At 72.3% G+C, this 55,902-nt stretch carries 54 protein-coding genes and 2 pseudogenes (1 of these 56 only partly in view); 31 read left to right on the top strand and 25 right to left on the bottom strand.

The window, feature by feature from the left end; translation table 11 throughout:
• Positions 1-47 carry the 3' portion of a hypothetical protein gene (locus ACIBD9_RS21765; RefSeq protein ID WP_396720204.1) on the top strand. The gene continues 781 nt to the left of window position 1, outside the view, so 47 of the gene's 828 nt are visible here — the last part of the coding sequence; its start codon lies off the left edge, out of view; the stop codon is at positions 45-47.
• Positions 44-799, top strand: a complete 756-nt coding sequence (locus tag ACIBD9_RS21760; protein WP_396720202.1) for an Asp/Glu racemase — start codon at positions 44-46, stop codon at positions 797-799. Before ACIBD9_RS21765 ends, ACIBD9_RS21760 begins: the two co-directional genes overlap by 4 nt.
• A 15-nt stretch (positions 800-814) precedes the next feature.
• Here the strand turns inward: ACIBD9_RS21760 and ACIBD9_RS21755 are convergent, their stop codons facing one another.
• The 4 genes from ACIBD9_RS21755 to ACIBD9_RS21740 form a co-directional block, all read right to left on the bottom strand.
• On the bottom strand, positions 815-2,023 hold the full coding sequence (locus ACIBD9_RS21755; protein ID WP_396720200.1) for a low temperature requirement protein A: 1,209 nt from the start codon (positions 2,021-2,023) through the stop codon (positions 815-817).
• Positions 2,024-2,151: 128 nt separating this feature from the next.
• On the bottom strand, positions 2,152-3,108 hold the full coding sequence (locus tag ACIBD9_RS21750) for a 5'-3' exonuclease H3TH domain-containing protein (RefSeq protein ID WP_396720198.1): 957 nt from the start codon (positions 3,106-3,108) through the stop codon (positions 2,152-2,154).
• 58 nt (positions 3,109-3,166) lie between these two features.
• Positions 3,167-3,394, bottom strand: a complete 228-nt coding sequence (locus ACIBD9_RS21745; RefSeq protein ID WP_396720196.1) for a hypothetical protein — start codon at positions 3,392-3,394, stop codon at positions 3,167-3,169.
• Between the two features lie 129 nt (positions 3,395-3,523).
• Positions 3,524-4,801, bottom strand: a complete 1,278-nt coding sequence (locus ACIBD9_RS21740) for an MFS transporter (RefSeq protein ID WP_396720194.1) — start codon at positions 4,799-4,801, stop codon at positions 3,524-3,526.
• 81 nt (positions 4,802-4,882) lie between these two features.
• Between ACIBD9_RS21740 and ACIBD9_RS21735 the strand changes: the two genes are divergently transcribed.
• Positions 4,883-5,770 (top strand): winged helix-turn-helix transcriptional regulator, encoded by an 888-nt coding sequence (locus ACIBD9_RS21735; protein ID WP_396720192.1) that lies wholly within the window; start codon positions 4,883-4,885, stop codon positions 5,768-5,770.
• An 83-nt stretch (positions 5,771-5,853) separates the two neighbouring features.
• Here ACIBD9_RS21735 and ACIBD9_RS21730 read toward each other — a convergent pair whose 3' ends face one another.
• A complete protein-coding gene (locus ACIBD9_RS21730; protein WP_396720190.1) occupies positions 5,854-7,221 on the bottom strand; it encodes a glycosyl hydrolase family 18 protein in 1,368 nt (455 codons plus the stop codon).
• A gap of 204 nt (positions 7,222-7,425) precedes the next feature.
• Here ACIBD9_RS21730 and ACIBD9_RS21725 point away from each other — a divergent pair, with 204 nt between their 5' ends.
• The 3 genes from ACIBD9_RS21725 (at position 7,426) to ACIBD9_RS21715 (ending at position 10,290) form a co-directional block, all read left to right on the top strand.
• Positions 7,426-8,541 (top strand): M24 family metallopeptidase, encoded by a 1,116-nt coding sequence (locus ACIBD9_RS21725; protein WP_396720188.1) that lies wholly within the window; start codon positions 7,426-7,428, stop codon positions 8,539-8,541.
• A complete protein-coding gene (locus ACIBD9_RS21720; protein ID WP_396720186.1) occupies positions 8,538-9,680 on the top strand; it encodes an acyl-CoA dehydrogenase family protein in 1,143 nt (380 codons plus the stop codon). The genes ACIBD9_RS21725 and ACIBD9_RS21720 overlap by 4 nt, the downstream gene beginning before the upstream one ends.
• A 103-nt stretch (positions 9,681-9,783) precedes the next feature.
• Positions 9,784-10,290: an Lrp/AsnC family transcriptional regulator gene (locus ACIBD9_RS21715; protein ID WP_355430675.1), complete on the top strand. Its 507-nt coding sequence runs from the start codon at positions 9,784-9,786 to the stop codon at positions 10,288-10,290.
• On the opposite strand, the gene ACIBD9_RS21710 is transcribed toward ACIBD9_RS21715, so the two are convergent.
• Positions 10,220-10,831: a histidine phosphatase family protein gene (locus ACIBD9_RS21710; protein WP_238660603.1), complete on the bottom strand. Its 612-nt coding sequence runs from the start codon at positions 10,829-10,831 to the stop codon at positions 10,220-10,222. The genes ACIBD9_RS21715 and ACIBD9_RS21710 overlap by 71 nt on opposite strands.
• A 156-nt stretch (positions 10,832-10,987) precedes the next feature.
• On the opposite strand from ACIBD9_RS21710, the gene ACIBD9_RS21705 reads away from it, so the two are divergent.
• Both ACIBD9_RS21705 and ACIBD9_RS21700 read left to right on the top strand, forming a co-directional pair.
• Entirely contained in the window at positions 10,988-11,182 is a 195-nt protein-coding gene (locus ACIBD9_RS21705; protein WP_396720184.1) for a CsbD family protein, read from the top strand.
• A 616-nt stretch (positions 11,183-11,798) separates the two neighbouring features.
• The gene (locus ACIBD9_RS21700) at positions 11,799-12,458 is read left to right on the top strand and encodes a polysaccharide deacetylase family protein (RefSeq protein ID WP_396720182.1); all 660 of its coding nucleotides are present in this window, start codon (positions 11,799-11,801) and stop codon (positions 12,456-12,458) included.
• Positions 12,459-12,461: 3 nt separating this feature from the next.
• Here ACIBD9_RS21700 and ACIBD9_RS21695 read toward each other — a convergent pair whose 3' ends face one another.
• A complete protein-coding gene (locus tag ACIBD9_RS21695) occupies positions 12,462-13,406 on the bottom strand; it encodes an NADP-dependent oxidoreductase (protein ID WP_396720180.1) in 945 nt (314 codons plus the stop codon).
• Between the two features lie 111 nt (positions 13,407-13,517).
• On the opposite strand from ACIBD9_RS21695, the gene ACIBD9_RS21690 reads away from it, so the two are divergent.
• The gene (locus tag ACIBD9_RS21690; RefSeq protein WP_396720178.1) at positions 13,518-14,066 is read left to right on the top strand and encodes a TetR/AcrR family transcriptional regulator; all 549 of its coding nucleotides are present in this window, start codon (positions 13,518-13,520) and stop codon (positions 14,064-14,066) included.
• 7 nt (positions 14,067-14,073) lie between these two features.
• On the opposite strand, the gene ACIBD9_RS21685 is transcribed toward ACIBD9_RS21690, so the two are convergent.
• A complete protein-coding gene (locus ACIBD9_RS21685; protein WP_396720176.1) occupies positions 14,074-15,480 on the bottom strand; it encodes a KamA family radical SAM protein in 1,407 nt (468 codons plus the stop codon).
• A gap of 153 nt (positions 15,481-15,633) precedes the next feature.
• Here ACIBD9_RS21685 and ACIBD9_RS21680 point away from each other — a divergent pair, with 153 nt between their 5' ends.
• The 9 genes from ACIBD9_RS21680 (at position 15,634) to ACIBD9_RS21640 (ending at position 26,078) form a co-directional block, all read left to right on the top strand.
• A complete protein-coding gene (locus ACIBD9_RS21680) occupies positions 15,634-16,683 on the top strand; it encodes a zinc-binding alcohol dehydrogenase (RefSeq protein WP_396720410.1) in 1,050 nt (349 codons plus the stop codon).
• A 4-nt stretch (positions 16,684-16,687) separates the two neighbouring features.
• Positions 16,688-18,253, top strand: coding sequence for an amidohydrolase (locus ACIBD9_RS21675; RefSeq protein ID WP_396720174.1), 1,566 nt, complete (start codon positions 16,688-16,690; stop codon positions 18,251-18,253).
• Between the two features lie 34 nt (positions 18,254-18,287).
• On the top strand, positions 18,288-19,847 hold the full coding sequence (locus ACIBD9_RS21670; protein WP_396720172.1) for a lysine 5,6-aminomutase subunit alpha: 1,560 nt from the start codon (positions 18,288-18,290) through the stop codon (positions 19,845-19,847).
• Positions 19,844-20,599 carry an OAM dimerization domain-containing protein gene (locus tag ACIBD9_RS21665; protein WP_396720170.1) on the top strand — a complete coding sequence of 252 codons (756 nt, stop codon included), beginning with the start codon at positions 19,844-19,846 and terminating at the stop codon, positions 20,597-20,599. The genes ACIBD9_RS21670 and ACIBD9_RS21665 overlap by 4 nt, the downstream gene beginning before the upstream one ends.
• A complete protein-coding gene (locus ACIBD9_RS21660) occupies positions 20,596-21,003 on the top strand; it encodes a hotdog domain-containing protein (protein ID WP_387166494.1) in 408 nt (135 codons plus the stop codon). Before ACIBD9_RS21665 ends, ACIBD9_RS21660 begins: the two co-directional genes overlap by 4 nt.
• Positions 21,004-21,103: 100 nt before the next feature.
• Complete coding sequence (locus ACIBD9_RS21655) at positions 21,104-22,441, top strand: glutamate mutase L (protein ID WP_396720168.1); 1,338 nt, start codon at positions 21,104-21,106, stop codon at positions 22,439-22,441.
• Positions 22,442-22,920: 479 nt separating this feature from the next.
• Positions 22,921-24,612 carry an apolipoprotein N-acyltransferase gene (lnt, locus tag ACIBD9_RS21650; protein ID WP_396720166.1) on the top strand — a complete coding sequence of 564 codons (1,692 nt, stop codon included), beginning with the start codon at positions 22,921-22,923 and terminating at the stop codon, positions 24,610-24,612.
• 34 nt (positions 24,613-24,646) lie between these two features.
• Positions 24,647-25,456, top strand: a complete 810-nt coding sequence (locus ACIBD9_RS21645) for a polyprenol monophosphomannose synthase (RefSeq protein ID WP_387166503.1) — start codon at positions 24,647-24,649, stop codon at positions 25,454-25,456.
• 91 nt (positions 25,457-25,547) lie between these two features.
• Positions 25,548-26,078, top strand: coding sequence for an FxsA family protein (locus tag ACIBD9_RS21640; protein WP_396720164.1), 531 nt, complete (start codon positions 25,548-25,550; stop codon positions 26,076-26,078).
• Positions 26,079-26,163: 85 nt separating this feature from the next.
• Here ACIBD9_RS21640 and ACIBD9_RS21635 read toward each other — a convergent pair whose 3' ends face one another.
• From ACIBD9_RS21635 to ACIBD9_RS21625, 3 genes are all read right to left on the bottom strand, one after another.
• Positions 26,164-26,505 (bottom strand): RNA polymerase-binding protein RbpA, encoded by a 342-nt coding sequence (locus ACIBD9_RS21635; RefSeq protein ID WP_030327608.1) that lies wholly within the window; start codon positions 26,503-26,505, stop codon positions 26,164-26,166.
• Positions 26,506-26,736: 231 nt separating this feature from the next.
• A complete protein-coding gene (locus tag ACIBD9_RS21630; RefSeq protein WP_396720162.1) occupies positions 26,737-27,891 on the bottom strand; it encodes a hypothetical protein in 1,155 nt (384 codons plus the stop codon).
• A 26-nt stretch (positions 27,892-27,917) separates the two neighbouring features.
• On the bottom strand, positions 27,918-29,276 hold the full coding sequence (locus tag ACIBD9_RS21625; RefSeq protein WP_396720160.1) for an MFS transporter: 1,359 nt from the start codon (positions 29,274-29,276) through the stop codon (positions 27,918-27,920).
• A gap of 57 nt (positions 29,277-29,333) precedes the next feature.
• Between ACIBD9_RS21625 and ACIBD9_RS21620 the strand changes: the two genes are divergently transcribed.
• Genes ACIBD9_RS21620 through ACIBD9_RS21610 form a run of 3 tightly spaced genes read left to right on the top strand, consistent with a single transcriptional unit; the run spans position 29,334 to position 32,198 of the window.
• The gene (locus ACIBD9_RS21620; protein WP_396720158.1) at positions 29,334-29,981 is read left to right on the top strand and encodes a TetR/AcrR family transcriptional regulator; all 648 of its coding nucleotides are present in this window, start codon (positions 29,334-29,336) and stop codon (positions 29,979-29,981) included.
• Positions 29,982-30,036: 55 nt separating this feature from the next.
• Positions 30,037-31,377 carry a flavin-containing monooxygenase gene (locus ACIBD9_RS21615; RefSeq protein WP_396720156.1) on the top strand — a complete coding sequence of 447 codons (1,341 nt, stop codon included), beginning with the start codon at positions 30,037-30,039 and terminating at the stop codon, positions 31,375-31,377.
• Positions 31,374-32,198, top strand: a complete 825-nt coding sequence (locus ACIBD9_RS21610; RefSeq protein ID WP_396720153.1) for an SDR family NAD(P)-dependent oxidoreductase — start codon at positions 31,374-31,376, stop codon at positions 32,196-32,198. The genes ACIBD9_RS21615 and ACIBD9_RS21610 overlap by 4 nt, the downstream gene beginning before the upstream one ends.
• 9 nt (positions 32,199-32,207) lie before the next feature.
• On the opposite strand, the gene ACIBD9_RS21605 is transcribed toward ACIBD9_RS21610, so the two are convergent.
• Positions 32,208-32,858: a LysE family translocator gene (locus tag ACIBD9_RS21605; RefSeq protein WP_396720151.1), complete on the bottom strand. Its 651-nt coding sequence runs from the start codon at positions 32,856-32,858 to the stop codon at positions 32,208-32,210.
• Positions 32,859-33,087: 229 nt separating this feature from the next.
• Here ACIBD9_RS21605 and ACIBD9_RS21600 point away from each other — a divergent pair, with 229 nt between their 5' ends.
• From ACIBD9_RS21600 to ACIBD9_RS21590, 3 genes are all read left to right on the top strand, one after another.
• On the top strand, positions 33,088-33,576 hold the full coding sequence (locus ACIBD9_RS21600; RefSeq protein WP_396720149.1) for a DUF1992 domain-containing protein: 489 nt from the start codon (positions 33,088-33,090) through the stop codon (positions 33,574-33,576).
• A gap of 32 nt (positions 33,577-33,608) precedes the next feature.
• Positions 33,609-34,151, top strand: coding sequence for a GNAT family N-acetyltransferase (locus ACIBD9_RS21595; protein ID WP_396720147.1), 543 nt, complete (start codon positions 33,609-33,611; stop codon positions 34,149-34,151).
• 153 nt (positions 34,152-34,304) lie between these two features.
• Positions 34,305-35,594: an MFS transporter gene (locus ACIBD9_RS21590; RefSeq protein ID WP_396720146.1), complete on the top strand. Its 1,290-nt coding sequence runs from the start codon at positions 34,305-34,307 to the stop codon at positions 35,592-35,594.
• 154 nt (positions 35,595-35,748) lie between these two features.
• Here ACIBD9_RS21590 and ACIBD9_RS21585 read toward each other — a convergent pair whose 3' ends face one another.
• Positions 35,749-36,324: a maleylpyruvate isomerase N-terminal domain-containing protein gene (locus ACIBD9_RS21585; protein WP_396720144.1), complete on the bottom strand. Its 576-nt coding sequence runs from the start codon at positions 36,322-36,324 to the stop codon at positions 35,749-35,751.
• A 103-nt stretch (positions 36,325-36,427) separates the two neighbouring features.
• On the opposite strand from ACIBD9_RS21585, the gene ACIBD9_RS21580 reads away from it, so the two are divergent.
• Entirely contained in the window at positions 36,428-37,411 is a 984-nt protein-coding gene (locus ACIBD9_RS21580; protein ID WP_396720142.1) for a helix-turn-helix domain-containing protein, read from the top strand.
• Between the two features lie 18 nt (positions 37,412-37,429).
• Here the strand turns inward: ACIBD9_RS21580 and ACIBD9_RS21575 are convergent, their stop codons facing one another.
• From ACIBD9_RS21575 to ACIBD9_RS21560, 4 genes are read right to left on the bottom strand one after another with little or no spacing between them, the layout of a single operon-like run.
• Positions 37,430-37,906 carry a hypothetical protein gene (locus ACIBD9_RS21575; RefSeq protein WP_396720140.1) on the bottom strand — a complete coding sequence of 159 codons (477 nt, stop codon included), beginning with the start codon at positions 37,904-37,906 and terminating at the stop codon, positions 37,430-37,432.
• Between the two features lie 50 nt (positions 37,907-37,956).
• Positions 37,957-39,756, bottom strand: coding sequence for a serine hydrolase (locus ACIBD9_RS21570; protein ID WP_396720138.1), 1,800 nt, complete (start codon positions 39,754-39,756; stop codon positions 37,957-37,959).
• An 11-nt stretch (positions 39,757-39,767) separates the two neighbouring features.
• Positions 39,768-41,057, bottom strand: a complete 1,290-nt coding sequence (locus tag ACIBD9_RS21565; protein ID WP_396720136.1) for an exo-beta-N-acetylmuramidase NamZ domain-containing protein — start codon at positions 41,055-41,057, stop codon at positions 39,768-39,770.
• Between the two features lie 9 nt (positions 41,058-41,066).
• Entirely contained in the window at positions 41,067-42,884 is a 1,818-nt protein-coding gene (locus tag ACIBD9_RS21560) for a glycoside hydrolase family 3 protein (RefSeq protein WP_396720134.1), read from the bottom strand.
• 203 nt (positions 42,885-43,087) lie between these two features.
• On the opposite strand from ACIBD9_RS21560, the pseudogene ACIBD9_RS21555 reads away from it, so the two are divergent.
• From ACIBD9_RS21555 to ACIBD9_RS21545, 3 genes and pseudogenes are all read left to right on the top strand, one after another.
• Positions 43,088-44,066: pseudogene (locus ACIBD9_RS21555) on the top strand (ABC transporter ATP-binding protein).
• Between the two features lie 15 nt (positions 44,067-44,081).
• Positions 44,082-44,840 carry an ABC transporter permease gene (locus ACIBD9_RS21550; protein ID WP_396720132.1) on the top strand — a complete coding sequence of 253 codons (759 nt, stop codon included), beginning with the start codon at positions 44,082-44,084 and terminating at the stop codon, positions 44,838-44,840.
• Positions 44,841-44,871: 31 nt separating this feature from the next.
• Complete coding sequence (locus ACIBD9_RS21545) at positions 44,872-45,654, top strand: ABC transporter permease (protein WP_396720130.1); 783 nt, start codon at positions 44,872-44,874, stop codon at positions 45,652-45,654.
• Positions 45,655-45,673: 19 nt separating this feature from the next.
• Here ACIBD9_RS21545 and ACIBD9_RS21540 read toward each other — a convergent pair whose 3' ends face one another.
• Positions 45,674-46,534, bottom strand: a complete 861-nt coding sequence (locus ACIBD9_RS21540) for an NAD(P)H-binding protein (RefSeq protein ID WP_396720128.1) — start codon at positions 46,532-46,534, stop codon at positions 45,674-45,676.
• A gap of 86 nt (positions 46,535-46,620) precedes the next feature.
• On the opposite strand from ACIBD9_RS21540, the gene ACIBD9_RS21535 reads away from it, so the two are divergent.
• Together ACIBD9_RS21535 and ACIBD9_RS21530 are read left to right on the top strand one after the other, a co-directional pair.
• A complete protein-coding gene (locus ACIBD9_RS21535) occupies positions 46,621-47,340 on the top strand; it encodes a TetR/AcrR family transcriptional regulator (RefSeq protein ID WP_396720126.1) in 720 nt (239 codons plus the stop codon).
• A 338-nt stretch (positions 47,341-47,678) separates the two neighbouring features.
• The gene (locus tag ACIBD9_RS21530; RefSeq protein ID WP_396720408.1) at positions 47,679-49,061 is read left to right on the top strand and encodes an FAD-dependent monooxygenase; all 1,383 of its coding nucleotides are present in this window, start codon (positions 47,679-47,681) and stop codon (positions 49,059-49,061) included.
• Between the two features lie 143 nt (positions 49,062-49,204).
• On the opposite strand, the gene ACIBD9_RS21525 is transcribed toward ACIBD9_RS21530, so the two are convergent.
• The 3 genes and pseudogenes from ACIBD9_RS21525 to ACIBD9_RS21515 form a co-directional block, all read right to left on the bottom strand.
• A complete protein-coding gene (locus tag ACIBD9_RS21525; protein ID WP_396720418.1) occupies positions 49,205-49,420 on the bottom strand; it encodes a hypothetical protein in 216 nt (71 codons plus the stop codon).
• 74 nt (positions 49,421-49,494) lie between these two features.
• Positions 49,495-49,929, bottom strand: a pseudogene (locus tag ACIBD9_RS21520) (phosphotransferase); the annotation flags it as partial.
• A 367-nt stretch (positions 49,930-50,296) separates the two neighbouring features.
• Entirely contained in the window at positions 50,297-51,415 is a 1,119-nt protein-coding gene (locus tag ACIBD9_RS21515) for an FAD-dependent oxidoreductase (RefSeq protein ID WP_396720124.1), read from the bottom strand.
• A gap of 54 nt (positions 51,416-51,469) precedes the next feature.
• Here ACIBD9_RS21515 and ACIBD9_RS21510 point away from each other — a divergent pair, with 54 nt between their 5' ends.
• On the top strand, positions 51,470-52,162 hold the full coding sequence (locus tag ACIBD9_RS21510) for a TetR/AcrR family transcriptional regulator (protein ID WP_396720406.1): 693 nt from the start codon (positions 51,470-51,472) through the stop codon (positions 52,160-52,162).
• Positions 52,163-52,185: 23 nt separating this feature from the next.
• Here the strand turns inward: ACIBD9_RS21510 and ACIBD9_RS21505 are convergent, their stop codons facing one another.
• The 4 genes from ACIBD9_RS21505 to ACIBD9_RS21490 all read right to left on the bottom strand — a co-directional run bounded on the left by ACIBD9_RS21505 (position 52,186) and on the right by ACIBD9_RS21490 (position 55,697).
• Positions 52,186-54,087 carry a S9 family peptidase gene (locus ACIBD9_RS21505; protein WP_396720123.1) on the bottom strand — a complete coding sequence of 634 codons (1,902 nt, stop codon included), beginning with the start codon at positions 54,085-54,087 and terminating at the stop codon, positions 52,186-52,188.
• A 75-nt stretch (positions 54,088-54,162) separates the two neighbouring features.
• Positions 54,163-54,939, bottom strand: coding sequence for a maleylpyruvate isomerase family mycothiol-dependent enzyme (locus tag ACIBD9_RS21500; protein ID WP_396720121.1), 777 nt, complete (start codon positions 54,937-54,939; stop codon positions 54,163-54,165).
• A 91-nt stretch (positions 54,940-55,030) separates the two neighbouring features.
• Positions 55,031-55,222: a hypothetical protein gene (locus ACIBD9_RS21495; protein WP_396720119.1), complete on the bottom strand. Its 192-nt coding sequence runs from the start codon at positions 55,220-55,222 to the stop codon at positions 55,031-55,033.
• 13 nt (positions 55,223-55,235) lie between these two features.
• Positions 55,236-55,697: an HNH endonuclease gene (locus ACIBD9_RS21490; protein ID WP_396720117.1), complete on the bottom strand. Its 462-nt coding sequence runs from the start codon at positions 55,695-55,697 to the stop codon at positions 55,236-55,238.
• Between the last annotated feature and the right edge of the window lie 205 nt (positions 55,698-55,902).

The raw sequence follows: 55,902 nt of genomic DNA, 5'->3' as shown, positions 1-55,902 counted from the left end.
CCCAGCAACGGTTGCAGGTCCGGGGGTACGCCGGGGCACTGGTGTGAGCGGCTTCCGCGTCGGGCTGGTCGTGCCCAGTTCCAACACCACCATGGAAACCGAGATCCCGGCGATGTTGCGCCGACGCGAGACCGTCGACCCGACGGTCCGCTTCACCACCCACGCCAGCCGGGTACGGCTTCGCCAGGTGACCCCCGACGAGTTGGCCCGGATGAACCGCTCCGCCCTGCGGTGTGCCGCCGAGTTGGCCGACGCCCGCTGCGACGTGCTCGCGTACGCCTGCCTGGTGGCGGTGATGTGCGAGGGCGCGGGCGCGCACGAGCGGGCCGAGCGGCGGTTGGGCCGCGCGGCCGGTCGCGCCGGGCACGACATGCCGGTGGTGACCAGTGCCGGGGCGTTGGTCGCCGGGCTGCGGGCGCTGGGTGCCCGCCGGGTGGCCCTGATCGCGCCGTACCTGCCGCCGTTGACCGCGACCGTCGCCGCCTATCTCGCCGCGTACGGGGTGCAGGTGACCGATGCGGTGAGCCTCGGCGAGCCGGACAACGTGGCGGTGGGGCGCATCCCCGCGACGCGCCTGGTCGAGCTGGCCGATCGGCTGGACGTGACCGACGTGGACGCGGTGGTCCTCTCCGCCTGCGTGCAGCTGCCGTCGTTGGCGGCGGTGCCGCAGGTGGAGGCTCGTCTCGGTCGTCCGGTGCTCACCGCGGCGACCGCGACCGTGCATCAACTGCTCACCGGTCTGGGTGTCGAGCCGTACGTGCCGGACGCCGGCCGGCTGTTGGCCGGGACGGCCCCCTGACCCGCCGGTGCCGGTTCAGTGCGGTGGGCGGGGGACCTCCGGCGGCTTGCCGTAACTGCGCCGAAAGTCCGCGTACGCCACGCCGGCCAGCACCAGGAGGGCACCGAGGGAGGCGAACACCGGCGGTAGGTACAGCGTGGCGGGCGCGATGGTGAGCAGTGCCAGCACCCCGCCGGGGCGGGACCACGACACCCGGCTGAACACCTCGTACTCGAAGGAGGCCCGTCCGGCCAGGAAGAGTGCCGGGCCGCCGAGGATCACCGCCGCCCAGGCCGGTGGCGTCCGTCCGCTCGGTTCGTGCAGCACGAGGTCGAACCCGGAGGCCGTGGTCACGACCCCGGCGACCATCAGCAGGTGGGTGTACGGCGCGGTGAACAGGAACTTGCCCGGCGACCCCGAGCCCTTGATGGCCATCGGTAGCAGCTGACCGGACTTGTGCACGTAGATCCGCCAGAGCAGCAGCGTGGTCAGGAACGCCACCGCGAACGCGCCGATGTTCTCCGTTTCGCTGTGCTGCGAACTGAACATGGTGCCGATGGTCAGGATCGCGTCGCCGAGGGCGATGATGAAGAACTGCTGGTAACGCTCGGAGAGGTGCTCCGCCGTCACGTTGCGCTGGGGCTCCGGCACCACCCCGAGCCCGGGCACCGGGTACGCGAGCCGGAACCCGACGTAGTCGGTGGCGAGCGCGATGGTCCAGCACAGCAGCCGGGCGTCGTCGCTGACGAATGCGCCGATGAGCCACGGGATCGCCGACACCGTGAACCAGACGAAGATGCGTGCCGCGCGACGCTGGGTCTGCGGCTCGCGGCGTACCGCCGGCATCAGGAACAGCCCGCGCCCCAGGTGGATCGCCACGTAGGTGCCGGCGAAGACGAGCCCACGGTCGTCGAACGCCTCCGGGATCGCCGTGGTCATCAGCAGCGCGCCGAACATCACGGCGCTGATCAGCAGCTTGATCTCGGCGCGTTCCGGGTTGTACAGGTCGGTGACCAGCGTGGTGATCACCCACGTCCACCAGACGGCCGCCAGCATGATCAGTGCCTGGCCGGCCCGGTGCCAGTCGAGCTGCTGGATCATTCCCCGTGAGATGAGCGCGAGCGCGACCACGTAGACCAGATCGAAGAAGAGTTCGAGGAGGGTGACCCGGCGCGGCCCCTCCGGGTCGCGCACCGGCGGACCGCTGGCTCGCGGCGATCCGGGCTCCGGCGCGGCGAGGTGCACGGGTTACTCCTGCGGAACCGCTCGACTCGACGGACCTGTCCGGTCCACCTCAACGGACGGTAACGAGCGGGCGAGCGCAGGATCGCGCGTTCGCCCGCTCGTCCCCCGACCGGGGTGTGTCGGGGTGGTTAGCCCGCTTGCGGGGAGGTCGAGGGGATCTCGCCGCCGCGGGGGGCGGCGAGGGCGTCGACCAGGCGACGGGCCGAGCCGGCCAGGTTCCATCGTTGGGCGAGCTCCAGCAGCCGGTCCGGGTCGGCCGGTGCGCTCGGCAGCGCGGTGGGCAGCTCCGGCAGGGGTACGTCCAGGGCGACCCGGACCACCGTCGGCGCGACGTCCAGGTAGTCGCGTGCCGCGGCCAGCTTGGCGCGCAGGCCCGGTGCGAAGGACGAGTCGGAGTCGTCGAGCGCGGCCAGGATGCCGGCGATGCTGCCGTAGCGCTCGATCAGTCGGGCGGCGGTCTTCTCGCCGACGCCGGCCACCCCGGGCAACCCGTCACTCGGGTCGCCGCGCAGCGCGGCGAAATCGGCGTACCGGTCGGCCGGCACGCCGTAGCGGGCCCGCACGGCGGCGTCGTCGCAGTCGTCGAGCTTGGCGACGCCGCGCCCGACGTAGAGCAGCCGGACCGGTCGGGAGTCGTCGACGAGTTGGAACAGGTCCCGGTCGCCGGAGACCACCTCGACCGGGCCCGGTTGGGTCACCGAGAGGGTGCCGAGCACGTCGTCGGCCTCGTAGCCGGTCGCGCCGACCGCGGTGATGCCCACCGCGGTCAGCACCTCCAGGATCATCGGCACCTGTGGGGAGAGGGTGTCCGGGACGATCTCGCCGCCCTGCGGGGCGACCCGGTGCGCCTTGTACGACGGCAGCAGGTCGACCCGCCACGCCGGGCGCCAGTCGTAGTCCAGTGCGCAGATCATCCGGTCGGCGCCCCGCACCCGGATCAGGGTGGCGAGCATGTCGAGGAAGCCGCGCACCGCGTTGACCGGGGTGCCGTCCTCGGCCTTGGCGGCGGACTCCGGAATGCCGAAGTAGGCGCGGAAGTAGAGGCTGGCTGCGTCGATCAGCAGGATCGGGGGTCGGTGTGCCACGCCGGACAGCCTGGCACAACCGTCCGACGATCTGGCGTACGCCCGGCCGCCGGTGGTGTCAGCGTCGCTCGTCGGGCCGGTAGACGGTCTCCCGGCGGGCCAGGTGCTGCACGACGTAGCTGGTCACCAGCAGCAGGATCGCGACCACCACCTCGACCCAGGCCGCGACGCCGTCGGCGACGGTGACGCCGATGATCAGCAGGACCAGGCCGACGAGGGCGAGGACCCCGGCCCACAGTTGGCGGCGACGGCGGGTCGCCGCCCGGCTCGCCTGGTTCGCTGCCACGTCGGTCCTCCCGGTCGGGCCGTCCGCGCGGGCGGCCCAGTCCCAGGCTAGGGGCCGCGGGGACGCGCCGGGCCGGTAAACGACCGTGCGGGCTGGTCGCCGCGCGGCGCAGACTGCTTGGCCGTGCGGTCACCGATTACCGAAACCGACCGTTGACGCAGCGGGGCGGCTCGGCTGGTCGCCCTGGTCGTGGTCGGTGAGGTCGCGCAGGTGCCGGATGGGGGAGAGCAGCAGCACCAGCGGCGCGCCGACCAGTGTCGCCGCGAAGACGAACAGGGTGGCGCGGGCGCCCAGCGGCCCGGCCAACGCGCCGGCGACCAGGCCGCCTACCGGGATCGCACCCCAGGAGACGAACCGCACGGTCGCCATGACCCGGGAGAGCAGGTCGGGTGGGCTGGCGATCTGCCGGTAGGTCCGGGTGGTCACGCTGAGCACCACCGTCCCGAGGGAGAAGACGATGCTGCCGAGGGCGAAGGCGGCGTACGCCAGCCACCCGGTGCCCCAGGGGATCAGGAACGCACCGACGACCGTGGTGAATCCGGCGGCGACCAGCGCGCGGGCGGTGCCGATCCGTGTGGTGATCCGGGTGGTGAGCGCCGCCCCGACCAGCGCGCCGACCCCCTCGACGGCGAGCAGGACCCCGACCAGGCCGATCGGGGCGTGCAGCTCGCGGACCAGATAGAGCGGGAACAGCGCGAACTGCGCGCCGCAGACGAAGTTCATCGCCGTCGCGGCCCACATGCTGGGCCCCATCACCGGGTGGTACGCGACGTAGCGCCAGCCCGCACGGATCAGCTCACCGATCGGCGGCCACCGGTCCGGCGCGTCGACGCGGGTGGCGGGCAGGGTGCGCAGCAGGGCCGCCGAGACCAGGTAGCTGGCCGAGTCGACGAGCAGTGTGGGCACCGCGCCGAGTGCCTGCACGGCGAGCCCACCGAGGGACGGGCCGCTGAGCTGGGTGGCGGCATGGGTGGCCGAGGTGAGGCTGTTGCGGGACTGCAACTGCTCCCGTTCGACGATGCTGGGCAGGAACGTCGAGTTGGCCACGTCGAAGAGCACGTTGGCGAAGCTGACCACAAGCGCGGTGACGACCAGGTGGGCGACGGTGAGGTGACCCCACCACCAGGCGAGTGGGATGGAGGCCACGGCAACGGCGCGGGCCAGGTCGGCGCCCACCTGGGCGCCGCGCAGCGGCAGGCGCTGCACGATGACGCCGGCGGGCAGCCCGATCACGATCCAGGCGACGTAGCTGGCGGCGGCGATCACGCCGAGCTGGAGCGGGGAGGCGTCCAGGACGGTGAGCGCGGTCAGCGGCAGGGCTACCGCGCCGACCGCCGACCCGACCATGCTGGTCGTGCCGGCGGTCCACCAGCGCCAGAACACTCCGGCCCGTTCGTCGACGTGCATGTCGTCGTCCCCCGTTCGCCGAGCCAGTCCGTTCCATACTGGAACGGACTATAGTCGGAGCGGGAGCAACGGAGGTAGCGGGTGCGGCGAGACGATCTTGCCGATGCGGACTGCGGCATTGCGCAGGCGCTCGGCGTGCTGGGGGACTGGTGGACCTTCCTCATCGTGCGTGACGTCGCCGGCGGGACGACCCGCTTCGACGCGCTGCAACGCGAGTTGGGGGTCAGCCGGCGGGCGCTGACCGAACGCCTCGGCGCGCTGGTCGAGCACGGTGTGTTGGAGCGCCGGCCGTACTCACGACACCCCCCGCGCTACGACTACCTGCTCACCCCCAGGGGCGAGGGCCTCCTGCCGGTGCTGATCGCGCTACAGGATTGGGGAACGAGGCATCTCATGGGTAACGGTGAGCTGACCGCGACGGCCGACGCCGAGTCTGCCGAGGCGCGCCGTGCGCACGACCTGGTCGGCCGGCGGTTGCCCGAGGTCGTCCTGCCCGCCGCCGACGGGCAGCCGGTCGCGGTGGCCGCGACAGGGGCGTGGACCGTCCTCTACCTGTTCCCCGGGGCGTACGCGCCGGGGACGCACGGCTACCCGCCCGGCTGGGCGGAGATTCCCGGCGCCCGGGGGTGCACCCTGGAGTCGACCACCTACGCCAAGCGTCATCCGGACTTCCTGGCCGCCGGTGTCCGGGTGTACGGCATCAGCACCCAGCGGCCCGACCAGCTCGCCGACTTCGCCACGTACGCCGACCTGCCGTTTCCGCTGCTGTCCGATGAGGACGGTCGGCTGGGGGCGGGGCTGCTGCTGCCGGTGTTCCGCGCGGGTGGGGTGAGCCGGTTCAAGCGGCTGACGCTGCTGGTCGACCCGACGGCGGTGGTGCGGGCCGTGCAGTTCCCGGTCACCGACCCGGCCGCCTCGGTGCAGGAGATGCTCACCCTGGTCGGTGAGCACGCCGGGGCCCCCGGCTGACGCCTTCGCGTCGACCGGGGACCCTGCGAGCCGGCTGGTCCGGGGCCCTACGGGCCGTTGACCGGGGTCGTGCGGACGAGGCGTCAGGCCGGGAGCGTCCAGCGCTGGTTGGCGCCGGCGAAGCAGTCCCAGATCTGCAGCCGGGTGCCGTCGGCGGAGCTGTTGTCGCTGGCGTCGAGGCACTTGTTCGACTGCGGGTTGCGCAGCGTGCCGTTGGACTGCGCCTGCCAGACCTGCGCGCCGCTGCCGTTGCAGTCCCAGAGTTGGACCTTCGCGCCGTTGGCGGTGGAGCCACTGGTGATGTCGGCGCACTTGCCGAGGGCGCGCAGCGTGCTGTCGCTGGCCACGGTCCAGGTCTGCGCGTTGCTGCCGTTGCAGCCCCAGAGCTGGATGGCGGTGCCGTTGGCGGTGCTGGCCGAGGCCACGTCGACGCACTTGCCGGCGATCCCGGTGATCTGGCCGGTACGGCCGGTCGGCGGCGGGGTGGTGCCGCCCATGATCGTGTCGTACATGGCGCTGAGCAGTGAGGTCGAGCCGGTGGTGTCCTGCGACAGCTCCCAGTTCATCACGCCGCCGGCGTTGGCCAGCGCCCACTGCGTCTTACGCTTGACCGTCGGGATGCCGTTCCAGCACTGCTGGCTGCCGCCGATGGTGGCGCAGTCCCGGTTGGCGTTCGCCGGGTCCAGTCCGACGATGTACGAGTAGTTGTAGTAGACGGGGCGGCTGTAGAACGGGATGCCGAGGACGGCCTTGCTGGCCGGCAGCCCGCGGGCCTTCCACAGGTTGATGCTGTTGATCGACCAGTCGTAGTTGGCGTGTGGGCTGCCGCCGTCGTACGCCATGATGTTGAGCCAGTCGACCTGGTTGAACACGGCCGTCTGCACGCCGTCGACGGAGTAGCCCTCGGAGACCACGGCGGCGGTGAGCAGTTTGCCGCGACTGTGCAGGGCGCTGCTGAGCTGCGTCATGAGCGCCGTGTAGTTGGTGGCCGAGGCGCCCGGGTCGGGGTACTCCCAGTCCATGTCGACGCCGTCGAGGTTGTACTGGTTGACGAAGTTGACCAGGTTGTTGACGAAGTTGGTGCGGCTGGTGGCGTTGGCGGCCAGCGCCTCGAAGGCCGAGTCGTTGCCGTCGTTCCAGCCGCCGACGGCGATGGAGACCTTGACGTTGTTGGCGTGCCCCTGCGAGACCAGCGAGGAGAGCCGGGCTCCGTCCACCCCCTGCAGGGTGCCGTTGCTGTTGGGCAGGACGAAGGCGTAGTTGATGTGGGTGAGCTTGTTGTACTGGATGGTGTTGATGTTGCCGGCCCAGGAGGGCATGTAGCCGACGCTCTTGAAGTTGTTGGGCAGCACCACGGCCTGCGCGGCGGTGGGAATGACGGTGAGGGTGGCGCCGGCCGTGGCCAGCGCGAGCAGGCCGGCGGCGAGGGCGCGGCGCAGTGGTGAGGACATCGGGGGCCTTCCCGTGGGCGGGGGACGACACCCGCCCGCGCAGGGTTGTCGCGGGCGGGGGGTGCGGGGGGACGCAGGGACGGGTGGGCCTCGAGGCAGCCAAATCTTAAAGAGTGTTAACTGTCCGAGTCAATCAACGCCGATGGATTTCCGGCCACCAGGTGTCAATAGGGGGTTTGCCCAAACGACCGTTAAGCTGACGGGGTGGGAATCGACGAGCTGTACCCGCCGGATCGGCTGATCGCCGCGCAGCGCGCCACGGCCGCCGCCGGCCTGGACGCCCTGCTGCTCACCCCCGGCTCCGACCTGCGGTACCTGACCGGGTACGACGCCCACGCGGGGGAGCGGCTGACCTGCCTGGTGCTGCCCGCCGAGGGTGAGCCGACCCTCGTCGTGCCCCGCCTCGAACGCCCGGCCGCCGAGGCGTCCCCCGCGCCGGCGACCGGCGTACGCATCGTCGACCACGTCGACGGCTCCGACCCGTACCCCCTGGTGGCCGCCGCCCTCGACGGCCCGGTCGCGGCGGTCGGGCTCGCCGACCGGATGTGGGCCGAGCAGGTCCTCGGCCTGCGCGCGGCGCTGCCCGACGCCGCGCAACGGCTCGCCGGGGAGGTGCTGCGCGAGTTGCGGATCCGCAAGTCCCCGGCGGAGGTCGCGGCGCTCGCCGAGGCCGGCGCGGCGATCGACGAGGTGCACCTGCGGATGGGCGAGTGGCTGCGCCCCGGTCGCACCGAGGCCGAGGTCGGCACCGACATCGCCGCGGCGATCCGCGCCGCCGGGCACATCACCGTCGACTTCGTCATCGTGGCGGCCGGGCCCAACGCGGCCAGCCCGCACCACGGCACCTCCGACCGTCCGATCGGCGTCGGCGAGCCGGTGGTGGTCGACATCGGCGGCACGATGGCGTCGGGCTACCGCTCGGACTGCACCCGCACCTACCTGGCGGGCGGCCCGGCGCCGGCCGACTTCCTGGACTACTACGCGGTGCTGCGCGACGCCCAGCGCGCCGCCGTCGAGGCGGTGCGACCTGGGATCACCGCCGCGGCGGCCGACGCCGCGGCCCGGGCGCCGATCTCCGCCGCCGGCTACGGTCCCGCCTTCCTGCACCGCACCGGCCACGGCATCGGTCTCGACGGGCACGAGGAGCCGTACCTGGTGGCCGGCAACGACCGACCCCTCGAGGCCGGCATGGCGTTCTCCATCGAACCGGGCATCTACCTGGCGGGCCGGCACGGCGCCCGCATCGAGGACATCGTCGTCTGCACAACGGACGGCGTGCAACGGCTCAACACCACCCCCACGGAGCTCATCGCGCTATGACTGTCGACCGGATCCTCCCCACCGACGAGGCCCACGACCTGCTGGGTCTCGCCACCGAGCTCGCCGACCGCGAGCTCGCGCCGAAGGCCGCGGCCTTCGAGGAACGCGCCGAGTTCCCCCGCGAGGTGCTGCGGACGCTGGGCCGGGCCGGCCTGCTCGGCCTGCCCTACCCCGAGGAGTACGGCGGCGCGGCGCAGCCGTACGAGGTGTACCTGCAGGTGCTGGAGATCCTGGCCAGCCGGTGGCTCGCGGTGGCCGAGGCGGTCAGCGTGCACACGCTGTCCTGCTACCCGGTGGCGGCGTTCGGCAGCGACGAGCAGCGCAAACTGCTGCCGGACATGCTCGGTGGCGAGTTGCTGGGCGCGTACTGCCTGTCCGAGCCGCAGGGTGGCTCGGACGCGGCGGCGCTGACCACCCGGGCGGACCGGGACGGCGACGCGTACCTGGTCTCCGGCACCAAGGCGTGGATCACCCACGCCCGGACGGCCGACTTCTACAACGTCTTCTGCCGCACCGGAGGGCCCGGCCCGAAGGGCATCTCCTGCCTGCTCGCCGACGCGGGTACGGCCGGCATCACCCCGCAGGCGGCCGAGCGGACGATGGGGCTGCGCGCCTCGCCGGTGGCGCAGATCGCCTTCGACGAGGCGCGGGTGCCGGCCGACCGGTTGATCGGCGGCGAGGGGATGGGCTTCACCATCGCGATGTCCGCCCTGGACTCCGGCCGACTGGGCATCGCGGCGTGCGCGGTCGGGCTGGCCCAGGCCGCCCTGGACTACGCGGTCTCCTACGCCCGGGAACGGCAGCAGTTCGGGCGCTCGATCATCGACTTCCAGGGGCTGGGGTTCCTCCTCGCCGACGCGGCCACCCAGGTCTCCGCCGCCCGCGCGCTGACCCTGGCGGCGGCCCGGCTGCGCGACGCCGGCCGCCCGTACGCGATCGAGGCGGCCAAGGCGAAGCTCTTCGCCACCGACATGGCGATGCGGGTGACCACCGACGCGGTGCAGGTGCTCGGCGGCGCCGGTTACGTGGCCGACCACCCGGTGGAGCGGTACATGCGTGAGGCGAAGGTGTTGCAGATCGTGGAGGGCACCAACCAGATCCAGCGGATGGTGATCTCCCGGGCGCTGGCCAAGGACTGACAAGGGCGCGTGCGGCTGCGGTGGGTCCACCGCAGCCGCGCCGACCGCGCGGTGCGGGAGTACCTCGTCGCTGTCGCGCCGTTTTCCCGGTAGGTTGCACGCCGTGGAGGAGATCGACCGCGCCATCGTCGCCGCGCTGACCGCCGACGGCCGTCTGTCGTACACGGACCTGGCCGAGAGGGTGGGGCTGTCGGTGTCCGCCGTGCACCAGCGGGTCCGCCGGCTGGAGCAGCGCGGGGTGATCAAGGGGTACGCCGCCCGGGTGTCGTTCGAGGCGCTGGACCTGCCGCTGACCGCGTTCGTGGCGATCCGGCCGTTCGATCCGTCGCAGCCGGACGACGCCCCGGAGCGGCTGGCCCACCTGCCGGAGATCGACTCCTGCTACTCGGTGGCGGGGGAGGACTTCTACCTGCTGCTGGTGCGGGTGGCCAGCCCCACCGACCTGGAGCGGGTGCTCCAGGAGATCCGCACCTCGGCGAACGTCACGACCCGGACGACAGTGGTGTTGTCCACGCCGTACGAGAACCGGCCACCGAAGATCAGCGCTGCGGCACCGAGTCGGTCGCGGTCCCGGGCGCCGGAGGAGCCGGCTGGTTCCACCGCAGGATGACCTGCCGGCCGTGTTCGTGACCGAGCGCGCTGACCGTGGCGGTTTCGAGGCGTAGCCGCCCACCTGCGGACGGCGGCAGGCCGATCCAGCGGGCACCGAGCACCCGCAGGCTGTGCGCGTGCCCGACCAGCGCGACGGTTCCCCGGTCGAGCAGCGGGGTGACGCGGGCCAGCACCCGGTCGACCCGTTCGCCCACCTGCGCGGGGGACTCCCCGCCGGGGCAGCCGTCGGTCCAGATGTTCCAGTGCGGATCGTCGTCGTGGATGTCGACGGTGGTGCGGCCCTCGTACTCGCCGTAGTTCCACTCGCTGAGGTCCTCGTCGACGCCGTCCACGGTGAGCCCGGCCAGCTGCGCGGTGCGCAGCGCCCGGGAGCGGGGGCTGGCCAGCACGGTGACGAAGCGCCGGCCGGCCAGGAACGCGGCCAGGGTGCGGGCCTGTCGCTCGCCGTCGGGGGTCAGCTCCAGGTCGGTGTACGAGGTGTGCCGCAGGCTGGCGCTCCAGGTGGTCTCGCCGTGCCGGATCAGCAGGAGCTCTCCCATGCGGTCAGTTAACCATCGTGGGCAGGCCGGACAGGCGACCCTTCCACAACCTATCGTCCTAGGATGCCTTACCGGATGTGCCGACCGGCACCGCCGGTTTCGGCACCTGGAGAGCGGGCAAGCGAGATCCGACAACCGCCAGACCGAGGAGGCGCGATGAGCTTCACCGAGAAGGCACGGAACAAGGTCGAGCAGATGGCCGGCGCCGCGAGAGAGCGCGTCGGCGACATGACCGACAACGAGCAGATGCGTGGCGAGGGCGCCAGCCAGCAGAGCGACGCGCGCGCCAAGCAGGCCGGTCAGAACGTCAAGGACGCCGGTCGCAACGTGAAGGACTCCTTCACGAAGTGACCTGAGCGGTCCACGGGTCCCCGGGAGGCATTGCCTGCCGGGGACCCGTCGCGTGTGCGGCCACTGTCGTCCGGTGACCCCGTGCCGCGTTCCCTGGTGTTGTTCGCGCTGGCCGCGCTGGGCTGGGCGTTGGTGGCGGCCTCGGTGCCCGTGGGCGAGGTGTCGCTGGTGGGCGATATACCAGAGAGTCATATTTGTGCCGCTGAGGTATAGCGCTTGCCGGAGCGGCCTCCCGACGGACGTAACGCGCGCCGCCGCCGGCGGCGCGCGGCGGGACGTCGGCACGTTGTGGTGGGCGGAGTTCGAGACGGTACGCGCGGGGCAGTGAGGCGGTTTCGCGTCTGCGATGATCTGCCGCGTGATCCGACCCCGGCTTCGCCCGTTGTGGTGTGTCGTACTGGTTGCGGCGGCCGTTGTCGGCAGCGTCGCGTGCACGGCGTCCCGGGTGCCACCGCCGGAGCGGCCGGTCTTCGTCGGCTCGTCCGCCTCCGCGGCCGTGCCGTCGGCGAGCGCCGTGCCGTCGGCCAGCGCATCGCCTGTGGTTCCGACGTCAACGCCTCCTGCCGCCTCGCCGGCTGTGCCGGGAGCGACGGGGGTGGGGACCAGGGCGCCGGTGGTGGATCACGGCCCGCGCACCGGCGCCAAGGTCGCGTTGACCTTCGACGCGGACATGACCGACGGGATGCTGGCCAGCCTGCGGGCCGGTCGGGTGAGGTCGTACGCGAACCTGCGCATCCTCGACCTGCTGGAGCGCGAACAGGTGCCGGCGACGTTCTTCCTGACCGGCAAGTGGGTGCAGCGGTACCCGGACGTGACCCGGCGGATCGCGAAGAATCCGCGCTTCGAGTTGGCCAACCACACCTACGGGCACGCGGCGTTCACCGCAGACTGTTACGACCTGCCGCGGCTGCCCGTCAAGGAGTTGGCCGGCGATGTGGCGAAGACGTTCGAGGTGATCGCGCCGTACGGCGGTCGGCAGACCCGATACTTCCGGTTTCCAGGGTTGTGCCACGACGCGGCGGCGCTGGACGCGTTGGCGCCGCTGGGGGTGACGGTGGTCGACGGGGACGTGGTCAGCGGTGATCCGTTCGCGACGGCGTGGAAGCCGTTGGTGCGGGCGGTGGTGGACCACGTCCGCCCCGGGTCGGTGGTCATCATGCATGTGACCGAGGCGAACGCGGCGATGACCGATGAGGCGTTGCCGCACATCCTGGCGGGGTTGCGTGAGCGAGGGTTGGTGCCGGCGCCGTTGTCCGAGGTGCTGGCCGGCGGCTGAGGTTCAGCTTTCCCGTTTGTCGTCGATGGTCAGGACGATCTTGCCGCGGCGGGATCCGTGCTCGGCCGTCTGGTGTGCGTCGGACGCCTTCTCAAGGGGGAAGGCCGCGTCGATCGGCACCCTGAACCTGCCCTCGGTGAACAGTTCGGCTGCGGTGGGGAGGCCGTGGCGACCGTCGGGTTCGCCGCCCAGTTGCCCCGTGGAGAGGCGGACGCCGTGGGTGGGGGCGGTGAAGTCGGCCAGGGTGAGGACCGCTGTCGGGTCGCCGGTGAGGTGGAGCAGTTCGGTCAGCGACCCGGCGCCGGCGACGTCGAGGGCGCGGTCGATTCGGGTGACGCCGAGGGCGTTGAGGCGGTTCGTGAGGTCGGGCCCGTAGCTGACCGGTGTGACCCCGAGTTGGCGGAGGAAGTCATGGTTGTCGGCGCGGGCGGTGCCGATGACGTGGATGCCGCGGGCGGCGGCGAGTTGGACGGCGATGCTGCCGACGCCACCGGCGGCGCCGTCGACCAGGAGCGTCATGCCGGGCCGTAGGTTCAGCAGGTCGAGGGCTCGGGTGGCGGTCTCGATGCTGGTGCCCGCCGCGCCGGCCTGGGTCCACGGCATGGTGGTGGGCTTGCGCGCCCAGAGCTGTAGTACGGCGAACTGTGCGCTCGCGCCGCCGAGTCTGGCCAGTTCGACGATGCCGAAGACGTGGTCGCCGAGGGTCACGTCGTCGACGTCGTCGCCGATCTCGTCGACGATGCCGGCCGCGTCGACGCCGGGGATGTGTGGCAACGGTAGGTGGGCGGCCATCGGGGTGCGGCCGGAGCGGAGGCCGACGTCGACGGGGGAGACCCCGGCGGCTTGGACGCGAATGCGAACCTGGCCGGCCCGGGGCTGTGGCGCGTTGGTGGTGCCGAGGTGGAGTACCTCGGGCCCGCCGAACCGGTCGTACTGCACGGCGAACATGGGGCTCCTCTGCCTGGGGTGACGTGGTGGTGGTCGTACCGTAGGTCGGAAACGGAGCGACTGTTCCGCTGTGGGGTCAAGTGAGACGGAGTCCGGTCGGAGATGTCTCGGATGCAGCGTGCCGATGCCCGGTCCAACCGTGGTCGGGTGGTGGCGGCGGCACGGGAGGCGTTCGGGTCGGCGGGGCTTGAGGTGCCCATGCGGGAGGTGGCGCGACGGGCGGGGGTTGGTGTGGCGACCCTGTACCGGCATTTCCCGACGCGTACGGAGTTGGTCGCGACGGTCCTGGCCGAGCGTGTCGAGGACTGCGGTGCGCAGATGCGCCGCGCGCTCGGCGACCCGGACCCGTGGCGGGCGCTGTCCGGCGTGGTCCGCGAGTTCGCCGAGCGGCAGATCCATGACCGGGCGCTCAACGAGGCGCTGTTGGGTCCGGGCGAGGTGGGTGCGGCGTTTCAGGAGGAGCGGCGGGAACACGCGCAGGCGTTGAATGTGCTGGTCGTGCGGGCTCGGGCCGCGGGTGTGCTGCGCGACGGCGTTGACGTGGACGACGTCCGCGCCGGCCTGTTGGCCATCGCGTCGCTACGGCGGTTGCCGGCGACGACGAGCGCCCGGGTGATCGGTAGGGTCGCGGACCTCGTCCTCGCCGGTATCCGTGCCTGACGGTTGGTCAGTCGTCGCGGTGGTCGGCCCACCACTGCTGGCCGTCGGCGGGCAGGGTGTCGATCGGGTCGTAGTAGGCGTAGCGCTTGTTGAGCGCCTCCAGGTCGGCGGATTCGATGGAGGTGCGGTAGTTCTTCGTCCAGTAGGAGATGCCGCGCTCACGGTCGTAGTCGGTGAGCATGTGCACCCAGCGCTTCCCGACGAAGGGGACGTCGCAGACGATGCGGGGGGTGGCGTAGCCGGGGAGGTAGCCCATGATGTCGTGCTGGAGTTGCTGGGCGTGCCAGACCGGGACCCGCCAGTGTTCGGCGTTGGGGATCATGTCGCACATGTAGAAGTAGTAGGGCAGGATCCCGGCTTCGCCCTGTAGGGCGAAGCAGAGGTCGAGCAGTTCCGGGGTGGTGGCGTTGACGCCGCGCATGAGCACGCCCTGGTTGCGGACGTCGCGGACGCCGACGTCGAGGGCGGTCTGGGCGGCCTTGGCGACCAGTGGGGTGAGCGACTGGGCGTGGTTGACGTGGGTGTGGATGGCGAGGTTGACGCCGCGGCGGGCGGCGGTGCGGGCGACGCGCTCCAGGCCCTCGACGACGTCGGGCTGGAGCCAGTGTTGGGGCAGGCCCATGAGGGCTTTGGTGGCGAGCCGGATGTCGCGGACCGTCTCCAGTTCCAGCAGGCGCATGAGGTACGACTCGAGGTTGCGCCAGGGGACGTTGGCCACGTCGCCGCCGGAGACGACCACGTCGCGGACGCCGGGGTGGGCCTTGAGGTAGGCGATGTGGGCGTCGTAGCGGTCGACGGGCTTGAGGGTGAGCTTGAGTTTGTCGACCGCGGGGGTGGAGTTGCCGACGAGGTCCATGCGGGTGCAGTGCCCGCAGTACTGGGGGCAGGTGGAGAGCAGTTCGGCGAGGACCTTGGTGGGGTAGCGGTGGGTGAGCCCTTCGGCGACCCACATGTCGTGCTCGTGGAGGCTGTCGCGGCTGGCGTAGGGGTGTGAGGGCCAGTCGGTGCGTCGGTCGGAGGCGACCGGGATCATGTAGCGGCGGATGGGGTCGGCGAGCAGCGCCTCGGTGGTGAGGGTCGCGAACGGCACCATCGTGTTGATCATTTGTGGTGGCACCAGCATGGACATGGTGGCCAGGGCCTTCTGGTCGGCCTCGAGGTCGGCGTAGAAGGTCTCGTCGATGAGGTCACCGAAGACGGCGCGGAGCTGCTTGGTGTTCTTGACGCAGTTGACGCGCTGCCACTGGGCGGATTCCCACTGGTCGCGGGTGACGTGGCGCCAGCCGGGGAAGCGGGTCCAGTCGGGCTCGACCAGGGGGCGGCGGTGGTACTCGTAGGGCTGCCCGGCGGTCGGTGCGGCGACCGGGGCGTGACGGGGTTGAGGGATGGTCTCAACCGGTTGGGTCTGGGTCACGGCCCCTCCTCGGTGTTACGGCTGATCATCGAAGCCCGAAGGCTACTGGAAAATATTCGGTACAGAAACTAGTCTGCCGTAAGTTTTCCCGTTACGCGAGCCTTGACCGGGGCTTCGAACGGCTGGCAGGGGGAGGTTGGCGTGACGTCACCGGTGGGACTGCACCGCGTCGTGCAGCCGGCGGGGGTGCTGCCGCAGGCGGCCTGGCGCCTGGACACGTCGGCGGCGATCGCGCCGAACGAGGTGCGGATCCGGGTGCAGCGGCTCAACCTGGACGCGGCGAGCTTCCGGCAGTTGTCGGAGAAGCACGGCGGGAACGGTGACGCGGTCCGCGCCGAGGTGCTGGAGATCATCGCGACCCGGGGGAAGATGCAGAACCCGGTGACCGGGTCGGGTGGGATGCTGATCGGCACGGTCGAGGAGGCCGGTCGGCGGTCCCCGCTGGGGCTCAGGGCGGGGGAGCGGGTCGCCACCCTGGTGTCGTTGACGCTGACGCCGCTCGTGATCACCGATGGGTTGGCCCGCTGGGACGGGCGCAGCGAGCAGGTGCCCTGTGACGGGTGGGCGATCCTGTTCGCGCGGTCCATCGCCGCGGTGCTGCCCGACGACGAGGACCCGCAGTTGTCCCTTGCCGTGCTGGACGTGTGCGGGGCGCCCGCGCTGACCGCCCGGGTGGTGTCTCGCTACGTCGAGGAGCGCCAGCGAAGCGGTGATCCGACGCCGGTGCGGGTCGCGGTGATCGGCGGGGCCGGTAAGAGCGGGTCGCTGTCCCTCGCCGCGGCGCGACGCGCGGGCGCCGCGCGTACCGTCGGGGTGGTGCCGGTGGCGGCGGAGCGCGACGCGCTGACGGCCGCCGGTCTGGCGTCGGTGGTGGCGTTGGCCGACGCGCGTGACCCGGTGGGGTTGTCCACGGCGGTGACCACGGCGCTGGGTGCGCCGGCGGACGTGACGGTGGTCTGCGTGGACGTGCCGGGGTGTGAGCACGGGGCGGTGCTGGCCACCGCGGACGGCGGCTCAGTGATCTTCTTCTCGATGGCGACGAGCTTCTCCGCGGCGGCGTTGGGCGCGGAGGGGCTGGCGGCGGACGTGACGATGCTGGTGGGCAACGGGTACGTGCCGGGGCACGCGGAGTTGGCGTTGGGGCTGCTGCGGGCCGAGCCGGGGGTGCGTCAGCTCTTCGCGGCGCGGGTCGCGGCAGACTGAGGTCATGACGAACCCCTCGACGTTGTACCGCGGCGGCGTGCTGCACTGCCCCGCCGACCCGAGCGCCACCGCGCTGCTGGTGTCCGGTGGGCGGATCGCCTGGTTGGGGACCGACGGTGACGCGCCGCCGGCCGACCGGGTGGTGGACCTGGATGGGGCGTTGGTGACGCCGGCGTTCGTCGACGCGCACGTGCACGCCACCGACACCGGGTTGGCGTTGTCCGGGCTGGAGTTGTCCGGGGTGCGCTCGGCGGGTCAGCTGCTCGACGCGGTGGCGGGGTTCGCGGCGGGCCTGCCGGCGGACGCGGTGGTGCTGGGTCACGGTTGGGACGAGTCGGGCTGGTCGGATCCGACGTTGCCGGACGCGGCGGCGCTGGACCGGGCCGCCGGGGGCCGGCGGGTGTACCTGTCGCAGGCGTCGATCCACTCGGCGCTGGTGTCGTCGGCGTTGCTGGCGGCGTGCCCGCAGGCGGCGCAGGCGGCCGGGTACGACGCGTCGGGGTGGTTGCGGCGCGACGCGCACCACGTGGTGCGGGCGGCCGCGCAGGGGTCGGTGAGTCGGGCGCAGCGGGTCGCGGCGCAGCGGGTGGCCCTCGCTCACGCGGCGTCGTTGGGAATCGCCGCGGTGCACGAGTGCGGTGGTCCGGAGATCTCCGACGAGGAGGACTTCACCGGTCTGCTGGGCATCTCCGGCGCGGGGTTGCCGGAGGTGTACGGGTACTGGGGTGAATTGGGCGGCGCGGCGCGGGCCCGGGAGTTGGGCGCGGTCGGCGCCGGTGGGGACCTGTTCGCCGACGGGGCGTTGGGCTCACGCACGGCGCACGTGTCGCAGCCGTACGGCGACGGTGACGGCTGCGGGCACGGGTACGTGTCGGCCGAGCAGGTGCGTGACCACCTGTTGGACTGCGCGGCGCACGGGATGCAGGGCGGGTTCCACGCCATCGGCGACGCCGCGATCGGCACCGTCCTGGACGGGTTCGCGGCGGCGGCCCGGACGGTGGGGGTGGAGCGGTTGCGGGCGGCCCGGCACCGCATCGAGCACGCGGAGATCATGAACAAGCAGTTGATCGCGCGGTTCGTCGAGTACGGGGTCGTGGCGAGCATGCAGCCGGCGTTCGACCGGTTGTGGGGCGGCGCGGGCCGGATGTACGAGACGCGGTTGGGGTTGGACCGGTCGTTGGAGTCGAACCCCATGGGTGCGATGCACTCGGTGGGGGTGGCGTTGGCGTTCGGGTCGGACTCGCCGGTGACGCCACTGGACCCGTGGGGGTCGGTGCGGGCGGCGGTGGCGCACCACAACCCGGCGCAGCGGATGAGTGTGCGCTCGGCGTTCGCGGCGCACACCCGTGGTGGGTGGCGGGCGGTGCACCTGGACGTCGAGGGGGTCCTGGCGCTGGGTGCGCCGGCGACGTTCGCGGTGTGGTCGACGCCGGCGGGGGTGGAGCGGGGTCTGCCGGTGTTGCAGGCCGAGGACCCGGAGCAGCGAGGTCCGGACGACCCGACGCCGCTGCCGGTGTGCCGGCGCCTGGTGCTGCGCGGTGAGGTCATCTACGAGGAAGGGTCGTCGTGAGCGAGCGGTTGATCGATGTGGCGGGGGCGACGGCGTGACCGGCAAGCTTGATCTTGATCCGGTGCTGGTGGCGCGGGCGCGGGAGTTGGCGCGTCGGGCCGGGCAGCCGGTGGTGGACCTGGCCCGCAGCCACACCACGGTGTCGGTGGAGCGGGCGGTCCTGCGGTTGGCCGGGGTGAGCGGCGCCGACCCGGACGGCATCCCGTGGGTGAACCGGCTCGTCGACGCGGTCGCCGCGGATGTGGGGTTGGGGCACGGGGTGGCGGTGCCGGTGTTCGACGCCCTGGTCCGGGAGGGCAGCACCGACGTGACGTTGCTGGCGCAGAAGGCCGCCGCCGGGTCGGTGCGGTTCACCCAGCCCACCGGGCGGGCGGCGACGGCCGCCCGGTCGGCGGCGCGCAAGGCGGTCGGCGCGGGCATCCGGCGCATCGACCGGCGGCGCGCCGAGCGGGAGCGTCTGGTGAAGCGCCACGGCGACCCGGCGCAGCGGCCGTGGATCTACCTGATCGTCGCCACCGGTGATATCTACGAGGACATTCCGCAGGCGCAGGCGGCGGCGCGCGCCGGCGCGGACGTGATCGCGGTGATCCGCTCGACCGGGCAGTCGTTGCTGGACTACGTGCCCGAGGGCGCGACCCGGGAGGGGTTCGCCGGCACGTACGCCACGCAAGAGAACTTCCGGCTGATGCGCGCGGCGTTGGACGAGTCGTCGAAGGAGGTGGGCCGCTACGTACGGTTGACCAACTACGCGTCCGGGCTGTGCATGCCGGAGATGGCGACCCTGGCCGGGCTGGAACGCCTCGACATGATGTTGAACGACTCGATGTACGGGATCCTGTTCCGCGACATCAACCCGGTGCGGACGTTCGTCGACCAGCGGTTCTCCCGGCAGGTCCACGCCCGCGCCGGGATCATCATCAACACCGGTGAGGACAACTACCTGACCACCGCGGACGCGGTCGACGAGGCGCACACGGTGACGGTGTCGCAGCTGCTCAACGAGTTCTTCGCGCACGAGGCGGGGTTGGCGGACTGGCAGTTGGGGTTGGGGCACGCGTTCGAGATCAACCCGGAGGTGCCGGAGTCGTTCCGGTTGGAGTTGGCGCACGCATTGCTGGCCCGGGAGTTGTTCCCCGACGCGCCGTTGAAGTGGATGCCGCCGACGAAGCACATGACCGGTGACGTGTTCCGGGGCAACCTGCTCGACGGGTTCTTCAACCTGGCCGGGGCACTGACCGGTCAGGGCATCCTGCTGGTGGGGATGATGACCGAGGCGGTGGTGACGCCGTGGTTGTCCGACCGGGACATCGCCCTGCAGAACGTGCGCTACGTCCTCGGCGCGGCCGGTGGGCTGCACGAGGACTTCGTGCCCGCGCCTGGCGGGTTCATCCGCCGCCGCGCCAACCAGGTCCTCGGTGAGGCGCTGGACCTGCTCGAGCGCATCGGGGAGCAGACGCTGCTCACGGCGATCGCCGAGGGCACCTTCGGGATCATGAAGCGGCCCGCGGACCGCGGTAAGGGCCTGTCCGGGGTCGCCGCGCACGAGGCCGACTACTGCAACCCGGCCACCGACATCCTGGAGGCCGCCGCGTGAGCGGGGAGAAGCAGATCGTGCGCCCGTACGGGGACACCACCGGCGACGGGATGGTGCAGGTGTCGTTCACCCTGCCGGTGACCCACGACAAGCGCGCCGAGGGCGCGGCGGTGCAGTTGGCCAACAAGATGGGCATCGACCCGGCGATGGTGGTGCACGCCAAACCGATGGGCGACGGGTTCACGTTCTTCGTCGTCTACGGGCGGGTCAACCACCTGGTCGACCTGAACGCCGTGCAGGTGGTGGAACGGGACTTCGCGCTGCTGTCGGCGAAGGACGTCAACACGGTCATCAAGCAGCGGTTGCGGCGCAAGCTGTCGGTGGTCGGGGCGTGCATCGGCACCGACGCGCACACCGTGGGCATCGACGCGATCCTCAACGTCAAGGGCATCGCCGGGGAGAAGGGCCTGGAGTACTACCGGGAGTTGAAGGTCACCAACATGGGCGCGCAGGTCAGCGTGCCGGAGTTGGTGGAGACCGCCCGGGCGGAGAAGGCCGACGCGGTGCTCGTGTCGCAGGTGGTCACCCAACGCGACGCGCACCTGCACAACACCCGGGAGATGTCCGCCGCGTTCCGGGAGGCGATGCCGGCGGGGCGGCGGCCACTACTGATCGTCGGCGGTCCCCGCTTCGACGAGACGATGACCGACGAGTTGGGCGTGGACCGGATCTTCGGCCGGGGCACCACGCCCGGCGAGGTGGCCAGCTACCTCGTGCACGCCCTGATCACGCAACGGAAGGCGATGGTATGACCGACGCACGGCTCGGGTTGACGGTGACGCACCGGCGGTATGTGCCGTACTCGCACGCCCACTACGCCGGCAACCTCGTCGACGGGGCGTACGCCCTCGGGTTGTTCGGCGACGTCGCCACGGAGGTGTGCATCCGCACCGACGGCGACGAGGGCCTGTTCGCCGGGTACGCCGACGTGCGGTTCCACGCTCCCGTGCACGCCGGGGACGTGGTGGAGGTGACCGCGCGGGTGGCGCGGGTGGGCACCCGTAGCCGCACCCTGGAGCTGAGCTGCGCGGTGGTGTGCCGGGGCCGCCCGGACCGTTCCGCGTCCGCCGCCGAGGTCCTCGACCCGCCGGTAGTGGCGGTCACCGCGACCGGCACCGTGGTCGTTCCCGCCGCCAGCGTGAGTCGCGAGGAGTGAGCCGGGGTTGCGAGCCCCGCAGTCGCGAACACCAGAGGCACAGTGAGTCGCGAGGAGTGAGCCGGGGTTGCGAGCCCCGCAGTCGCGAACAGGGAAACTCGTGACCCTGGCGGTCTGCGCGGACGTCGGTTCCACGTACACGAAGGTGGCGGTGGTGGACCTGGCCGCCGGTGTCCTGGCCGGCGCGGCGTCGGCGCCCACCACGGTGGGCACCGACGTGTTGCACGGCCTGGACGCCGCGGTCGCGGCGGCCACCGCCGGGCTCGGGGTCCGCGACGTGCCGTGGTACGTGTGCTCGTCGGCCGGCGGTGGGCTGCGGCTGGCCGTGGTCGGCTACGAGCCGCTGGTCACCGCGCAGGCCGGCCGGCGGGTCGGGTTGTCCGCCGGCGCGCACGTGGTGCACGTCGCGGCCGGGCGGCTCGGCGCCGCCGACCTGACGGCGTTGCGGGCGGCCCGACCGGACGTGGTGCTGCTCGTGGGCGGCACCGACGGCGGCGACGCCGACACCATCAGCCACAACGCCACCCGCCTGGCCCGCGCCCGGTGGCGCCGACCCGTGGTGTACGCGGGCAACGCCGACGTGCGCGAGCAGTTGAGCGGGCTGCTGCGCGACGCCGGGGTGCCGGTCACCGACGCCGACAACGTCCTGCCGCGCATCGGGGTGCTCGCCCCGGCGTCGGCGCGCGCGGCGATCCGCGCGGTGTTCCTGCGTCACGTCATCGGCGGTAAGCGACTGTCCAGGGGCGCCCGGTTCGCGCGGCTGGTGCGGGCGGCCACCCCCGACGCGGTGCTCACCGGTGTGGAGGTGCTCGCCGACACCCTCGGCGGCGACCTCGCGGTGGTCGACGTGGGTGGGGCCACCACCGACGTGTACTCGGTGCTCACGCCGGACGAGCGGGCCACCGGGCCGGGCCGGGAGGTCGCCGGCAGTCTGTGGCGGGCCCGCACCGTGGAGGGCGATCTGGGCATGCGGTGGAGCGCCCCCGGGGTCGTGCGGGCCGCCGTCGAGGAGCGGCTGCTGAGCGCGGACGAGTCCGACGACCTCGCGGCCGCCGCGGCGCGCCGGGCGGCCGACCCGGCGTTCCTGGCCGTCGACGACGTCGAGCGGGGGATGGACCGGCGTATCGCCACTCTCGCCGCGACGGTGGCGTTGCGCCGGCACGCCCGGGGCGCCGCCACCGGTGAGCGCTCCGGGCGGGACCTGCGTGACGTGCGGCTGCTGGTGGGCTCCGGTGGGGTGCTGCGGCACGCGCCGGCGGACGCGTCCGGGCAGGTTTTGGCGGCGGTCCTGGCCGACCACGCCGGCGGGTGGGCGCTGCCGCGTGCCGCCGCCGCGGTGGTCGACGCCGACTACGTGTTGGCCGCCGGAGGGCTGCTCGCCGAGGAGCACCGGTCGGCCGCGCAGGCGCTGCTGCGTCACCATCTGCGTACGCATTGAGACTCGCCGACCCGACACGCCGTGTCGCAACACACGACAGGCCGTCTGCGGGTTGACAACCGACGGGGGTCGGCACGTACCGTCTTTGAGTCCTACCACGGGAAGCGGCTGTTGTTCGCTTCGTCCCTTCGTCCGCTGGCCGAGCGACATGTTTCAGCGTCATCGTCGCGGCGGCCAGGTCCAGCGGGCGGGGGTCGGCGGGGCGGCGCGAACCGGCCGCGGTTACCGGTGTACGGGCAGGGTGAGGTGCACGGCCAGTAGACAACGGCCCGGCGGGGGCAGCCAGTCCACGTCCGGTCGGTCCGAAGGTCGTCGTGCCCCATCCTCGCCACACCGGCCGGGAAGGGCCTGGGAGCATCGGGGCGCGGCGCGAGCCGCGCCCCGATTTCATGTCCACCGGGCGGTTCGTGCCCGACGGCCCGACGCGGCCGGATCACCCGCCAGCCAGGTAACCTTCGCCCCGTGATCGAGGTGAAGCGGTGACGACCCTGGACCGGGATGAGACCCACACCCCGGCGGCGCTGCCCCAGCCGGTCGTTCCCGGTCGGCCGCTGCCGCTGCGGGTCGCCGTACCCCTGGCCGTGGCCGCCGGGCTGGCCCTGCTGGTGGCGTTCCCCCCGTACGGGGTGTGGCCGCTCGCGCCCGTCGGGGTGGCGTTGCTGGCCGCCGCCGCGCACCGGCGGCGGTTGCGCGCCGGCGCCGGCCTGGGGTTCCTGACCGGGGTGGCGTTCTTCGCCCCGCTGCTGGCCTGGACGAACCTGCACACCGGCTACCTGCCGTGGGTGTTGCTGTCGCTGCTGCAGGCCGGCTACCTGGCGCTGCTGGGCGCGGCCACCGCCTGGGTGTCGCCGCTGGTCGACCGCGCCCGCTGGGCGTGGCCGGCGCTGACCGGGCTGCTCTGGGTCGGGCAGGAGGCGCTGCGCGACCGCACCCCGTTCGGCGGGTTCCCGTGGGGGCGGTTGGCGTTCAGCCAGGACACCTCACCGCTCCTGCGCCTGGCCGCGCTGGGCGGTGCCCCACTGGTCACCTTCGCCGTGGCCCTCGTCGGTGGGTTGCTGGTCACCGCCGCCTGGGGGGCCTGGGTCACCGCCCGGCGCCCCGCGCCCCCGCCCAGTGGCGTCGTGCCGGGCGCTGACGGCCCGCTGGACGGCCGGTCACCCGCCGGGGCGACGGCGGGGCGCCGGTGGGCGTCGGTGGTCGTACCGGCCGTCGTGGCCGTCGCGCTGACCGCCGGGGCTCTGCTGGTGCCGGTCGCCACCGCCGGGTCCGGCACCAGCGTCACCGTGGCGATCGTGCAGGGCAACGTGCCGCGGCTGGGCCTGGACTTCAACGCCCAACGGCAGGCGGTGCTCAACAACCACGTCGACGCCACCATCGAGCTGGCCGCGCGGGTCGCCGCCGGGCAGCAACGGCGACCCGACCTGGTGGTGTGGCCGGAGAACTCCAGCGACATCGACCCGCTGCGCAACCCCGCCGCCGGTGCGCGGATCTCCCAGGCCGCCGACACCATCGGCGCGCCGATCCTGGTCGGCGCGGTGCTGCTGGGCCCCGACGCCGGGCAGGTCCGCAACGCGGGCATCCTGTGGCACCCCGGCACCGGCCCGGACCTCGACCAGCTGTACACGAAACGCCACCCCGTGCCCTTCGCCGAGTACGTGCCGCTGCGCGACGTGGCCCGGATGGTCAGCAAGCAGGTCGACCTGATCCGCAACGACTTCGTGCCCGGAAGCACCCCGGGCGTGGTACGCGCCGGCCCCGCCGTGCTCGGTGACGTGATCTGCTTCGAGGTCGCCTACGACGAGGTGGTCCGCGACACCGTCACCGGCGGCGCGCAACTGCTGGTGGTGCAGACCAACAACGCCACCTTCGACGTGGCGGAGGCCCGCCAGCAGATGGCCATGGTGCGGCTGCGGGCGGTGGAGCACGGACGGCCGGCGTTGATGGCCTCCACGGTCGGAGTGTCCGGGTTCGTCGCACCCGACGGGCGGGTAAGCGATGCCACCGGGTTCAACACCCGGGAGGTCGTGGTGCGGCAGTTGCGGCTCGACGACGGACGCACCCTCGCCACCCGCCTCGGCTGGTGGCCCGAGGTGGCGCTCGCCGCGCTGGCCGCGGCGGCCCTGGTCGGCGCGGCGGTGCTGCGCCGGCGGCAGCGGGTCAGGCCCGGATAGCAACAGCCGGTACGCCGGCGGGAGCGGAGGAACCGTGATCCAGGCGACCGATACGATCCGACGCGCGGACGAGGTGCCCGGGGTGGGCCGGGTGCTGGTGGTGATCCCCACCTACAACGAGGCCGACAACATCGCCGTGATCGTGGGCCGGGTCCGGCGCGCCGCCCCGGCGGTGCAGATCCTCATCGCCGACGACAACAGCCCCGACGGCACCGGCGCGATCGCCGACGCTCTCGCCGACGGCGACGCGCACGTGCAGGTGCTGCACCGCCACGGCAAGGAGGGCCTGGGCGCGGCGTACCTGGCCGGGTTCGGGTGGGCGCGCGAGCGGGGCTACCAGGCGGTCGTGGAGATGGACGCCGACGGCTCGCACGCCCCGGAGGACCTGCCGGCGCTGCTGGCCGCCGCCCGCGACGCCGACGTGGTGATCGGCTCCCGGTGGACCCGCGGCGCGCGGGTGCTCAACTGGCCGCTGCGGCGGCTGCTGCTGTCGCGCGGCGGGAACCTGTACGCGCGCCTGGCGCTGGGCATGCCCGTGTCGGACGCCACCGGCGGCTACCGGGTGTACCGGATCAGCGCGTTGGACGCCATCGACCTGGGGTCGGTGACCTCGCAGGGCTACTCGTTCCAGGTGGAGCTGTCGCGGCTGGCGCACCGGGCCGGGGTGCGGATCGTGGAGGTGCCGATCACCTTCGCCGAGCGGGAGCGCGGCGACAGCAAGATGAGCCCGAAGATCGTGGCCGAGGCGCTGTGGCGGATCACCGCCTGGGGTGTGCGCGACCGGCGCCAGGCGGTACGCCGGGGCCTGCACGGCACGGCCACCGGTCAGGCACGGTGGCCGTGAGCGGTCAGGCACGGTGGCCGTGAGCGCGGCCGTGTCATGCTGGATGAGCGGAACACGTCCGTGGTGTCCGCAGGAATGGCGATGAGGTGAGATGCGCCGAGGACTGAGGTTCGTACCGTTGGCCCTGCTGCTGGCGGTGGTGCTGGAGCTGGCGGTTTTCGTCGGCGTGGGACGGGCGCTGGGGTTCGGGGCGGCGGTGTTGCTGGTGTTCGCCGCGTCCCTGCTGGGGCTGGTGCTGCTGCGCCGCGAGGGCATGCGCGCCTGGCGTGGGTTCCGGGCCGCGGCGGCGGCCGGGCAGCCCCCGGGCGGGCAGGTGACCGACGGGCTCGTCGGGTTGGCGGGCGCGCTGTTGCTGGCGGTGCCCGGCCTGGTCAGCGGGCTGGTCGGGTTGCTGCTGCTGGTGCCGCCGGTGCGTCGACTGGCCCACGCCGGGGTGCGACGCGCCACCGAGCGGCGGGTGTCGTCGATGGTCGCCGGTGACCTGTTCGGGCCCCGCACGGTGCGGGTACGCCAGGGTGCGCCACAACCGACCCCGCAACCGACTCCACAGCCGGAACAGCCGGTGGTGGTCGACGGCGGCCGGGCCATCGAGGGCGAGATCGTCGAGCCCGGTCGGCACTGAGACTGAGACCAGCCACTGACCGCGCACAGACACGACGACGCCCCCGGGGAAACCCCGGGGGCGTCGTCGTTGTGCGTCGTGCGGCTCAGGCGCGGCCGCGGCGGGTCCGAACCTCCTGCAGCCGCTCCTCGAGGATGTCCTCCAGCTCGGCGATCGAGCGCCGCTCCAGAAGCATGTCCCAGTGGGTGCGCGGCGGCTTGGCCTTCTTCTGCTCCGGCTCGCTGCCGTCGACGAGTCGGGCGACGCTGCCGTCGAACTTGCATTCCCAGGTCGTCGGGACCTCGGCGTCGACGGCGAACGGCACCTCGAACTGGTGGCCCTTGGCGCAGAGGTACTCGCGGGTCTGACGCGGCGCGAGCTCCGTGTTGCGGTCGGATTCGTAGCTCACCGCGCCAAGGCGGCTTCCGCGCAGCATACGCTCGCCCATGATCGACTTCCCCTCGTTCGTGGTGCTGGTCTTCTGGGTGTAACGGTGCGTCCCCGTCGAGCCATTCCCGCCCGAGGGCGTGAGGCGTCCACGGGTGGGCCGGGACCAAGGGTAGCCGGCCGGGACGCTCACCCGGTGAGGTGATCCCCAGGCGGGTCGGGACAACGGTGTGTGTCCGCTGCCACCGGGGAGGTTAACCGCCCGAGCCTACCGAAGGTTGCGCCACGATCATCAGGTGGCGTCGCCGGAAGTGGCGGCGCCGAGGCGGGCCAGCGCCAACGCCAGGTCACTGACCTGGTCGCCGAGTTGCGCCACCCGCCGCTGGGCCAGGTCCCGGTCGGTCTCGGCGGCGTCGAGTCGTACCGTCAGGGCGGTGCGGTGACCCTCGGCGGTCGCCGCGGCCTGCCGGGCCGCGGTCAACTCCGCGGTGAGCGTGTCGCGCTGGGCGGCCAGGGCGGCGACCTCCGCGCGCAGCCGCGCGGTCAGCTCCGCGGCCTCCTGCCGGGCGTCGTCGGCCTGCCGGGCGGCGACCTCGGCGCGGTCGCGCGCCCGGTCGGCCTGCTCGCGCGCCCGGGCGGCGTCGGCGGCCTCGGCGCGGGTCCTCGCGGCGTCGGCGCGGGACTGCTCGATCTGGCGCCGGACGTCCTGCACCTCGGCCTGCCACCGCCCGGCCCGCTCGGTCGCCTCGGCGGCGGCCCGGTTGGCCCGTTCGGCCTCGGCGCGCAGCGCGTCGCGTTCCACGCTCAGGTCGGCCACCCGCTGCCGTTCGGCGTCGCGTTCGGTGCGCAGGTCACGCACCTCGGCGCGGGCCTGGTCCCGGTCGCGCTCGGCCTGGGCGCGCAGCGCCTCGGCGGCGCTGGCCTCGTGGCGGGCCTGGTCGCGGGCGGCCTCGGCGTGCTGGACCCGCTCGTCGGCGGCGGCAGCCTGCCGCTGCGCCTGCTCGGCGCGCTGGCGGGCGTCGTCGGCCTCGGCGCGGGCGTCACGGGCCTGCTCGCGGGCCCGCGCCGCGTCGGCCGCCGCAGCCTCGGCGTCGTCGCGGGCCTCGTCGCGTTCGGTCTGCGCCGCCGCGATCTCGGTGGCGGCCTCCGCGCGGGCCTGGGCGAGCTGCCGCTGCACCCCCACCGGGGACAACTCGGCGTGCAGCGACTCGGTCAACGTCTCGACGATCTGGTCGAGCCGGTCCACCGCCTCCCAGGTGCGGGCCACCTGCCCGGGCAGGCCGGGGGCGTTGCGGTGCCGCATCCGGCTGTTGCGGGAGGCACGCTGGCAGGCGCCGTCGTTGTCGCGGCAGTAGCGAAACGGTCGACCCGCGCCGACACGCTGCGGCACCGGCCGTCCACAGTGGGCGCAGGGGCGGGTCTCGGTGGTGCTGGGCTGGGCGTCCATCGAGGGCGAAGTCTAGTGCCGGCCGATCAGCTCGTCGCCCGGGCCGTCGCGTCCAGGGTGTAACGGCGTTGCAGCAGCAGCGCCGCGAGCATCGCCACCGCCGGCAGCAACCCGAAGCCGTAGCGGACCGCCGCGAGCGCGGCGTCCGGCTGCACCGGCGACTCACCGGCCGTCGAGGCCACGAAACCACCCACGGTCAGGCACAGCGCGTACGCGTACGGGCCCAGCGCCGCGCCGGTGGCCTCGGTGGCCGTCCACACCCCGGTGTAGGTGCCGGCCCCGGTGCCGCCGGTGGTGCTGGCGGAGCGGATCACGTCGGGCAGCATCGAGAACGGCAGCAACTGCATGCCGGCGAACGCCACCCCGAGCACCGCCACCGCGGCGACCAGCACCGGCAGGCCGGCCGGGCGGCCCACCGCCAGCACCAGCGAGCCGAGGGCGAACGCGCCCTGCGCGCCGAGCAGCGCCCGCTGCTTGCCGACACGTCGGGCCACCACCAGCCAGGCCGGGGTGACCAGCAGCGCCGGCGCCACGAACGCGGCCACCAGCACCGTGGTCAGGCCGGGCGCGCGCAGCTCGTACTCGGCGTAGTAGGGCACCCCGGCGAGCACCAAATGGGTGGTGGTGGACATCGCCAGGTACGCGGCGACCAGCCACCGGAACTGCCTGTCGCGCAGCGCGGTGCGCAGGGCCCGCCACCCGCCGTGCCCGGACGCGGTGCTGGCCGGCGCGGACCCGCGCAGCCGGGCGAAGCCGGCGACACCGACCAGCATGGCCACCAGCATCCCCACGGCGAGGACCACGCCCATGCGCTGGTAGCCGCCCCGGGTCGCGGCGTCACCGCCGGTCAGCAGCGGGGCCAGCAGCCCGGAGACCAGGATGCCCAGGGTCAGCACGACCATCCGGAACGCCATCAGCCGGGTGCGTTCGTGGTAGCCGATCCGCAGGTCGGCCGGGGTGGCCAGGTAGGGGACCTGGTAGGCGGCGAAGAGCAGATTGCCGGCGATGAAGAACACCGCCACCCACGCGGCGGCCGGCGCGCCGGTCAGGCCGCCGGGCACCGCGAAGAGCGCGGCGAACGCGACCGGCAGGGCGCAGCCGAGCAGCAGCAGGCGACGCCGGTCGCCGCGGCGGGCCTGCTCGACGTCGGCGCGGTGCCCCACCCAGGGGTGCAGCAGCACGTCGGCGACCTTCGGCAGCAGCAGCGCCAGGCCGGCCAGCCACGGCCCGACGGCCAGCACGTCGGTGAGGAAGTAGAGCAGCAGCAGGCCGGGCACGGTCACCCAGACACCCATGCCGAGCGAGCCGGCCGCGAAGCCCGCCAGGGGGCCGCGCGGCAACGTCGTGTCGGTGGCGGCCGCGGGCCGCCGGTCCAGCCCGGTCATCGCCGCATCCTCTCCGCAATCCAACGGTTGCTGGATTCTAGGGGCAGAATGGCGACCATGACCATGCCCCGCCGCCGCCCGGGTCGGCCCCGCCGCGACGAGACCCGGCCGACCCGCGAGGTGGTGCTCACCGCGGCGACCGCGCTCTTCGCCGACCGGGGCTTCGACGCCGTCGGGCTGCGGGAGGTCGCCGCCGCCGCCGGGGTCGACGTCGCCACTGTCGCGCACCACACGGGTACGAAGGCAGCCCTTTACGACGCGTGCTTCGCCCGGGTGTTCGCCGCCGAGCGGGAGGTGCTGATCGAGGCCGCCGAGCAGGCCCGCACCGCTCTCGACGCGGGTCCGCACGCGGCGCGGCGGGCCCTGCACGAGCTGGTCGACGTCTTCGTGGACTTCCTGGAGGACCGCCCCGAGACCACCGCGCTGTGGCTGCGCCGCTGGTTGGAACCGCAGCGGCACGCCGAGCTCGACCAGCGCTACGCCGACCCGTTGTACCGGCTGGTCGCGGAGCTGCTCACCGCCGCCGCGGCGACCGGCGCGCTGGCCGAGCCGACCCCGCACATCACCGTACGGAGTCTGGTGTGGGCGACGCACGGGCACGTGGTGGCGTTGGCCGCCGGCGCGCCCGGCGCTCGGGAACGGCGCGAGTTCCGGGCGTTCGTGCACCGCCTGCTCGACGGGCTGTACGGATCACCGACCTCTTGACGGGCCGCCGCCGCGCGACGATTATCCATCGGACGTTGGATTAATGGGGGCGGCAATGGGCGTACCACCTAGGGTGGCGGTGATCGGGGCCGGCGCCGCCGGGCTCGCCGCCGTCAAGGCACTGCGCGACGCCGACGTGCCGACGGTCGGCTTCGAGGCCGCCGAGCAGGTCGGTGGCCTCTGGGTGTACGGGGCGCCCGACTCGCCCGCTTACCGCACGCTGCACCTCAACACCAGCCGTGGTCGCACCCAGTTCGCCGACCACCCGATGCCCGCCGACTGGCCCGACTACCCCGACCACCGTCGCGTCGCCGGTTACCTCGCCGACTACGCCGCGCGCTTCGGGCTGGCCGACACCATCCGGCTGCGCCACACCGTCGACCGGGTCACCCGGCATCCCGACGGCACCTGGACGGTGGCCGCCAGCGGCCCGACCGGCCCGGTCGAGGTCACCGTCGACGCCGTGGTCGTCGCCAACGGGCACAACCGGGTGCCCCGGCTGCCCGATCCCGGGCACCCCGGCACCTGCACCGCCGAGCAGATCCACAGCCACGACTACCGGGGCCCGGAGCAGTTGGCCGGCAGAAGGGTCCTGGTCGTCGGCGGCGGCAACTCCGCGATGGACATCGCCGTGGACGCGTCGTACGCCGCCAGCCGCACCCTGCTGTCGCTACGCCGGGGCGTCTGGGTGGTGCCGAAGTACCTGCTGGGTCGCCCCTCGGACACCCTCAACGGGGCGTTGGCCCGCCGACTGCCGTGGCGCCTGCGCCAACGCATCAGCCAGACGATGCTGAGCGCCACCGTCGGCAACCCCGCCCGCTACGGGCTGCCCGCGCCGACGCACGGCTTCCTGCAGGACCATCCGACGCTCTCCGACGGGTTGCTGTCGCGGCTGACCCACGGCGACGTCGAGGCCCGGCCCGGCGTCGCCGCCCTCGACGGCGACCGGGTGGAGTTCACCGACGGCCGCAGCGACAGCGTCGACCTGATCATCTGGTGCACCGGTTACCGGGTGGACATCCCGTTCCTCGACCCGGCGCTGCTCGCCGGGGGCGCCGACACCCTGCCGCTGTACCGGCACGTGTTCCACCCCGACGCCCCCGGGCTGAGCTTCGTCGGGCTGATGCAGTCCACCGGTTCCGCGTTCCCCCTGGTGGAGGCGCAGGCCAAGCTGGTCGCGGCGCACCTCGCCGGCCGGTACGCGCTGCCTGACCCGGAGCGGCAGCGCGCCGCCTGCCGGGCCGAACTGCGGGCCGCGACCGCCCGCTGGGGTCAGCGCCGCCCGGCGATGCGGGTGGACTTCGACGTCTACCTGGCCGAGCTGGCCCGGGAGTTGACCGCCGGGACGCGCCGCGCCCGCTCCGGCGCGGCGGCCTCGGTGGGTGCACCCCGGTGAGCGGTCGGTCCCTGACCGGTCGGCGGGTGCTGGTCACCGGGGCGAGCGGGACCTTCGGGCGCCACCTCGGCGCGGCGCTGAGCGCGGCCGGCGCCCGGGTGGTGGGGCTCGACCTGCACGCCCGCCCCGACGACGACGTTCCGGTGCTTGGCTGCGACCTGACCGACCCCCACGCCGTGCCACCGGCGGTGCGGGCCGCCGTCGACCGGCTCGGCGGACTCGACCTGCTGATCAACAACGCCGGGGTCGGTGGTCCCGCGCCGGCCGAGTTGCCGCCCGACGAGGTGGTCCGCCAGCAACTGGAGGTGAACCTGCTCGCCGCCTGGCGCACCACCGCCGCCGCGCTACCCCCGCTGCTGGCCGCCCGCGGGCGGGTGATCTTCGTGGCCAGCCGGATGGCCGTGTTGCCCCTGCCGCTCGCCGCCGCGTACGGGGTGAGCAAGCGGGCCCTGGTCGCCTACGCCGACGCGCTGCGCCACGAGGTGGGCACCCACGTCGGGGTGAGCGTCGTCTACCCCAGCATGGTCGCCTCACCGATCCACGACAGCACCGCCGCGGCCGGGCTGTCCCTGCGGGGGGTGTCCCGCCCCGAGCCCGTCGAAGGGGTGGTCGCGGCGATCCTGCGCACCGCCACCGCCCGGCGGGCGCCCCGTGACGTGGCGACCACCGCACGCGGTCGCCTGGAGATGGCCGTCGGCCGGCACGCGCCCGCGCTGGCCGACCGGCTGGTGCGGCGTACCCTCGCCGCCCGCCTCGCCGCCGGTGACCTGGACGCCGCGCCGCTGGCCGCCGGCATGGTCGACCGCCACCGGGGGCGGTGACCGCCCGGGTCAGGGCGTGGCGACGGCCGCGCGCGAGCGGTCGGCGGCGATGCGGACGGCCAGCGCCGCGAGCGCCGTGCCGGTCACCCAGCGCTGCACCCGCAGCCACCCCGGCCGGCGGGCGAAGAACCCGGCCAGCGAGCCGGCGCTGAGCACGATCAGCGCGTTCACGCTCAGCGCGACGGCGATCTGGGTCAGACCGAGCAGCAGGCTCTGCGTGGCCAGGTGCCCGCGCGCCGGGTCGATGAACTGCGGCAGCAGCGACACGTAGAGGATCGCGATCTTCGGGTTCAGCAGGTTGGTGACCAGGCCCATCGTGAACAGTCGCCGGGGCGGGTCCGGCGGCAGCGGCGCCGGCGTGAACGGCGAGTGCCCACCCGGACGCAGCGTCCGCCAGGCCAGCCAGAGCAGGTAGCCGGCACCGGCCAGCTTCACCACCGCGTACAGCGTCGGCACCAGGACGAAGACGGTGGCCAGGCCGGCGACCGCCGCCGCCAGGTAGACGCCGAAGCCGGCGGCCACCCCGAGCAGCGAGATCAGCCCGGCCCGTCGGCCCTGCGCCACCGAGCGGGACACCAGGTAGACCATGTTCGGGCCGGGGGTGAGTACCAGCCCCAACGCCACCAACGCGATGCCAAGTAGTGCACCCGTACCCACCATGACGCCCCCCCCGTTCGGTAGTTCCCACACCGACCGTAATCGGGATGAACATCCCCACCCAGGGCCACCTCGAAGGCCGTGGCCTGCGATCCCGGGTGATCCACTCGCGTTCGGTGCCGCCGGCCGCGCTGCGGCGGGAATGCGCACCGTGGCGGGCGCGCTGACCCCTGACAAGTGCGCGTCGCCGGCCGGAGGCGGCGCGTTACGGTGGCCAGGGAGGTGCCGCACGGTGACCGAGGCGTGGGAAGCGTCCGTGGAGGCGAAGATCCAGGATGCCGTTCAGCGCGGCGAGTTCGACAACCTGCCCGGCATGGGCAAGCCGATCCCCGGTCGTGGGGCGCCGTACGACGAGTCGTGGTGGATCAAGAGCTTCCTGGAGCGCGAGGCACTCCCCAGCGACCTGCTCCTGCCCATGTCGCTGCAACTGCGCCGGCGCATCGAGCAGGTCCCCGACGAGGTCCGTGACCTGCCCACCGAGGAGTCCGTCCGCGACTTCGTGGCGCAGTTGAACGCGCAGATCGTGGCGTGGCTGCGCAACCCCGACGGCCCCCGGGTCGTGGTGCGGCCGGTCAACGCCGATGACGTGGTCCGCCGTTGGCGCGCGGAACGGGCCCGGCCCGAGGTCACGACGACCGCCACCGAACCGGCGACCGTCGTGACGACGGCGCGCCGGCCCCGCCGCAGTTGGTGGCGGCGGTGGCGTAGCCGTCGGGGCTGACCCCCGGGCCACGGCCACGGCAGACTGTGCCGATGCTCATCGAATCGCGGACACCCGGCACGCCCTCGACGCCGGGTGTCGCCCTGCGCCCCTGGTGCGCCGACGACCTGGATGCGCTGGTGCAGGCGTACCGGGATCCGGTGCTGCGCCGCTGGACCAGATTCCCGGTGACCACCGCCGCCGAGGCCCGGCGGTGGCTGGACGGCGCCCTGCGGGACTGGGCCGACGGCCGGCGGTACAGCTTCGCCGTCCTCGAAGAGCAGGCCGACGGCGCTCGACTGGTGGGCAACGTGGTGCTCAAGGGGGTCACGCCGGAGCGCCCGGCGCCGGAGGTGGGCTACTGGACGGCGTCGTGGGCACGCGGTCGCGGCGTCGCCCCGCGCGCGGTCACCGCGCTGAGCCGCTGGGCGTTCGACCGGTTTCCCGGGCTGGCCCGTCTCGACCTGCTGCACCAGGTGGACAACGTGGCGTCCTGCCGGGTGGCGCAGAAGTGCGGGTTCGTGTTCCAGGAGGTGTTGCCGGCCCGGCCGCCCTTCCCGCTCGATGGTCACCGGCACTCGCTGGACGCCGGCTAGCCGGGCAGCACACCTACCCGCCGGCCGTCCGAACCTGGCGCGAACGGATCCGAACAGGTCCGAACGCCTGCTCCCGGCCCCGACGACGCGAACGCGGATACGGTCTGGCCCGAGCGCCGCAGACGTCCGGCGGCGCGGGAGGGACGGGGCGAAGTGACCGAGCGCGCCGCGACGTACGCCGAGGTGTTCGCGGTGCGCGAATACCGCCACCTGTTCGGTGCGTACCTGTTGTCCCTGGCCGGCGACCAGCTCACGGCCGTGACCGTGGCGTACCTCGTCTTCAGCGAAACCGGCTCGGCCGCGCTGGCGGCCGCCGCCTACGCCAGTTCCTACCTGGCCTGGCTCACCGGCGGACCGCTGCTGTCCGGTCTCGCCGACCGGTTTCCCCGGCGAAGCGTGATGATCGCGTGTGATCTTGGCCGGGCGGCGCTCATCCCGCTGGCGGCGCTGCCGGACCTTCCCGCGCCGGCTCTGGTGGTGCTCCTCTTCGTGGTCAACCTGATGCGGCCACCGTTCGTGGCGGCGCGGGCGGCGTTGATGCCGGAAGTGCTCGACGGCGACCGCTACGCGGTCGCCAACGGCGTGGACAACATCTGCGCCCAGGTCGTGCAGGTGATCGGCTTCGCCGTCGGGGGGAGCCTGGTGGCGCTGCTGTCGCTGCGCGGTGCCCTGCTGGTGGACGCCGGCACGTTTCTGGTGTCGGCTCTTTTGATCAGGATCGGTGTGCGGTCCCGCCCCGCGCCTCGACCGCGGTCGAACCCGACCGGCCAGGGCCGGGCTGTCGGTCTACGGGTGATCTTCGCGGATTCCCGGCTGCGGTCCTACGTTCTCGTCCTGTGGACGGCCAGCGCCTTCACCTACGCGGCCGAAGGGCTGATGGCACCGCTGGCGCGACAGTACGGCGGCGGCGCCGGCACCGTCGGACTGCTGCTGGCGGCGGCGCCGCTGGGGATGTCCCTCGGCGGGGTCGCGCTCACCCGCTTCTGTCCACCGGCGGCCCGGCCACGGCTCATCCTGCCGCTGGCCGCGATGTCGGCCGGGGTGTTGACGGTGGCGTGGCTCGTCCCTCCGCTGTGGATGATGCTCCTACTGTTGGTGCTGGCCGGCGCCGCGAGCGCCTTCGCCATCCCCCTGAACGCGTTGTTCGGTCGGGCGGTGCCGACGCAGTACCGGGGACGCGCGTTCGGGGTGGCCATCACCGGCCTCAGTGGGCTGCAGGGGACGGCGATGGTCCTCGCGGGTCTGGCCGCCGACCGGTGGCCGGCCACCACGGTGATCGGGTTCAGCGGATTGTCGGGCGCGGTGGCGGTCCTGGCTGTCGTGCCGCTGTGGCCGCGGGGACCTGCCTCCACACCAGCGACGTTCGAGTCTCCGGTCGAACAAGCTCGAACGACTCCGAACGCCGACATCCCTACCGCCGAAGCGGGCCGTGGCCGACTCTGAGGTCATATGGCGGGCACGGGGGCCGTCACCGAGGGGAGAGGAGAAGGGCATGCGCAGCGTTCGCAACCGTGGCATCAGCTGGACCTGACCCTGACGCTCCAACCGGGGTGGTCGCCCGGCAGGCGACCACCCACCCCCTCGACGCGGGTGCGAGTCAGTCGACCGCGGCCCGCCAACTCCAGGACGTGCGCCTCGCCCGGCCGGGCAGCTCACCGCGGCCGGTCATCCAGAGCAGCCCCTCGGGCGCCGCCCCGGCCGGGGCGTCCGGGAAGAGTCGCCGCAGCACCAACGCGCTCAGCCGCTGCGGCGGCTGCCACGGCACACCGAGACCGAGGGTGATGTCGTGGGTGTGCAGCAGGGTCTCGGCCACGCCCATGGCGGCGAAACCGGCCGGATCGCACGGGCCCCAGTGCCAGGCCCGCGCGTCGGGCGGAGCGGCGTCGACGGCGGCCGCGAGCAGCCCGGCGCAGGCCCGCACCACGGTGAGCACCTGCGCCGGGCTCGCGTCGGGGGAGACCCGCAGGTCGTATGGCAGATAGCCGTCATCCGGGCGGCCGGTGACCTGGCCCGCGTGCCCGAGGAGGTCGTGCGCGACGTGCGCCGCGGTGGTCCAGCAGCTCCACCGCAGCGAGCCCGCCGGCACCGACCAGTCGCGGTCCCGGTGTGGCAGCAGCACCCGGGTCATCTCCTCGGCCGCCTCCCGCAGGTGGGCGGCGGTCACCGTCGACATTCGCCGAACCGCCGGGCAGCAGCGGGCGTGGAAATCCCGTCATGGGTAAAGAAAGTCGAGGCATGCAAGAATCCATCCTTGCACACGGGGGGAGGCGAGCAGAGTGTTGCCGAACCTTGTGGTGGACACGACGGCGTTGCCCCCGGCGGACCGGTTCGCGTTCTGGTATGCCCTGGTCGCTCAGGAGACGGCGCCGGCGCACATCAGCAGCGGCCACCTGGACAACTTCGTGGCCTACGCGCAGGCCATCGATCTCGGCCGCATTCGAATGACCTCGCTGCGGTACCCGTCCCTGGACGCGATCCGGCCCGCGAAACTGGACCGCAGCGCCGAAGGCGGCGTGTACCAGCTCACGCTGCCACTGACCGGTCACAGCACCCTGACCCAGGACCGCACCGAGTCCACGCTGGAACCCGGTAAGCACTTCACGCTCCTGGACCCCGCGCGGCGGCACGTCGCCCGGCACCGCGCCGGCGACCCCGGTCCCGCCACCACGATCACCGTGCAGATACCCCACGCGGCGCTGCCCCTGGCGCCGGACCGGCTCCGCCGCCTGCTGGCCACGCCGATGCCGTCGCACCTCGGCGTCGGCGGGCTGTTGGCCCACCACCTGCGCACCATCGCGGCACACCCGGAGCAGTTCGACCCCGCCCAGGCCGAGATCCTGGGCGGGGTGGCGGTGGACCTGCTCACTGCCGCGCTCGCCCAGTACCTCGACATCGAGGACACCGTGTCACCGGAGGCGCGGCAAACCGCACTGCGGGCCCGCGTCGTCGACTTCATCGACCGCCACCTCGACAGTGACGAGCTCAGCCCTCGTAGCGTCGCCGCCGCCCACCACATCTCGCCGCGGTCGCTGCACCGCCTGTTCGAGGCCGAGGCGACGACGGTTGCCGAACTCATCCGCGCCAAGCGCCTGGAGCAGTGCCGGCGTGATCTCGGCAACCCGCTGCTGCGGCAGCCGGTCCAGGCCATCGCCGCCCGTTGGGGATTCCCGGACAAGGCCCACTTCAGCCGCCTCTTCCGTGCCCACTACGGACGTTCACCGCAGGAGTACCGCAGGGCCGTCGCGCACCAGGACCGGTGACCCGCCGCACCGACCGCGCTACCCCCGGCGGTCGGTGGGATCGTCGGCGACGAAGTCACGGACCGCGGCGCGGATGCTGTCGCCGTACGCGTCGTCCGGCAGCCGCACGAGGTGTTCGCGCACCCGGGCGAGGTGCTCCCGGGCCTGGCCGACGTTACCCAGGCGCCGGTGGCAGTCGGCCAGGTTGAGGTGCAGCGACGGCAGGAACGCCTGGACCTGGAGCGAGGGCAGGTGTCGCTGGGCGCGTTCGTCGGTCAGCTCGGACACGGCGGCCAGGGCACGCTCGTCCCAACTCAGCTCCGCCTCGGTGCTGTCCTGCAGGTCGGCGAGGTGGTGCGCCAGGGTGCAGCGGTGCAGGGCGTCACCGGTGGGGCCGAGTTCGTCCCACAGGGCGGTGAGCAGCTCACGGGCCTGGGCGGGCGCGCCGCTGTGGCCGAGCTGTACGGCCTCGATGATGCGGGTCATCGTCGGGTCGGCGGCCGCGTGGTCGGTCATGTCGCCGATGGTCGGGCCTCAACCCGGTCGAGGGTCAAACTCGACTCCTCTCAGCTCCGCGCCGGTGACCACCCGTCGGCGACGAACCGGGAGGCGTCGGCACCCTCGCCGGAGAAGAGCGTGCCGTGCCGGTCCGCCGCCACGACCCGGTCGACGTAGACGCCACGCCCCTGGCCGGAGCCGTCGGTGCTGCTGCTGAACCGCAGGTGGGTGGCCTGATCGGGCAGCGCCACCGTGACCTGCCACCACACCCGACCCCCGTAGCCGGTGACCGTGCCGTCGGCGCTCCACCGGCGGGCGGCGTCGCGGAGCTGCATCGTCGCCGGCGCCCAGGTCTGACCACCGTCGGTGGAGACCTCGAATCGCGCGCTGTCGAAGCGGGGCTCGGTGTCGTACCAGAGCAGGAAGCTCGCCGCCCCGCCACGGCCGGGTCGACGCAGCGGCGCCGTGAGCGTGCTCGTCGCGGAGTCGCGTGGGTCCGCCCGCCAGGCGCTGGCCGAGCGCGGCCGTACCGGCATCGCCTCCGCGAGGTCACGCGCGACGGCCCGTCGGGCGACGTTGTTGCTGCCCCAGCCCCGGTCCGGGTGCACCCGGTTGCTGAGCATGACGACGAACGAGTGGGAGAGCGGGTCGATGACGATCGACGTTCCGGTGAAGCCGGTGTGCCCGAAGGCCACCGGAGAGGAGAGCCCCATCATGTACCAGTGCTTGTTCAGCTCGAAGCCGAGCCCGCGGTCGCTCTCCGGGTAGGCCGACTCGAGCGGCGCGTTGTGATTGACCAGCATCGCGCGCACCGTCTCCGAGCGCAGGATCCGCCGGCCGCGGTATTCGCCGCCGTTGAGCAGTGACTGGCAGAGCACGGCCAGGTCCGCGGCCGTGGAGAAGACCCCGGCGTGCCCCGCCACCCCGCCGAGCGACCACGCGTTCTCGTCGTGCACCTCACCCCACACCATGCCGCGTCCGGCGTACGGCTGGTATTCGGTCGCGGCGATCCGCGACCGCCGCTCCGGGCCCGGGTTGTAGCCCGTGTCGGTCATGCCCAGCGGCCCGGTCACGCCGTCGCGGACCAGGTCGGCCAACGGCCGACCGGTCACCCGCTCCAGCAGGACGCCCAGCGCGATCAGCCCCAGGTCGGAGTAGACATACTGGCTACCGGGCGTTGCCCCGGTGGTGAGCGGCGTGGCGAGCGCGGCGGCGAATCGCTGGGCCGGTGTCGGGTACCTGCTCCACAGTGGTGCGAACGCGGGCAGACCCGATGTGTGGGTGAGCAGCATCCGCACGGTGACCGCCGCCTTGCCGCCGGCGGCGAACTCCGGGACGTACCGGACGACCGGCGCGTCCAGCTCCACCCGCCCCCGCTCCACCTGCTGCATGGTGACGATCGTGGTGAACAGTTTCGACACCGACGCCAGGTCGAAGATGGTGTCGCGCCGGGTCGGGATCTGCTGGTCGGCGGGGAGTTCCACACCGACCAGGTCGGGCGGTGGCCCAACCGCGGAGTACTTCACCGCGCTGCCCACGGCGGCGTGCTCAACGATCACACCGTCCTTGGCGGCCAGGACCACCGCGCCGGCGTACGCCGGGTAGCCGGGGTGCTCCGGGGTCGGCTGGAGATACGCCGCCAGGTCGGTGGGCAGGCGAGCCACCTGGTCGGGGAGCAGCCCGACCTGGCGGGCGCTGCCGCGCCGCAACGTGTCGTGGCGGAATTGGATGTCCGCGGGGGTGACGGTCGGCGGACCGGACGTAGGTGTCGCGGCGACCGCCCTGGTGGTGGGCAGCACCGTGCCCAGGATCACCAGAGCCAGGCCGAGCGCGAGTGAGCGGAGCGGACGAGGGGTCGACCTGGTCATCACCGGACTCCTCAGTAGAGCAGGTAGGGCCGGCGACGCCGGTTGAAGGTGGACAACTCCTCGGCCCAGGCGCCGACGACGTCGTCCACGTCAGCTCCGGCATCGATCTGGGTCCGCAGTCGCGGCGACCCGGTGAGCTTGTCGATCCAGTACGGGCGCACGGTGTCCCACGAGTCGCGTCGCCAGGCGAACGCCGGGTACCTGTGCGCCTCCACGAGCATGGCCACGCCGGTGCGGATCGGGTCGTACACCGCCGGGTCGACGACCTTGACCTCGACGCCGGCGCAGAGCTTGTTGAGCAGGTCCGGCTTCTGCCCGGCCGCGGTCGGTGAGAAGTACGCCTCGCGGAACTCGACCCCGGGCAGGTTCCGGGCGTTGAGCCGGTCACCCCAGTGATGGTCGAAGTCCGTCGCCAGCCCGCCGATCAGCTCGAACGGGCGGCACGTACCGCGCCCCTCGGTGATCGAGGCGACACCCTCGAACAGCCCCGTGCCCGGGTAGACCAGAGCGGTGTCCGGGGTGGGCATGTTCGGGCTGGGCATCACCCAGGGCACGCCGGTGTCGGCGGCGAGGGCGTCGCGCTTCCAGTGCCGGCACCGCACCACGTGCAGGTCGACCGGTCGTCCCGCCTCGGCCGGCAGGAACGTGGCGTTGAAGAACCGGGCCAGCTCTCCGACGGTCATCCCGTGCTGCTGAACGATCTCCTTGAGACCAACACCCGAGGTGTACGGGCTGGTCATCATCGGCCCGTAGGCCCGCCCGCCGATCGGGTTGGGCCGGTCCAGCACGACGTAGCGTTTGCCGACCCGGGCCGCGGCGACCATCGAGGTGTACATCGTCCAGATGTAGGTGTAGAAGCGGACTCCGACGTCCTGGATGTCGAAGACCACGGTGTCCACCCCGGCCTCGGTGAACATCGCCTCCCATCGGGCCTGCGAGGCGCCGTACGCGTCGTACACCGGGATGCCGGTGCGTGCGTCGACGCCGGTTCCCTCGCTGCCACCGGCCTGGGCGGAGCCGCGGAAGCCGTGCTCGGGGCCGAACGCCGCGACCAGGTGCACCAGACCCGAGCCGTGCATCAGGTCGACGAGATGCCGGTAGGACGCGTCGACGCCGGTCGGGTTGGAGATGACGCCCACGCGCTGACCGGCGATTTCGGCGAACCCGGACGACACCAGCTCGTCGAGGCCGGTGCGGACCCGACGGTCACGGGAGTCGGCCGCCGCCGGTCCGACACCGAGCGTCCCCGCCCCCAGCGCGCCCGCACCGACCGCGCCGACCAGGAAATTCCTCCGCTGCATGCTTGCCTCCTACCAGCTCAGGCCGTGGCCGTAGGGGTAGAGCACGGAGCCCGCCCCCTCGGCCGTGGGGATCGTGACGGGCAGCCGTCCGCTCGGGGACAGTTCGCCGTGCAGCGCGCGGACGAGGGCGTCCATCGCCGCGCGGGTGTACGAGTACGTCGCCAGGTAGGTGGTGACACCCGGCAGGTACGCGATGTCGTACGGGTCGCGGACGGCCACGACGACCACGGGTTTCCCGGCACCGAGCAGCGCCGCGACGAGGCGCTGCTGGGTGGCTCGCGGGTCGGTGACGGCGGTGTCCCACGCCTTGTTCACGAGCACGACGGTGAGGTCGTGCTCGGCGGCCTGGCTCGCCGTGGCGGTGATCGTCGCGTCGGAGGGCAGGGTCGCCGGTCGGGCGGTGACCCGGGCACCACGCGTGGTGAATCCGGCGGCGACCGTCGCGACCGGGGCGAAGGCGGCGCTGTCCCAGCCGGTGATCAGGACCGACCGGTCGGCGTGGGGCAGGGGCAGCACTCCGGCGTCGTTGCGGACGGCGGTGAGCGTCGGGTCGGTGACCTGGGTGACGGCGGCGAGGTGCTCCGGGGCGCCGACGGTCCGGACGGCCTTCTCGACGTCGACCAGCGGCGAGCGGGCGAGTCCCTGGCGATACTTCACGCCGAGGATGCGTCGGACCGACTCGTCGATCCGACGCTCGGTGAGCTCGCCGGTGGCGACGGCCCGCAGCACCGCGTCCCGCGCCAGCGCGAGATTCGGCGGCATCAGGAGCTGGTCGGCGCCGGCCTTGAGCGCCAGTACGGGCACCCGCTCGTCGCCGTACTTCGCCCGCACGCCAGCCATGTTCAGCGCGTCGGTGACGATGACGCCCCGGAAACCGAGCTCGCCGCGCAGCACACCGGTGAGGATCGTCGGCGACAAGGTCGCGGGGTCACCGGACGGGTCGAGCGCCGGGACCACGATGTGCGCGGTCATGATCGTGTCGACACCGGCGCGGATGGCACGCTTGAACGGCGGCGCGTCGATCCGATCCCACTCGGCGCGACTGTGGTTGATCACCGGGAGACCGGTGTGGCTGTCGGTGGCCGTGTCGCCGTGCCCGGGGAAGTGCTTCGCCACGGCGGTCACCCCGGCCCGGTCCTGGAAACCGGTGACCTGGGCGGCGGTGAGGTCGGCCACGAGGGTGGGGTCGGCGCCGAAGGACCGCACGCCGATCACCGGGTTGCCCGGGTTGACGTTGACGTCGGCGATCGGCGCGTACGGCTGGTAGATGCCGACCGCGCGCAGCTCACGTCCGGTGACCTCCGCCGCCGTCCGGGCGGCCCGGGGCGACCGCCCCGCGCCCAGCGCCATCGACCCGGGGAACTGGGCGGCGGGGGAGGGCATTCGCACCACCGCGCCCTGCTCCTGGTCGGTGGAGATGAGCAGTGGCACCCTGCCCTTCGCCCCGTCGCCACGGGCAGCCGTCTGCAGTCCATTGGAGAGGGTTGCGATCTGCCGGGGGCTGTCCAGGTTGTGCGACCAGGAGAAGTAGCAGACGCCGCCCAGGTGGTACCGCTCGATCACCTCGGCCGGTGTCTCCACACCGAAGGCGGCGAGGTTCGCCGTCCGGTCCGCGGCGCTGGGGTCCGTGGCGTCACCGCCATAGACGTAGGTGGCGAAGAGTTGTCCGACCTTCTGCTCCAGGCTCATGTGTCGCAGCGTCGACGTGACCCAGCCGTGCTCGGCGGTCGATGGGCGCACCGGCGTGGCGGCCTGGGCGGGCACGGAAGCGAGGGTGGCCGCCAGTGTGGCCGCCAGGGCGGTCGCGGTAACGAGTCGGGTCTGCATAGACGCCTCTCAGTCCGGGTGGCTGAAACTTAGCTACACGTCAGCTGCCCGTCAAGAAGACAACCTACAAATTGCCACCGGCCGAAATGAGAGGCCCCCGGGAGAGTGCTCGAACCGTTGCGAAAGGACACCCGACGCAGAGTCAGGAAATTACAAAGCTTTGCTCGAATCTTGCAGAGCGCTGTCCGTGTTCGTAAACTGCCGTGGTGAGCGAGCACCCTTTGGTCCAGGCAAGCAACCTGACCAAGATCTATCCGGCACGCGGGTCCACAGCGGAGTTCCGCGCGGTCGACGGCATCGACTTCGCACTCGAGCGGGGGGGAGTCCTTCGGGCTTCTCGGCCCCAACGGCGCCGGCAAGTCCACCACCATGCGGATGATCGCCGCGACGTCGCCGATCAGCGGCGGCAGCCTGCGCGTGCTGGGCATGGACCCGATGAAACAGGGGCCGGAGATCCGCGCCCGGCTGGGCGTCGTGACGCAGGACGACCACCTGGACAACGAGCTCACCGTGCGGGAGAACCTGCACATCTACGGGCGGTACTTCGGTCTGCCGCGGGCCGTCATCCGGGACCGCACGACCCGACTGCTCGACTTCGCCCAGCTTCAGGAGAAGGCCGGCGACCAGGTCGAGACGCTCTCCGGCGGCATGCGGCGACGGCTGACCATCGCCCGGTCACTGATCAACGAACCGGACATCCTGCTGCTCGACGAGCCGACCACCGGCCTCGACCCGCAGGCCCGACACATCCTGTGGGACCGGCTCTTCCAGCTCAAACAGCAGGGCGTCACGCTCATCCTCACCACCCACTACATGGACGAGGCCGAGCAGCTCTGCGACCGGCTCATCGTGGTCGACCACGGCCGCATCGTCGCGCAGGGCTCACCCCGCGAACTGATCACCAGACACGCCACCCGCGAGGTTCTCGAACTCCGCTTCCGCCTCGACGAACGCGACACCGCGGCGGAGAAACTGCGCACGTCGGTGCTGGCCACCGGCGGCAACGACACCGAGGGCCGCGTCGAACTGCTCCCCGACCGGGTGCTCGTCTACACCGCCGACGGCGAGGCCGCCCTCGCCACGGTGCACGCCATGTCGCTCACCCCGCTCACCGCGCTGGTCCGCCGCGCGACGTTGGAGGACGTGTTCCTCAAGCTCACCGGCCGATCGCTGATCGAGTAGCAGGGGAGCTCACTGGTGTTACGTGTATTCCGGTACTGGTTGACGCGCTACCGGCGCACCTGGCGCGGCTCGATCGTGATCAACGTGCTGAACCCGTTGCTGTTCCTCATCGGCATCGGCGCCGGACTGGGCGCCCTCGTCGACGACAACGCGCCGGCCCAGATCGCCGGCGTCTCCTACGCGGCGTTCTTCGCCCCCGGCATGCTGGCCGCCGCCGCGATGCAGAACGCGTTCCTGGAAGGGGCCGGGGGCGTCGCCCGGGCCGCCGGCTTCGGGGCGTACCGCAGCGCCACACCGACGCCGCTGAGGCCGGAGCAGCTCGCCGCCGGGCACCTGCTCTTCATCACCTTCCGGGTGCTCATCGCCAGCGGCGCCTTCATCGTGGTGATGGCCGCGTTCGGGTTGATCGGGGGATGGTGGGCCCTCGGCGCCCTGCTCGGCGCGACGCTGACCGGGGTAGCGTTCGCGGCACCCGCCGCCGCGTGGGCGGTCGGCGTCCGCAAGCTGCGCCACATCGACACGGTGTTCCGCTTCGTCATCATGCCGCTCTACATGTTCTCCGGTACGTTCTTCGCGGTCTCGCAGCTACCCGAGTGGATCCGACCCGTGTCCTACCTGCTGCCGCTGTGGCACGGGGTGGAGTTGTGCCGCACGCTCAGCCTCGGCACGGCGACGATCACCGGCAGCTCCGTCCACATCGCCTACCTGCTGGCGCTCGCCATCGGCGGCTTCCTGGTCGCCCGGGTCACCTACCGCCGACGGTTGCACCCGTGACGACCCACGCCCAGAGCCTCGTGGAGACACCATGACCACCGTCGCCGTACCCGCCTGGACCAGACGCCGGGCCCTGGCGCTCATCGAGCGCAACTTCATGATCTACCGCCGGTCGGTCACGCCGCTGCTCAACGCGCTCGTGGAACCGATCCTGTACCTGCTGTCGATCGGCGTCGGCGTCGGGATGCTCGTCGGCACGGTCCCCGGCGTCGATGTGCCGTACGCCGCCTACGTGGCCCCGGCGATCCTGGCGACCACCGCGATGAACACGGCGTTCAACCAGACGAGCTTCGGTGTGTTCATCCGGATGAGGGTCGAGAAGACCTACGAGGCGATCCTGCCGACACCGCTCTCCGTCACCGACATCGCCGTCGGCGAGGTGACCAGCGCGATGATCAACGCGCTGCTGACGTCGATCGGCTTCCTCACCCTCATGGCCGTCGGTGGACTGGTCACGTCGGCCTGGGTGCTGCTGGCCTTACCGGCGTCGCTGCTGATCTCGTACGCGTTCGCCGCCGGCGGACTGGCCGTCACGACGTACCTGCGCGACTTCCCCGACTTCCAGTACATCCAGCTGTTCATGCTGCCGATGTACCTGTTCGCGACGACCTTCTATCCCCTCTCGGTCTATCCGGAGGCGGTGCGGCCCCTGATCCAGGCGCTGCCGCTCTACCACAGCATCGAGTTGGTCCGGGAACCCGCGCTGGGCCGCCTCAGCTGGGACCTGCTGATCCCGGTGGCCTACCTCCTCGCGTTCGGCTCGATCGCGATGTACGTCGCCACCCGCCGAATGACCCGGGCGATGCTGCGCTGACCGGCGTTCGAGCGTCTCATCACTGGGCGACGATGGCCTCGAGCACCGAGCGGACGGAGGTCGGGCGGTGACCGATCAGCGTCTGCAACGTCGGGTCGGTGACGGCGAACTCTCCGCGTCGCGCCGCGCGGTACAGGCCAAGGGTGAAGTCGGCCGCTGCCGCCGGCGTACCCCGCTCGATGGCTGCCGCCCGCCACTGGTCGTCGGTGACGACGACGCGGGTGACGGCGCGGCCCGTGATGTCGCTCAGGATGCCGGCCACCGCTTCGAGGTCGAGCGCCTCCGCTGCGGTCAGCGCCGGCGTGATGCCGTCGAGCAGGCCCTCCTCGGTCAGGGCAATCGCCGCGGCCTCGGCCAGGTCGGCGTGCGCGGTCCAGGACACCGGGCCGTCCGCCGGCGCCACGAGCTGACCGGTCTGAAGCGCCGTACCGATGGAGAAGCTGAGCGTGCTCGCGTAGAACCCGTTGCGCAGGGCGGTGAAGGGAACCTCCAGCCCGGCCAGGTGCTCCTCGGTCGCGGCGTGCGTGGGTTGGGCGGCGAACAGCGAGTCCCGGGAGGCGGCCTGGTGGCTGGTGTACAGGATTCGCTTGGCTCCCGCTGCGTGCGCGGCGTCGATGGCGGCACGGTTCGCGACGACCGCGTCGGCGCCGCGGATGGCGGCGGACACGACGAGGACCTTGTCGGCACCCTCGAAGGCGTGTTCCAGCGTGGCCGGGTCGGTGAAGTCTCCGGCGCGCACCCGCACGCCACGCTCGGCGAGGCCCGCGGCCTTGTCGACGTCGCGCACGCTCACGCCGACGGCGTCGGGTGGGAGCCGGTCGAGCAGTCGGTCGACGATCTGGGACCCGAGGTGACCAGTGGCACCGGTGACGACGAACATGATGAGAGCTCCCTTGTTATCGACGTTACGCTGCCGACGTTAGCACTGATATTCCGAGGTTAACAAGGCGCTGTTAGCATCGATTCATGGTGACGACGCAGGACACGACAGCCCGCGACGACGTCCGCGCGGGCATCGTCACGGCGGCGACCCAACTGCTGCGGGAGAAGGGCGCGACCGCGGTGACGACGCGTGCCGTCGCCCAGGCCGCGGGCGTACAGGCGCCGACCATCTATCGGTTGTTCGGCGACAAGGACGGCCTCATCGACGCCGTCGCCGAGCACGTCATGGCCACCTACGTCAGCGGCAAATCGGTCGCAGCGGACAACGCGACGGGCGACCCGGTCGCGGACCTGCGCTCCGGGTGGCGCGCGCACGTGGAGTTCGGCCTGACAAACCCCGAGTTGTACGCGCTGATCGCCACGCGGGGGAGCGGCGTACCCTCGCCGGCAACGGTCGCGGGCCTCGACGTGCTCCGTCGCCGCGTCCGGCGACTCGCCGCAGCCGGCCTCCTCCGGGTCGACGAGGAACGGGCGCTCATGATGATCCACTCCGCGGGCAACGGAACCATCCTCACCCTCCTGGGAATGCCCACCGACAAGCGCGACCCCGGTCTGGGCGAGGCCATGCTCGACGCCGTGCTCGCCACCATCCTGGTGACGACTCCGGCGACACCCGACACGACGACGAACGCGGTCGCGGTGACCTTCGCGACGGTGCTGCCCGACCTCCCGGGGCTCACCGACGCCGAGCGCGCGCTGATGGCCGAGTGGCTCCAGCGTTCGCTGACTCGCCGGAAGCCTTGATCACGAGCCCGGGAAAGAACTCGACGGGATCGTGCTCGGGGATATAGCTTGCAGTTGACCGCGACACCACCCGAGGAGGTGAGACCCATGAACGTTGTAGCGATGTGGGTGCTCCCCCTTGCCGTCACGGTCGGGCGACTGACGTAGCTGTCGCCGGGAGCGCCTTGCCAACACGGCACTCCCGAGAGGCAACACCTATGCACCCTCCGCAATTCACCGCCGAGCCGGCCTCCACTACGGGCGACGTTCGCGGTCTCCCCACACCGTCGGCGTCCAGCATCGACCACGCGCCCCGCACGTTCGACGTGATCATCGCCGGGTGCGGGCCGACCGGCGCGATGCTCGCCGCCGAGCTGCGGCTCCACGAGGTACGCGTACTCGTCCTGGAGAAGGAGACCGAGCCGACGTCGGCCGTGCGCATCGTCGGCCTGCACATCCGCAGTCTCGAGCTGATGGCAATGCGCGGACTGCTGGATCGCATCCTCCCGCACGGCCGGCGGCGTCCGGCCAGCGCCTTCTTCGCCGCCATCCCCAAGCCCGCGCCCAAGGGCCTGGATCCCCGGTACGGCTATCTGCTCGGCATCCCGCAACCGGTGATCGAACGTCTCCTCGAAGAACACGCCGTGGAACTGGGAGCGCAGGTCCGACGCGGTTGCGCGGTCGCCGGTCTCGAACAGGATGACCAGGGTGTGACCGTCGCGCTGGCCGACGGGGAGCAGTTACGTACGCGTTATCTCGTTGGCTGTGACGGTGGGCGCAGCACCGTGCGCAAACTGCTCGGTGTCGGCTTTCCCGGCGAGCCCGCACGGACCGAGAGCCTGATGGGCGAGATGGAAGTGGGCGTGCCGCAGGAGGAGATCGCCGTCAGGGTGGCCGAGATCCGCGAGACCCACCAGCGATTCTGGCTCCGGCCCGCGGGGGTCGGGGTCTACAGCGTCCTGGTCCCCGCCGCCGGGGTCACCGACCGGGCCGCACCGCCCACCCTTGAGGACTTCAAGCAACAGTTGCGCGCCATCGCCGGCACCGACTTCGGCGTGCACTCCCCACGCTGGTTGTCCCGCTTCGGGGATGCCACCCGGCTGGCCGAACGGTATCGGGTCGGTCGCGTGCTGCTGGCCGGCGACGCCGCGCACATCCATCCCCCCATCGGCGGACAGGGCCTCAACCTGGGCGTTCAGGACGCAGTCAACCTCGGCTGGAAACTGGCCGCACGGATCCGCGGCTGGGCGCCGGAGACACTGCTGGACACCTACCAGGCCGAACGCCGTCCGGTCGCCGAGGAGGTGCTGGACAACACCCGAGCCCAGACGGAGCTGCTGTCCACCGAGCCGGGCCCGCAGGCCGTACGGAGGCTCCTCACCGAGCTGATGGACTTCGACGAGGTGAACCTCCACCTGCTCGAGAAGATCACCGCCATCGGCATCCGCTACGACTTCGGTGCGGGCCCCGACCTGCTCGGTCGCCGCCTGCCCGACATCGACGTGAAACCGGGCCACCTCTACGGTCTGCTGCACCGCGGCCGCGGCCTACTGCTGGACCGCACCGAACGCCTCACCGTTGGCGGCTGGTCAGACCGGGTCGACCACCTCGCGGACCCCACGGCGGCACTGGACGTTCCGTGCGTCCTGCTCCGCCCCGACGGCCACGTCGCCTGGATCGGCGACGACCAGCAGGATCTGGACGACCACCTCTCCCGCTGGTTCGGCGAGCCCGCCCACTGATCTCGGGCCGCCGGTCGCACCGTCGAGGTGCGGCAGTTCGGCGCGGAGATGGGTGCGGGGTGACGCTCGTGGTTGCCCCGCACCCGCGCACGCCACTGGAAACATGAGGGGCGGGCCGTGCTGGCCGCGGCCGGCGTCGTTGATCAGGTGGCGTCTCGGCTCAGCAGATCGGCATGCCCGGTGATCCACGTCGCGTCGCGTTGGTAGAGCTCGACGTGACTTCGGATGTTCTCCTGTCCCTGATCAGCCCGGGCGTTGGTGAAGGCGGCGAGGTCGTGTAGCCGACGGACTGCGACCTGGAGGATGCGAGCCGGTTGTTGCTCCGAGCCGTAGGCGTTGCAGAGGATGCGCAGCCACATGCCCGCTCGCTCAGGTCACTGCCGATAGCGTCGCCGTTGTCGGGATGGGCCAGCGGCACCAGCCGATAGGCAAGGTAGGCCAGGTCCCACGACCGGGGACCAGGCGAGGCCGTGTCCCAGTCGATGACTCCGGTGAGTCGCCGGTCGGTGAAGACCATGTTGTACGGGGCGAAGTCGTTGTGACAGATGACCTCAACTGGCTGCCGCGCAGGAAACTGCCATACTCCGCCAACGGTGTCGAAGCTCGCGCTGGCATCGTGAAGGTGGGCGAGGTGGACACCGGCGTCGGTGAGAACGTCTTCGCTCCAGACCCAGTCCGGCAACGGGTACTGCGGCACAACGCCCGGCAGGTACGAGACGCTGTCGCGTCCGTGCTCATCGGTCCCGAGCGGTTGCGGAGCCCAGGTGACGCCGCGCTCACGTAGATGTCGTAACAGGCGTTGAATCGTGGGGCTCCACGTCCCGGCGGGTCGCCGGACAGTGGCACCGACACGTGTTGCGCCGCCCATGTTGCCCCCGTGTAGCACTTCCTGCTCGCCGACCGCGTCCGCGCCGTGGTCACCCATGCCCGACATCCTCAGTGAGCGAGTGCCGCAAAGCCAGCGCGTTCCCGGCGCGCGCTGACCACTCGACCGCTCACACCATCCTCATTGCTTACGCACAAGAACTGTCATTATGGTGCACGCACGTTTCGTACCTTTTGTGGGAGGTCATTACCGGATTATCGATAACGATAATCCGGTAATGCCGTTATGGGGCGGGCTGATCTCCTGGCCGGGTAGGTGCAGCGCCATGGACTGCATGCGGTCGTCGTGACGCTGGCGCTGCCGCGTACCGGTGGGACCGGGTCCCCGGCTGCGGAATGGCTCGGCTACGTCAGGATGGCTGAACTTGGTCGAAGAGGGCGAGGGCTTCGGCGGGGTCCGGGCTCACGAGGCGTTCCAGACCGGCCGTCGTGATCTCCGACCACCTGGCGGCCCGCGCCCACATCTGTTCCTCGAAGGCGCGGACGGCCTCGTCCAGATCTTTTGGGTCGGCAGCGATGAACTCCGCGAGTTCGGCACCGTCCAGCATCGCGAGGTTCGCGCCTGCCCCCAAGGGTGGCATCAGGTGGGCGGCGTCGCCCAGTAGCGTCACCCCTGGGACGTGGGCCCAGGTGTGGGATCCGGGCAGGACATAGAAGGGACGGTGGACGAAAGCGGTGCCATGGCCGAGCAGGTCGAGGACCGCAGCGGCCCAGCCATCGAACAGAGCCAAGATGCCCGATCGCGCGGCCTCGACGTCGGTCAGGTCCAGGTCCGCGTGCCAGTCCAGCGGCGCGCGGAGCTTGGCGTACACCTTGACGTGACCGCCGCTGTTGCGCTGGGCGACGAGAGATCGGTTCACGCCGTACACGGCCACCGAACCGTCGCCGATCAACTGGGCAAGCTCAGGGTGGCGGGTGTCGACGTCGTCGATGGAGGTCTCGACCGAGGTGACGCCGGTGTACTGCGGCGTCACAGGCGAGACTGCCGGGCGGACCCGGGACCAGGCGCCGTCCGCGCCGACCACGAGATCGAACGTCTCCTGCCGCCCGTCCGCGAAACGAACCAGTACGCCATCCCCGGTCCCCGGCCCCACCTGTGCCACCTCTCGCCCCCACTGCACGTCGAGAGAGCCGAGTAGCAGGTCACGGAGTTGCCCGCGGTCGATCTCCGGGTTGGCCCGCTCATCCGGGCCGGGTCGCCAGTCCCGCAGAACGGTCCCGGCGGCGTCCAGGATGCGCATGGCCTGCCCCTCGGGACGAGACAGCGCCTGGAACTCCGCCAGGAGCCCCGCCTTGTCCAGTGCCAGCTGGCCCAGCCCTTCGTGCAGGTCCAGCGTTCCGCCCGGAGGACGGGAGTCGCGCGCGGGATCGCGTTCGAGGACGGTGACGGGGTAGCCGTGGCGGTGCAGGACACGGGCAAAGGTAAGGCCGGCGGGGCCGCCCCCGACCACAGCGATACGGTGTCTCATAGCAATACACCGTATCGCCCCTTTAGAATGCGTCGCAACAGTTAGGAGGTGACCATGACCGTGTGGGACCGGCCGGAGCCGCCGAATCCCCCCGTGCCGCTCGACCGGGAGCAGATCATCGCCGCCGCCATCGCGCTGGCCGACGAGGGCGGGCTGGAAGCGGCGTCGTTGCGCAAGGTCGCCGCCCGGCTGAACGCCGGCCCGATGCGGCTGTACGGATACATCTCCACCAAGGACGAGCTGTTCGACCTCATGGTCGACGCCGTCGACGCCGAGATTCTCCCCCGCGAGCGGTCCGGTGACTGGCGGGAGGCGCTGCGCATCCTCGCCCACCGCACCAGGCAGGCCGCTCTGCGTCACGAATGGCTGGCCGACCTGCTCGGCGGCCGCCCGACCCTGGGTCCGAACGGCCTCGCCGTGACCGAGGCCAAGCTGGCCGCCCTCGACGGCCTCGCCGACATCGAAACCGCCATCCGAGCCGTGGAAACTGTCAGCGCCTACGTCACCGGCGCCATCAGGCGGGAGATCGCGAACCTGCGCGCCGAGCGCGCCACCGGCCTGTCCAAGCGCGACTGGCAGCGCGCCTCCGGCCCGCACGTGACGAAGATGTTGGCCACGGGCCGGTTCCCGGCGCTGACCAAGGCCGTGCACAGCGGCACAGAGGTGGACGCCGAGAAATCCTTCGCGACCGGCCTGGACTGGGTCCTCGACGCCGTGGCCGCCAAACTCTCCCGACCGCCGGCGTGACGCTCAACCCGATGATCGCCCGCTCAGGGCCGGAGCCAGCGATCAAACCAGGAGCGGGTCCGGCGCAGGACGTCGAGTTGGTGGTTGCGTTCCCGGATCGAGTGGCCCTCTCTCGGGTAGGTCACGAACTCGTGCTCGACGTCGAAGTGGCGCAGCGCCCGGTGCAGGTACACGGCCTGTCCGAGGGGAACGTTGGTGTCCTCGGCGCCGTGCAGGATCAGCACGGGGGTGCGGATGTGGCTGGCGAAGGAGATTGGGCTGACCGCGTCGTGTGGGTGTGGGCCGATGCCGGACCAGCCTGTGCTGCCGCCGAGCGCGGCTTCGAACTGACCGTTCTCTCCGGTCGCGGCGAGCATCCCCCAGTCGGTGACCCCGGCCCCGACCAGCGCGGCGCGAAAGCGGTCGGTCTGGCCGATGGCCCACGCGGACATGAAGCCGCCGTGGCTCCAGCCAGCAATGCCCAACCGGTCAGGGTCGGCGATGCCCTCGGCGATGAGCAGGTCGATGCCGGTCTGGATGTCGGTCCACTCCTGCTGGCCGACCCGGCCTGCGACGCTGGCCGCGAACTGGTGGCCATGGCCCTGGCCACCGCGCGGGTTGGGGAGCAACACCGCGTAGCCGGCGGCGGCCAGCCACTGCGCACTGGGGAACCAGAACAGCTGGCAACGATCGGCGTAGCGATCGTAAGGGCCTCCGTGCACGATCGTGACCAGCGGAAACGGGCCTTCCGGCGGGGTTCTTCCGACCGGCAGTACGAGCAAGCCGTCCAGGTCGAGGCCGTCGGCGGCGCGGTAGGCCAGCGGTTGTTGCGTGCCAAGTGCGATGCCGTCCAGTTCCGGGCGGGTGTTGGTGACTCTTCGCAGCGGCCCGGCCGGCGGTCCGATGTAAACGTTCGTGGGTTGGTAGCGGGTACCGGTGAGCACCGCGACCTCGTCGCCGGCCGGGGTGCTGCTGAGGTTGTCGAGGCGTCCGGGGCGATGCGACAGGGGCGCGAGGTCGTTGGGATCGAGCCGGGCCAGGGTCGTGTTCAGGCCGTCGGCGAACACCACCAGCGGGGCGGCATTGGTCTGACAGAGTTCGGTGGGGCACATCGAGAGACCAGCGGTGCGGTTGCGCACGACACGGCTCTCCACAGCCAGGTCGAACACCGCGGTGCCGGCCTGTAGAAACGGTGGGGTGAGCGCGATCCAACCGAGGTGCCAACCGCCCTCGCCCGGCCACCAGGCCAACGATCGTGCGTCGGCCCCGACCGGTCCGAGGTTCTCCACAGCGCCGGTCGTGACGTCGAACAGGTGCAGTTGGCCGGTACGCGGGCCGTAGTCGTTGTCGGCGCTGGCCCCGGTCAACACGGCAAGTGGGCCGCCGTCGGGACGTTGCCGCAGTTCCACGACGTGCCGGTCAGCGAACACCGGCGGGGTGGTGACCCGGCCGGTGCGCAGGTCGAGCAGGCGCATCCGGGCACGCGGTTCGCGCTCGCCGACGACAACGGCGTCGTCGCGATCCCGGGTGCGGCGCGCGTCCTGCTCGGTGGGTTCGTCCTCGGCGAGCAGAGCGACCACGTTGGGGTCGGTGAGCGGCAGGTGGTCGATGACGCCGACCTGCCAGCTGGTCAACGTGGTCATCGTGCCGTCGGCGAGGGTGAGCTTGTGCAGTTGCGGTGTGCCGCGGTCGGCGCGGTCGGACAGGAAGAACAGCGTCTCCGAGTCGACCGACCAGCGTGGCCGGGACTCGGTTGCGGTGTCGGCGGTCGCCCGGCGCGGCGCGACGGCGCCATCGGTGTCGACGAGCCAGAGTTCGGTGTCGAGGTGGTCGCCGGTCCGGCTGCTGGGAGCGAGGACGTAGCAGAGCAGGCGCCCGTTCGGGCCGAGCGCCGGGGTCCGCGGGTCACGACCGTCGACCACGAGCTCGGAGGTCAGAGCTGTCATGCGGTAAGTCTGCGGACCCACCGCCGCGCGTTGGAGGCCGAGGTCGGCGTAGGGCCGTGGGTCCGTCGTCGGGTCCTATTCCGACGGATCCCAGGCGATCAGCTGGTCGAAGACGCGCCGGTCGCCGTCGAGTTGCAGCGAGTCCATCGTGATGCGGCCGTAGAAGAACATGACCAGCTCATTGGCCGTGCCCCGGGCGGAGACATAGGCCACCTCCGGGCCCTCGCGGTCGGCCGGCGCGGAGAGCCGGGCGGTCCGTGCGCCGTCGGCGGAGAACCAGAGCCGCCAGGAACGGCCCTCGGTGGCGTGGTAGTCGATGACCGCGGGCTGGTGCGGCCACGCGCTCGTCGTCGCGACGCAGGTGGTGACGAACTCGTCGACACCGTCGAGGGCCACCTCGTCCGGAAGCGGCTGCGGGGCGCCCACGGCGACCTGGGCGTCATAGGTGTGCACGGCGACCTGCTGGAGCTGGTGCCGGGCAACGGCACCAGCCGTCTGCGGCGACTGCGAATCGCCCCACCACGTCCAGCAACCACGATCCGGGCCGGCCGCCCGCAACGCGGCCAGCAGTTCCTCCGTCGACGCGGCGAACCAGGCCAGCAGGGCCTCGCGCTCCCGGGGCACCGTCGGGGTGGACATCGCCGGAGGAGCGTCGGCGGGCCCCGCGGCCACGATGGCGGCCCACCTGCGGCGCCCCTCACCCAGGTGCTGCACCAGATCGAACAACGTCCACTCGGGGCAGGTCGGCACCCGCACGTCGAGGCTGGGTGCCGCGGCGACCGCCGCCCGGAAAGCGGTCGATCGTTCGTCCATCAGCCGCAACAGGTCAGCGAACCCCAGAGTCTCTTCCACCGCGGCTTTGTACCACCCCACTCCCGACAACCGACAGCGCATTTCCCCACGTGATCTGCAACGTGGAGGCAACCGCCCTGCCCCTGATGCGTCAGACCGGGTTGGCGTGCCCGCCGGGTCGGACGCCGCAGTTCCGGCAGGCCACTGCCGGGCGGCGGTCCTCGTCGCCGCCGGCTAGGCAACGTCCGGCCGGGTCGACCCCTGCGGCGTACGCATCGAGCACCCGTTCCACCACGATGGAGACCACGAGTCCCACGGATGCGGTCGCGGGGAAACTGGTCATCCCAGGACGATCACTACGAGCGGCCGTACGCGGCGCGGGCCTGGGCTACCTCGGCGGCCTCGCGTTCACGCCAGCGGCGCTGGGCCTCCCGGTTGCACGTCCGACAGGCCCGACGGTACCGGCCGGTCGCCGGATCGAGCTCACGGTCGTGGCCGTTGCGGCACTGTGTCGGCTGGTTCCGGCTGCGGCAGGCCTCGGCCCGGCTGAGCTGGCGCAGATGTGTCGGCTCGATACAGTCGGCGGCGCCGCAGGTCTGGTCGACGTCGAGGGCGGGGTCGTACCCGCCAACAAGGACGACGTACGCGGCGATGTGTGCCCACGCGCGGCCGGCGACCTTCTGGTGCACCCCGCGTCGCCGCCCGTAGCCTTCGATGACCAGGCAACCGTTCTCGGTGCGGTGTGAGCGCTCCAGCAGGTAGGCGCGCAGCGACTCCTCGGTGTGGTACCGGGACAGACCCTTCACGGCCGAGAGCACCGTGTCACCGTACCCACGTCCCGCAGCGTCGTCGAACGACGCCGGACACGTGGGCGTGACCGGTGGCTCGGCGGTCCGGGGGGGGGGGGCGGCCCCCCCCCCCGGGGGGGGGGGCCCCCGCCCCGGGGGGGGCGCCCCACCCCCCCCCCCCCCCCCCCCCCCCCGCCCGGGCCCCCCGGGGCCGCGGGGGGCCCCCCCCCCCCCC

The sequence above is a fragment of the Micromonospora sp. NPDC050784 genome (assembly GCF_044456765.1).
GTDB lineage: Bacteria > Actinomycetota > Actinomycetes > Mycobacteriales > Micromonosporaceae > Micromonospora > Micromonospora foliorum.
Note: the sequence above shows the minus strand (reverse complement) of the source record. Positions and strands in the feature narration are given on the sequence as shown.

Coding starts and splice junctions, on each gene's coding strand:
- ACIBD9_RS21740 (WP_396720194.1), bottom strand. CDS start 4,801: ATGCACGTCGACGAACGGGCCGGAGTGTTCTGGCGCTGGTGGACCGCC.
- ACIBD9_RS21730 (WP_396720190.1), bottom strand. CDS start 7,221: ATGTCCTCACCACTGCGCCGCGCCCTCGCCGCCGGCCTGCTCGCGCTG.
- ACIBD9_RS21720 (WP_396720186.1), top strand. CDS start 8,538: ATGACTGTCGACCGGATCCTCCCCACCGACGAGGCCCACGACCTGCTG.
- ACIBD9_RS21710 (WP_238660603.1), bottom strand. CDS start 10,831: ATGGGAGAGCTCCTGCTGATCCGGCACGGCGAGACCACCTGGAGCGCC.
- ACIBD9_RS21705 (WP_396720184.1), top strand. CDS start 10,988: ATGAGCTTCACCGAGAAGGCACGGAACAAGGTCGAGCAGATGGCCGGC.
- ACIBD9_RS21695 (WP_396720180.1), bottom strand. CDS start 13,406: ATGTTCGCCGTGCAGTACGACCGGTTCGGCGGGCCCGAGGTACTCCAC.
- ACIBD9_RS21690 (WP_396720178.1), top strand. CDS start 13,518: ATGCAGCGTGCCGATGCCCGGTCCAACCGTGGTCGGGTGGTGGCGGCG.
- ACIBD9_RS21675 (WP_396720174.1), top strand. CDS start 16,688: ATGACGAACCCCTCGACGTTGTACCGCGGCGGCGTGCTGCACTGCCCC.
- ACIBD9_RS21660 (WP_387166494.1), top strand. CDS start 20,596: ATGACCGACGCACGGCTCGGGTTGACGGTGACGCACCGGCGGTATGTG.
- ACIBD9_RS21640 (WP_396720164.1), top strand. CDS start 25,548: ATGCGCCGAGGACTGAGGTTCGTACCGTTGGCCCTGCTGCTGGCGGTG.
- ACIBD9_RS21635 (WP_030327608.1), bottom strand. CDS start 26,505: ATGGGCGAGCGTATGCTGCGCGGAAGCCGCCTTGGCGCGGTGAGCTAC.
- ACIBD9_RS21630 (WP_396720162.1), bottom strand. CDS start 27,891: ATGGACGCCCAGCCCAGCACCACCGAGACCCGCCCCTGCGCCCACTGT.
- ACIBD9_RS21625 (WP_396720160.1), bottom strand. CDS start 29,276: ATGACCGGGCTGGACCGGCGGCCCGCGGCCGCCACCGACACGACGTTG.
- ACIBD9_RS21620 (WP_396720158.1), top strand. CDS start 29,334: ATGACCATGCCCCGCCGCCGCCCGGGTCGGCCCCGCCGCGACGAGACC.
- ACIBD9_RS21615 (WP_396720156.1), top strand. CDS start 30,037: ATGGGCGTACCACCTAGGGTGGCGGTGATCGGGGCCGGCGCCGCCGGG.
- ACIBD9_RS21605 (WP_396720151.1), bottom strand. CDS start 32,858: ATGGTGGGTACGGGTGCACTACTTGGCATCGCGTTGGTGGCGTTGGGG.
- ACIBD9_RS21595 (WP_396720147.1), top strand. CDS start 33,609: ATGCTCATCGAATCGCGGACACCCGGCACGCCCTCGACGCCGGGTGTC.
- ACIBD9_RS21585 (WP_396720144.1), bottom strand. CDS start 36,324: ATGTCGACGGTGACCGCCGCCCACCTGCGGGAGGCGGCCGAGGAGATG.
- ACIBD9_RS21575 (WP_396720140.1), bottom strand. CDS start 37,906: ATGACCGACCACGCGGCCGCCGACCCGACGATGACCCGCATCATCGAG.
- ACIBD9_RS21570 (WP_396720138.1), bottom strand. CDS start 39,756: ATGACCAGGTCGACCCCTCGTCCGCTCCGCTCACTCGCGCTCGGCCTG.
- ACIBD9_RS21565 (WP_396720136.1), bottom strand. CDS start 41,057: ATGCAGCGGAGGAATTTCCTGGTCGGCGCGGTCGGTGCGGGCGCGCTG.
- ACIBD9_RS21560 (WP_396720134.1), bottom strand. CDS start 42,884: ATGCAGACCCGACTCGTTACCGCGACCGCCCTGGCGGCCACACTGGCG.
- ACIBD9_RS21545 (WP_396720130.1), top strand. CDS start 44,872: ATGACCACCGTCGCCGTACCCGCCTGGACCAGACGCCGGGCCCTGGCG.
- ACIBD9_RS21540 (WP_396720128.1), bottom strand. CDS start 46,534: ATGTTCGTCGTCACCGGTGCCACTGGTCACCTCGGGTCCCAGATCGTC.
- ACIBD9_RS21535 (WP_396720126.1), top strand. CDS start 46,621: ATGGTGACGACGCAGGACACGACAGCCCGCGACGACGTCCGCGCGGGC.
- ACIBD9_RS21530 (WP_396720408.1), top strand. CDS start 47,679: ATGCTCGCCGCCGAGCTGCGGCTCCACGAGGTACGCGTACTCGTCCTG.
- ACIBD9_RS21525 (WP_396720418.1), bottom strand. CDS start 49,420: ATGTGGCTGCGCATCCTCTGCAACGCCTACGGCTCGGAGCAACAACCG.
- ACIBD9_RS21515 (WP_396720124.1), bottom strand. CDS start 51,415: ATGAGACACCGTATCGCTGTGGTCGGGGGCGGCCCCGCCGGCCTTACC.
- ACIBD9_RS21510 (WP_396720406.1), top strand. CDS start 51,470: ATGACCGTGTGGGACCGGCCGGAGCCGCCGAATCCCCCCGTGCCGCTC.
- ACIBD9_RS21505 (WP_396720123.1), bottom strand. CDS start 54,087: ATGACAGCTCTGACCTCCGAGCTCGTGGTCGACGGTCGTGACCCGCGG.
- ACIBD9_RS21495 (WP_396720119.1), bottom strand. CDS start 55,222: ATGACCAGTTTCCCCGCGACCGCATCCGTGGGACTCGTGGTCTCCATC.